Origin of the sequence: Pseudoalteromonas sp. TB41 (assembly GCF_000497975.1) — a bacterium.
GTDB lineage: Bacteria > Pseudomonadota > Gammaproteobacteria > Enterobacterales > Alteromonadaceae > Pseudoalteromonas > Pseudoalteromonas tetraodonis.
In genome coordinates this window covers 1-57,671 of sequence record NZ_AUTH01000026.1, presented here as the reverse complement: position 1 = coordinate 57,671, position 57,671 = coordinate 1, and the positions used below count along the sequence as shown (strand labels likewise).

The following is a 57,671-nucleotide window of genomic DNA, read 5'->3' as shown; positions in this document are numbered from 1 at the left end:
ATTGTTTACTCTGTTTATAAAGAAGTAGACTTTGCAACATCGCTGCAAACAGGCCCCTACGCTAAAAGTAATTTAGCGAACCTATTTAGACAATTAAAAGACAGCAGCAACCCACAAAAAATTGCTTTTGCAGATTATAAACAGTACTCCCCTTCATATAATGCCCCTGCAAGCTTTATAGGAAAGCCTATTGTTGTTGATGGTAAAACGGTTGCTATTTTAGCTGCCCAATTATCGATTGAAGATATTAATTCAATTATGAAAGAACGTGACGGGTTGGGCGAAAGCGGAGAAACCTACCTTGTTGGCCCTGAAGGGTTAATGCGCTCTGACTCTTATATTGATCCGAAAAATCACTCTGTAGAAAGCTCGTTTAGAAACCCAAATAAAGGCACTGTGAATACCTTATCTGTAATCAAAGCACTAAAAAATGAAAAAGGGCAGCATGTTATAAATGACTATAACAATGAAATGGTGCTCTCTGCATTTGCACCTGTAAATGTATTTAATGTTCGCTGGGCACTCATAGCAGAAATGGACGAACAAGAAGCTTTTGAGTCAATAACGACTCTTTCCCAACTACTCATTGTGATACTTTTTGTCACTATTTTTATTGTTACTATTGCCGCATATTGGTTTGCGCGAACACTCACGAAGCCAATACATGCATTGGCTGATACGATGAAAAAAGTGGAGCAACAAGGTGACTTTTCATTACGAGCAACTGTCTATTCAAGCGATGAAATAGGCGTTAGCACTCAAGCATTTAACACTCTTCTTGATGCTCTACAGTTATCTATTAGTGAAACAAATCGCGTTATGAACCAAATGGCTGCGGGTAAATTTGATCAACGTATTGAAGCACCATGTCGAGGAGAGTTAGCTACGTTAAAACAAGCAACCAACGATTGCGCAAGTTCACTAAACGGGGCAATAAACGAATTAAATAACATTGCGATTGCTATGGCTGACGGTCAATTTGATATTCAAATTAATGTCTCAATGTCAGGTGAATTAGGCACCTTAAAAAGTAATATTAACCAATCGCTTTCCTCAATAAACAACACAATGAATAGTATCGTAGATATTATGGCTAACGTAGAGCAAGGTAACTTTAAAGAGCAAATTACCTATCCAGCTAAAGGAAAACTTGCCCAGCTAAAAGACAGCGTGAATAACTCAGTGAATAGCTTAAGTATTGCCATAGATGGTATTAGTGACGTTATGAGTGCATTACGACAGGGCCAGTTTTCAGCGCAATTAGATGCTCCCTTAGCTGGACAGCTTGATATCTTAAAACAAGATATTAATTCCAGTATGGCTAATTTAAATAATGTAATGAATGAAATAGGTGAAGTCATGTCCTTTGTTAGTAAAGGTGACTTTAAAAAAATGATTAAAGGTGAAGCCAGCGGTCAACTTGAGCAGTTAAAAAGTAACATCAATACATCAATTACTGCTATTGATAATGCTCTAACTGAAATTTCATCAGTCATGCTAGCAATTAGTCAGGGGCGCTTTGATCATACTATTTCATCGACTATGACAGGCCAGCTAAATAGTTTAAAAACAGATATAAACCACTCGGTAACAAACCTTGAACATGTCATAAATGATCTTAATCAAGTAATGGCTGCAATGGCAAATGGCGATTTTTCTCATCAATTAAAACAACCATTGCAAGGCCAATTGGAAGATTTAAAAAATAATGTTAATGAGTCTACCTCATTAGTTTCATTAGCTATAAATGAAGTAAGTAGCGTTTTGTCAAACTTAGCTAAAGGTGACCTTACCAAAAATATAGAGGGGCAATATCAAGGCGTATTCAATACCCTTAAAAGCGACACCAACGCGACCATTGAGAAATTAACTAATGTCATTCAAGAAATTCAAGTATCAGCTGGCCAGGTTATGCAAAATGCAGGTGAAATAGCTTCAAGTAATACTGAAATAAGTAAACGCACAGAAGAGCAAGCAGCCAACCTTGAAGAGGCAAGCTCAAGTACTGAGCAAATGCTAGATGAGCTAACTAAAGTATCTGAACAATCAAAAAGTGCCGTGGCATTGGCAAGCAATGCAGAGCAAATTGCTGAAGAAGGAAACCAATTATCAATACAGACTGTTAGCGCGATTGATGAAGTAAATGAAGCCAGTAAAGACATTAACGAAATACTTTCGGTTATTGACAACCTCGCTTTTCAAACTAACTTGCTATCACTTAATGCCGCCGTAGAAGCAGCTAGGGCTGGCGACCACGGAAGAGGCTTTGCTGTAGTAGCTAATGAAGTCGGTGATTTAGCGGGGCGTAGTGCTAAATCAGCAAAGCAAATAAAAAGTATTATTGTAAACAGTAATCAAAAAATAGCACTTGGAACTGAATTAGCCGACACCTCAGGGAAAAAACTAAAACACATAATGCAAGCTGTTAGCGATGTTAATAAAAATATAATACATATAGCGCACTCAACCTCCGCACAAGAGCAAGCAATTAAAGAGGTTAATCTTGTTGTACAACGGTTAACGGGGCTAACTCAGGCTAACTCAGCGATTACAGAAGAAACAATGGCGGCGGCACGTCAAATGGCAGAACAAGCTACCGAGATGAGAGTACAACTTAATTACTTTCATCTAGAAAAAGAGCAATAATAACCTAAAGGCGCTGCTAGTGATTCTGCTAACGCTATGCCTTTTTTAACTTGAGAAACGCTATGAGCCATTATAATAATGGCTCATCATAAAGTTACGTCACTTTACCCGCTAAATTAAAACGTGGCTGGGTATATAGCTGGCTTTTAACTACCTCAGCTAAAATAGTTACTGCCTGCCAAATCTCTTCAAACGAGGTGTAAAGAGGTGTAAAACCAAAACGTAAAATATTAGGCGCACGAAAATCTGCAATTACCCCTTTTTCAATTAACGCTTGGCATATAGCAAACGCATCGGTATGTGAAAATGCTAGTTGGCTGCCTCTTTGGCTCGAATCCTCAGTAGAACATAAGCGTAAATCACTTAAGCATGAATGTGTTTGTACTAATTTAATAAATACCTCGGCAAGTGCAATCGACTTTTCTCTTACTTGAGAAATGTCTACGTCTTGCCATACATCAAGCGCAGCATCTAAAGCACTCATCGCAATCACACTAGGTGTGCCACATAAATACTGATTTATAGTATCAGCACCTTGATATATTGCATCAAAAGCAAATGGTTTGGCATGACCCATCCAACCTGATAAGGGTTGCTTCACAGCAGCTTGGTGGCGTTTAGCCACATATAAAAATGCAGGTGAGCCTGGGCCACCGTTTAAGTATTTATAGCCACAGCCAACGGCAAAATCAGCATTACAGTTATCAAGTTCAACTTGTAAAGCTCCCGCACTATGGGCTAGATCCCATATCACCAAAATGCCTTTCTCGTGGGCTAACTGGGTGAGCTTTTGCATATCCAGCAACTGACCGGTTCTAAAGTTGACCTGCGTTAATAGCAACACAGCCACTGAATCATTAAGGTTTTGCTCAATACTTTGCTCTGCCACTAATTTAAGCTGACATAAGTCGGGGCCTAATAGCTCACTTAGCCCCTGTACCATGTATAAGTCAGTAGGAAAGTTATCCTCGGTGGATAACACCACATTTCGCTCAGGATTTAACGATAATGCACTACTTAACAGTTTAAATAAGTTAACTGAAATAGAGTCACAACAAATCACTTGGCCTTTTGCTGCGCCAATAATCGGCGCTATTTTCTCTCCTACCTGAGTTGGTAAATCAATCCATTGGTGATCATTCCAACTTCTAATTAAGTGACTACCCCATTGTTGATTTACCACCTCTGCCACGCGCGACTTAACGGCTTTAGGCAAGGCACCTAGTGAATTACCATCGAGATAAATAGTGTCTGCGGGTAAATCAAATTCATCGCGTTTATTAGCCAGCGGATCGGCTTTATCAAGCGCTACAATCTCATTAAAATTCATTTTTATATCTCATTTAAATTTTTTATTAGTGTACTAAATGCCTCAGTTCCTGGGTGGATCCAATCAAAATGCCCCACGCCTTCGAGCATCACCACCGGGCGTTTAAGCTGCGCTAAATTAAAAGCGGGGACAATGGCATCTTTGTCGCCTTGTAAAATAATGCTTTGGGGATGAAGTGGCTGCTCACTCGGGTTAGCTTGCGTGTAAGCCTTAGGTTTATCAGTTGGCATACCTTGCATAAAATCTTTTGTCACTTTTTGACAGCTGTTATTACCACGTGCATATGCTTTTATATCAGTAATAGGGGCTAAGCCAATAACGCCTTTAAGCTGGCTTATTTCACCACCTGCAAGCAGTGCTAAATGTCCACCAGCAGAGTGCCCTACAGCAACCGAGTCAGCTAATTTAAACTCGCCATTATTGTAAGTACTTGCCGCTAAAATACCGGCTTTTATATCATTAAACGTTGCAGGCCAGCCACCACCGCTTGTACCACTTCTTCGATACTCTAATGACCACACATTAAAACCAGCTTGTGCAAGCCCCGTACTTAACGCATACGTGTGTTTAATATCGTACTCACTAAGCCAACAGCCACCATGGAGTAAAATAACTAACGGCGTTTGCACCAGTGCTTGCTTTGCGCGCCAAAGTAATGCGTACTGTGACTCATCACTGCCGTAGGCTATTTTTTCATCGGCTAAGTTAAATCCCAATGAAGCTACTTTTGCATAAGCCACATTATTTTCAACATCAGGAAATTCAACTGGTTGCTGCGAGGCACTATTTGCTAACAAAGGCCATACACTAAAAAATAAAACCACTAAGCTCTTCAAAATAAACTACTTCCTTTTTACCTAAAAACGGTATAACAAAATAACGCTGGTCAATCGTCTACAAACATTCTGTTGTACGACCTACCAGCGTTATAACGTCATTCATAATAAAATAAATATAGTGTTTATTGTTGTTTGAAAATTACGCCTTCTTTCATCACAAAATCAACATCCATTAAAGCGCTAATATCGCTAAGTGGGCTGGAATCTAAGGCAATAATATCGGCAAACTTACCAGGCTCTATAGTGCCTAAACTCTGGCTCATATCAATTAAATCAGCAGCATTGACGGTTGCCGACTTTAAAATATCGGAGGTACTCATACCGGCTTCATACATCAATACGGCTTCTTTTGCGTTAATACCGTGCTTTGATACGCCACTGTCAGTACCAAAAGCAATTTTAACGCCGGCTTTGTAAGCCTTAGTAAAGTTGTTGAGCATATCACCCCCCACTCTCGTTGCTTTAGCCTTAATAGGTGCAGACATAAAATCTGAATTTTTTGCCATATTAACCACGGTATCGCCAGCTAACAACGTTGGTACAAGGTAAGCGCCGGTTTCTTTAAAGAGCTTAATGCCCTCTTCATCGGTGTAACTGCCGTGTTCAATGCTATCAACCCCTGCACGAAGTGCGGCATTAATACCTTGTGCAGCATGGGCATGGCTTGCTACTTTTCGTCCTAACCCATGTGCAGTTTTTACAATGGCTTTGAGCTCATCGTCTTCCATTTGTTGACCTGTCCCCGTGGTGGTATCAGAAAGCACACCACCGGTAGAGGCCACTTTAATTAAATCCGCCCCATACTTAATTGCATAACGTGTTTTTTTACGACACTCAACTGCGCCATCACACACTGTTGGTGGCGTTTTTATGGTGAGTAAATCAGGACTCATACCATCAACATCTAAATGCCCACCAGTAATAGTAACTCCAGCACCGGCAATAATACGCGGACCATTAACCCAACCATTCGCCACCCCTTTTCGTAATGCGTACATTTGCTCGCTTTGGCTACCTACATCACGCACGGTGGTAAATCCCGCCATTAGGGTTTTATTAGCAAAATGAACACTGCGCATTGCAACATCTGCATCAGACATTTCAACCAGTTCTTTTTTATTATCTGGCCCAAGCTCACCTTGTAAATGCACATGCATATCCATAAGCCCTGGCATAACAAAGCTGGTCGATAAATCGATTAATTGGGCATCATCACCAAATCGAGAGGCCGGTAAAAAACCAGCGGATACAGACACTATTTTGCCATTTTCTATTACTACAGTTTGTTTTTGCTGTGATTTTTCGCCAGGGACGCTTAATAGCTCTCCCGCATGAATCACTTTAGTATTGGCTTGTGCATTGCTGGCGCAAAAATTTGCGGCTAAAAAAATCGAGGTAATAACACTCAATCGAAATATGCTCATGAAAATCTCCAATGATTCGCTTTTCGTTAACAGCAACGAAATAACGTTAAAATATTGTTATACAACCAATACCTTATCAGGAAAGTCACAAAAACAAACCTGAAATACGTTTTTAGTAAAAATTCTGACCACTATTTACACTGCCTTCAAACGGAAAAAATAAAAGAAGATGTCTATACTCAACCATATTGTTGTAATACTTTTCATATGTAGGGAGCTTATGGATATTAAAGACATAAATATTGCACTGCTAGAAAAATGCAACTTTCTTTTAATGGTATTTGATAACCATGATCAGCTCAGTTATCTCTCAGATGGGTGGTCAGAGCTAAATATTACAACCAAAAACATGCCAACCATTGAAAGCCTGTATGCCTGTTGTACAACTCAAAGCAAAACACTATTACAACAACAAATTCTCGCACTAAAATCGCAACATAATGAGTTAGACCAATTTGATATTGAGCTCACATTTGCAACCGATTACTCTATTAAACTGAATTGCTGCTTACATAATGTGGATCAAAACCAACACCAATATATGGTTTTAGTTTTTAACCAGCATTTTTCCCAAGTGTCCTCTGTTATTAGTAATAACGAATTACAAACCATCATAGAAAACGCAGGCGAAGTTTTAAAAGTAGGTTATTGGCAGCTCGACTGTAATAGCAACCAATTATTTTGGACCGATGAAATTTACACTATCCATGGTGTTGCCCCTAGTCGCTATTCACCACAGTTAGATACTGCAATAAACTTTTATCATGCAGATGATAAGCCCAAAATAGCCAGCGCTGTCGAAAATGCGCTTTTAACGGGGCAAGAATGGAGTTGTATAAAATTACGTGTTGTAGATGACGACCAACAAGAACGCACTGTGATATCAAGCGGTAACGTATCAAGAAATAAAAATGGTGAAATTACTAAGCTATACGGCATTTTTCAGGATATAACAGGAAGTGAAAAAATAGCCCTTGAACGAGACTTTTTAGTTACCGCACTCAAAGAAACTACGGTAGGAATGGTCATTGCCGATAAAAATAAGCATGTTATTTGGGTTAATGGATCATTCGAAAAAATGACAGGGTATAGCCTTTTTGAAGTTGAAGGCAAAAAGCTCGGCTCTATTTTACAAGGTGAAAACACTGATTTAAAAACGATAGCTAAACTTAAAACTCACCTCAAAAAAGGGCTGCCTATAAGCACCCGAATTTTAAACTACACCAAAAGTGGGGAACCCTATTGGAATGAGTTGGCAATATCGCCGATTTATAGAGATGGAAAAATCGCTTATTACTTTGCGGTGCAAAACGATGTAAGCAAAGAAATAAACATAGAACACAAACTCATAGCCCTTAATACCAGTTTAGAGCAAAGAATACAGGCACGCACTCAAGAACTATTTACACTTAACAAAGAGTTAGAAAAACAGGCTAATGTAGACCCACTTACAGGATGTTTAAATAGGCGAACCTTATACAGGTTCCTTACCGATGAGCTATTAAAAACACAAGATGAAAATACCTATATTTCATTATTAATGCTCGATATAGATCACTTTAAAGCCATAAATGATAACTACGGCCACGAAGCTGGAGATAAGGGTTTAAAAGAACTCGCTAATATTTTACATGGCCTCACCAGAAAAAATGACGCCGTATTTCGCCTTGGCGGTGAAGAGTTTTTAATTATTATGCCTAACACAAACAAAGCCGAAGCTAAGCAAGCCGCTGAGCGTATTAAAAACGCAGTGAATGAACATAAAGTTTACTATCGTAATAAAAATATTAGCTTTACTGTCAGTATTGGACTGCTTACCCACGATGGCACAATTAGCCTACAAAGCAGCTTAAAATACGTTGATGACTATTTATACGAGGCAAAAAATAGTGGTCGAAATAAAATTGTTGATTGACTCGCTATAAGACGGATTGCTTTAAATCAATTCGTAAAAATTTAAAAGGTCATATAAGCTAAATACTTAAGCACAATATTTTAGCTTAAATTTTCAACAGCAGATAAACTCGTAAATAAAAATACACTTTAAGCAAATTGACATTAAACGCGTATTTTTTCATTTTATACTAGGGTCTGTTGACCTTTGCGGATTAAAATTTGTTCAAGCTAGGGGCGGTTTAATCGCGGCGCGAGGTTTGTAACCTAGTGGGCTAAGTAAAAACCGAGCAACAAAGAGTAAATCGCCCCTAGGCAGAACCCTTCGGGCAGCGCCTGTTTGGTATTGATGCTGCGTTATCGCCTATTTATGGGGAACAACCACACCACATAGGCGCTGCCTTGCCTAAATGCCAAACAGACTGCTGCAAATTTAACCTTGAAAGGTCAACAGACCCTAGCTAATGCGTTATTATTTTTATTCTATTACTCATTGTTAAGCATAACAAAAACAAGGTTACATAATGATAAAAGCGTCAACACCTGAGGATGAACTATCACGGCTAAAAGACTTATATGAGTATGACGTTTTAGACACTGAAGCTGAAAAATCCTTTGACGATTTAACCCAGCTTGCATCTGATATTTGCGAAACGCCAATCTCACTAATAAGTCTTGTTGATCCTGACAGGCAATGGTTTAAGTCAAAGCATGGTATTGATGTAGCCGAAACCGCACGAGATATTTCGTTTTGTTCTCACGCAATTCTAGAAAACCAAGTATTCGAAGTTCAAAATGCACTTACTGACACCCGCTTTCACGATAATCCCTTAGTTACAAACGACCCAAATATTCGCTTTTATGCAGGTGCACCTCTGATCACACCAAGAGGAAACGCTATAGGTACGTTATGTGTTATTAGCGATAAACCAAAAAAGCTTTCAAGCAAACAAATAAATGCACTCACGGTTTTGAGCAAAGAGGTCATTGCGCAATTAGAGCTTCGGCTTAATAATAAAAAGCTGTTTATGGCGTTAGAAAAACAAAAAGAACACAATAAAGAGCTAGAAAAGTTAAAAGAAGCCGCGGATATCGCCAATAACACAAAGAGTAAATTTTTGGCAAATATGACTCATGAGCTGAGAACCCCATTACATGGAATTTTAAATTTAGCTGAGTTTGCTATCTCAGAGACCACAACAGAGGAAAAAAACAGCACCTTAAAAAGCATATTAAAGTCAGCACATTACTTATCAAATATTGTTAACGATATTTTAGACTTTTCTAAAATTGAGGCTGGCAAATTAGAAATTGAACATATCAACTTCAGTCTTAATGAGGTTATTAGCGATGTAATAAAACCCCTGTTACAGCAGGCATCTGCTAAAGGCATAAAGCTGATTACATCGATAGACCCAAAAATAGCAGACAATTTAAAAGGCGATCCTCTTCGGATTTCGCAAATTTTAAATAACCTGTGCTCAAATGCGATTAAATTTACCAACTTTGGCCAAGTAGAACTGAAGATAAGTGTTAAAAATAGTACATTGCAAACACAAGTACTCACCTTTGAAGTTATTGATACAGGCCTTGGTGTTAATGAGACTGTTCAAGAGCATTTATTTAAAGAATTTCATCAGGCCGACTCATCAACCTCAAGGAAATATGGAGGCACAGGTTTAGGCTTATCAATTTGCGCTCGTTTAAGTGAGTTAATGCAGGGGCACCTTAGCTTTACCAGCAAAATAGATAAGGGCTCCACGTTTACCTATGAGCAAAGCTTTGAGATTGCTTTATTGCCACCAACCTCGAAGCAGTGCACTGATATAACAAACCTTCAAGGTAGTACTGTTTTAATTGCCGAAGATAATAAAATAAATCAGCTTATTATTGTTAAAATGCTCAAAGCACATAATGCTAATTTAATTATCGCAGAGGACGGTAAAGAATGCGTTAAGTACTTCAAGGAGCACTCGGTAGACTTAATTTTCATGGATATACAAATGCCTGAAATGGATGGCATAAAAGCTACGCAAGCTATTAGAGCGCTTCCTACAGGTAAAACCGTTCCGATTATAGCTATGACAGCAAATACCCTAAAACAAGACATTGAGCATTATTTAGATATTGGTATGGATGGCTACTTAACTAAACCGTTTGATAAAGTTAAGATCAATAGCTTACTCAATGTTTATAATCCTAAAAACCTCAACCTAAAAAACTTAGCAGTAAAAATTAGCGATCCTAATGTTTCTAGCGACCGGAAGCTAAAGCAAATATGCAAAGAGTTAAAAGCGCTTATTCCCAATGCTAATCGAGTGAGCCTTTGGTTATTTAATAAGGAATACAGTACATTAAATTGCTTAATTTGCCTTGATGAAAATAATGACGTGTCAAGTGGAACTGTTCTATACACAGAAAACTCCCCTGCTTATTTCAACTATATTTTAGCTAACCAAGTACTCGACGCTTCTGATGCCAGAAATAACGAAGTAACCAAGCCGTTCTCCCACTCTTACTTTGAGCCACTCGATATTTATTCTTTACTTGATTACATTTATACACTTAATAGCAAACCGTTAGGTGTCATTTGTTGTGAAAGTGTGGGCTCAAAGGTAACTTGGAGTCAAGCTGATAAAAAGTCGTTAATCAAAGTCGCAGACGTTACTAACTTGTTTTTATCTAAACAAATAAAGCATGAATAAAACAGGCCTATTTAGTGGCTAAAATTACCACTAAATAGGGATAAAACTATTATCAGCCCTTCGTATTAAGCCTGCTCTAACTCACGCTGGGTTTGTTGTTTATCTGCTTTAACCGGCTTTATTTTAAAGAAAAAAGTATACACAACCGGAACAAACCCTAATGTTAAAATTGTTCCCATTGCAAGACCAAACGCAATAGTGCTTGCTTGGCCATAAAACAAAACATCTTTAGATAAAATGAGCGGCATTAAGCCTATTATTGTTGTACAAGTAGACATTAATATAGGTCGTAAACGTCTTAAAGAAGCGCTGATCACCGCCTCATAATTTTGCTGATTATACTGCTCAGCGGTTTGTTGTTCACTGTGCTCAATTTGTTTACGTTCAATATTAATACGGTCAATTAATATAACCGCATTATTAATGATAATTCCGGCAAGCGCATATAGACCTAAAATAACCATAAACCCAAAGTTTGCCTGCATAATTAACAAACCAAAAGCGGCACCAATGATGATCAATGGCACAGTCAAAAACACAATACTAGTTGCACGGTAAGAGCGAAATTGCGCAATAATAATAAACACCATAATGGCAATACACAGCGGTAAGTTAGCTAAAATTGACGCTTGCGATTCCGCAGAGTCTCCAATTACACCGTCATATTCTATTTCATAACCAGGGGGTAATTTTTCTCTTATTTTATCAAGTTTTCCTTCAATTAATGGCACCATACTTTGCGCCGACATAATCTGATTTTTAGCTTGTACTGTTACAGTACGAAATAAATTTTCACGCGCAATACGCGCAAATTGCGTTTCATAGCGAATGTCGGCCACTTGCATTAAAGGAACATTAACGCCTCGAGCCGAAGAATAAACATTTACGCTGTTAATACGGTCTAGATCGTAACGTTCACTGTTTTGTGCCCTTAACACAATGGGGAATATGTCATCACCTTCACGAAACTCAGAGATTGTGCGTCCCGAAAAGTAGGTTTCTAATGCTTGGGCAACATCGTTTGAACTAACCCCAGCACGACGAGCATTTTGCTGGTTAACCTTAACTTTAAGTGTAGTAATGCGGTTTTCCCAATCACTTTTAATATCGAATGCGCCGTCTGTATTACGCAATAAGGTTTTAATTTCCTCGCTAATAGAATAAATATAATTACTGTCTGGGCCTTTAATTTGAATCTCTATCAGTGAAGAATCTGATGGCCCTAAAAACATTTTAGTGGCGCGCCCCATAACTTCAGGAAAGTCTTGAGCAAACATGTCGCGCACGCTATTTATTGTTGGCTCAGCTAGTTTTCGCTCTCCAACATCAATCATAAAGAATGCTTTTGAAGGCTCAGGATCAATCGGTGTGAGTGACAAAACAAACCGTGGCCCGCCAAATCCACCATAAGCAGCATATTTTTTAATATGCGGAAAACGCGCTTTATCATCCAATTTTTTTAAAATGGCTTGTATCGTTGCATCAGTTTTACGCATTGACGTGCCGGCTGGCATATCTAAATATACTAAAATTTGCGCGCGGTCGGAGTCTGGAAAAAACTTAGCAGGCACTAAACTCATAGCCCAACCACCAACAAAAAACAGCCCTAATATAACAACAACAAAAATTATGCGAGCGCGCATAATTCGTCTTAATACTTTTTCATAAAGCGGACTAAGGCTATCGAAAAATCCATTAATTTTACGGCGAATAATATTTTGCTTTTGCCTCGTTTCCTTTTTCACAAAGCGATGACACAAGTAAGTAGTAAAGGTTAGGCTCAACGCCCATGAAATAAGCAATGCAATTAACACCACCAGCGAAATAGAGCGTGTATATTCACCCGCACTACTTTGCGCCAACATCAATGGCAAAAACACAAGAATAGTAGTCAACGATGAGGTTAAAGAGGGTATCGCAAGCGTACCCGAGGTATTACGAATAGCTTCGTCACGCGTTTCGCCCTCTTCTATACGCTTTTTAAAATCTTCAGCCATTATTATGCCATCATCAACCAGTAGCCCAAGCGCTATAATTAACGTGGCAAGCGACATACGCTCCAGCGGAATACCCATGAAGTTCATAATTGAAAGCGTGATTAGAATAGCTGCAGGTACAATCGAACCTACAATCAAGCCAGTGCGTAGACCTAAAAACATAATAACCACAATAGAGACAACAACAATGGTTTGTAACACACTAAAGCTCACACCAAATACAGCATCGGCAACCACATCGGCTTGGCGGGTAATATTTTTTAATTGATAGCCCGCAGGTATAGTTTGATTAATTTGAGCTATCATCGCTTCCATTTTAGGAGTGAACTTCAGCACATCCGCTTGTTCATCCTTAGAGATTGCAAAAATAATGGCTTGACGGCCATTGTAGTAACTTGTTCTTGAAGGGGGGTCGATCACTTCACGGCTTATTTTGGCAATATCACGTAATAAGACGGTTTGTGATTGATTGGGAACAGTGATCAGCGTATTGCGTATATCAGCTAGGCTTTGGTAATTCCCAGAAAGCTGGATAATAAAGTTTTCACCATCGGCATCAATAATGCCACTGGGACGTATAATATTTTGATTTTTTAAAGCCGCAATCAATTGTGTGGGTGCAATCCCTAATTGAGCGAGCTTAGCGTTTTTAGTTTCAATAAAAATACGCTCTTGCTGAATGCCTAAAATATCAATTTTTTTTGTGCCTTCGACTTGATGCATCATATCGGCAATATGTTGCGCCACATCTTGGCGATCCCCCATGCTATAAGCGGGATCTGCAATAAGTGCCACCGTTAACACGGCAACATCACCAAAATCATCATTAATCACATAAGGTAAAGCACCACTGGGTAGCTCGCCTCGAACCGCGTTAATTTGGTCGCGCAGGATATCCCACTGCTGATCAAACTCACTTTGCTCAACACTTTGCTTGAGCTCTGCGTGAATAATAGAGCGGCCTGGAATAGATACTGAGCGAATTTCGGCAATACTGGGCATTTCACGTATCGCTTCTTCGAGTGTTTTAGTGATCAACAGCTCTACTTTTTTTGCGCTCATGCCAGGGTAAGCGGTTGTTACAACCGCCTCACGAATTTTTATTTTAGGATCTTCTTGTTTGGGTAGTTGATAATAACTAAATGCGCCAAATAGCATAAGGCCAAAGACGATGGCCAGCATCAAGCGATTATGATCAAGAGCAAGCTCTGAAATAGTAGGGATTTTCATCGTTTAAATCTCCGTCACGGGTTATGGATTAAGGCGCTTGATTTCACCCTCGATAAGCGTCACTTTTTGCCCATCGTGTAAAAAAGCCATTCCCGCATTAACAATTTGCTCCCCTTCTTTTAAATCGCCTTTAATTTGCGCTTTCTGCGCAAAAAACGTTACTACGTCCACGGTTATTTTTTGTAAAACATAACCTGCTTGTTGTGATTCAGCTTGCGCTGTAGGTACCAGCTTAAAAACAAAATGCTGATTATTTTCTTGCGCCATAATGGCACTTACAGGTACTACAAAAGCATCTGAGGCTTCCTGCTGTTGTTTAAATTGTACTTCAGCACTCATACCCGTTCTAATGTCTGCAACATCATTTTCAGATATTTTTAAAATAACAGGAAACGCATTCGCGCCTTGAGCAGCTGTGCCAATTTCTTTAATTTTGGCATTCAACGTTTTATCTAATGCTGAAATAGTTACCTTAGCAGGCTTATCAATAGCTAATGAGGAGAGAATCGCTTCAGGGGCAAGGGTAGAGACTTCAAAATTTTCTTTACCTTGAATTATAAATGCAGATGTATTTGGGCTTACCTGTTGTGAAGGTTCAATATTACGTTTTGAAATAGTCCCTGCATAGGGCGCAATTAGCGTGGTATCTTGTAACTCTTCTTTTGCCATCGCTAGTCGAACTTTAGCAATCTCGACTTTATCTTTGGCACTCTCATATTGCGACTTTGCTACATCGTATTGCGCGCGTGACACAGCGCCATCATCAACCAGTGATGCTTTGCGCTCAAAATCTTGCTTAACATTTAGCAGCATAGCCTTCGCATTAGAGACCTGCCCTTCGCCCTCTTGCACTGCCAATAAATACTTTGTTTGTTCCAGCCTAGCTAACGGCTCACCTTTTTCAAAAGCCTCACCAATTTCAAAAAAAACGTCTTCGACCTTTCCGCTAACCTCAAACATTAAAGTGGCTGTGTTAGCAGGTTGGATAACACCTGATAAAATACGACTATCAAACGATTTAGTTTTATTTAACTCTATGACAGAAACAGGTTTTAATTTTTGCTCAGAAACTTGCTCTTCAGAGCACCCTGACAACATAAAAATAATAACGAAACAAACAGCTATATAATTCATAATTTCCCTTGATAAATAGTGTATTCAAACTGGTTGTACTACCAAACTAACCACAATCAATATTCACAGTGAGCCATCTAATTTAAAGTATAGCTAACATTGTTATCACCCTGAAAGCTTGGGTATAATGCAATATTCCGGCTGTATTTTTAGCCTCTAAATTGGATCTCCACATGAAAAAACTATCTGCTGTGCAAGTAAAACAACAAGCTCTCGTTCTCAATGTTGCTGACAAAATAGAAGAGCAAGGCCGTGCTGAAATCCCAGGTATGCTGCAATGCTGGTTTGATGTGGAATATCATTTATTTCCAGGTTCTTTACTAATGTGTTTTCAATTTGAAAACCAACAAGCACTTACAGCCGCAGAGCCGGAGCTACTAAAGTGGCAAAAACGCTTAAGCGGTGCCATGCTCAAAAAAGGCGTAATTTTAAAAGATATGCGCAAACATTTAGTATTTACCCTAAAAGGACCAGACGACTAAACCACTTATTTTGTAAGCGCACTCTACTTTGGTGCGCTTTCCAAATTAAACTCATTAACGTGTTCAATTAGCTCAGGAAAAAACGCTAAAAAGAGCTCATCTAGCTCACTATAATGGCGGATTATATCTTCAGCGGTACCTGCAAAATTATTAGTAAAGCGAATACGTTTAGCAATATTATCAAGCGCCCGCCCTACCCCATCAATGCTTTCGTACTCCTTAAACCAATCGTTTTTCGTCATACTGGTTACTACACTCTGCATTTTCTGTGGCATTACAGGTATACGCCTGTCCAAAAGGTCATAACTGGTGTGCTTAAAATCAATTAGTGATTGGTTATTAAACTGCTGCCAATGCGCAATAAGAAAATGATCAAACACCACATCAACTGCCACACCTGCAAAGCGCCTGCGCTTGGCTGAAAAAAGCTGCTTAGCTTCTTTTACTAGAGGATGTGTGTCAGTAAATTTATCCACTAAATAATGGTTATCTAGCGCACTTTTTACAGTTGTAGGTAGATGCGTTACCTGTCGTTGGCCACCAAAATCTCCCAGCAAATTGCCAAAATGAGAATCAGCCGTAGGCTGTGCTAAATAAAGGTGGGCTAAGTAATTCATTGGTTGCCAATATAGATTAATATACCAAACTCAGATAGTTTTAAATTCAAACACGTAAAAAGATGGAACGCAGTTCCACCTTTATACATTTTAGATACTGATAGCGCATTCTAAAATATTACGCTTTTGAAACCTTGCTTGCACCAGCATTATCAAGAATTTCTTCAACACTATTTTTGTTATCGCTGTTATATTTAACACCGACGAGTATTGAACCTTTCTCAATTGCGTCTTCATAATACTTAATTTCATGTTCTGGAATAAATGCGCCGATTGCTGCGCCTAAAGTCCCACCAACGGCAGCACCTGCGCCACCAGCTGCAAGTGCTGAAACCAAAGGACCTGCAACTAATAAGCCGGCACCACCAGAAGCGACTGCTCCAACAGCGGTAAAACCACCAATAATTGCCGCTAACACGCCACCAGATGCAGCGCCCAACAAACCGCCCTCTGCAGCTTTGGTCCCTTCATCTACAGCAAAGTCTTCCTTTGTATACGAGTCGTTAGCGACAATGCTTATATCCGCCTCACTTACACCTAAAGCTTCTAATCTATAAATTGCTAATGTTGCTTGTGATGCATTATCGAATAACCCAGTAATAACAGTACTCATAATAACTCCTTTATTTGTTTAAGAAAGTACGCTTAGTAATTAGCAACATTCAAACCAAAGTTTTAATCCTTTAAAATCAAATAGATAAATAAAAAAACAGAGTGAAGCTCTACGTTTTAAAGTAAAAGTTGCTAGAAGTTGTAAAAAGTTCACACACATAGGTATCACTCAAGCGATTGAAATATGAGTAGAATTACAAAGAGACTAACGTTATTAGCATTGTTCTTCTAAAAATATCAACAACCCACGTTCATAGCGACTCAGGTACTTAGTCTTACGGGGTAGTTTGTCTAAGTTATTAAAGTCCTTTAGAGCTTCCTTGCCTCCTTTACACAGATCAATCAACTTTGGATGAATATATGAATTACGAGCTATTGCTGGGGTATTCCCTAAATTACTTGAAACGCTATCTAACATATCTTTAAGCGAAAGCTGGCCGTTTGATTTATGTAAGACTTCAAATGCCAAAACACTGGCCCGCCATGTTCTAAAATGTTTTGCACTAAACTGCTCGCCCATAACACTTTGAATAAACTCATTCACCTCTTTGGAGGTAACATCACAATACTCGCCTTCATCGATATATTGGAATAAGCTCTGCCCAGGCAAATCTTGCAACTGCTGTATGATAGAGCTAAGCACTTTATCTGTTATGTTCACTTCTCTTTGCTTACCGGATTTTGCTTTATACTTTAAGCGAATATTTTTACCCGTTAGTTTTGCATGCCGGCTACGCAATGTTGTAGCACCAAAACTATTATTATGTTTGGCATTTTTTTTAGAGCCAACGCGCAGGGCTCCAAGATCCATTAAACGTACAACGGCTGCAATTGTGCGCTGGTAATCAAGCTCATTACCTCGCAAATATTCCGATAGTTTTGCTCTTAACAAAGGCAGTTTATTTCCAAATAAAGCACATGCTTCAAACTTTTTAAGCTCTTGCTGCTCCCTAAACTCGGGATGATAAAAGTATTGCTTGCGGCCTTTGCTGTCGTAGCCAGTAGCTAAAATATGCCCATTTTCCTCTGGACATAACCATACATCTTTGTATGCGGGGGGAAAAGCGAGGCTGTCTAACCGCTTTATTTCATCGTTATCATGTATTTTCTTTCCTGCAGGATCATAATAAACCCATTGGTTTTCATGCCTCTTACGAGTTATGCCCGGCAAGTTATCATCGACATAAATTAGTTTCATTTTATTCCTTTAAATTTTTGTAATCCTCAAATAAAACGGTGCCATCAATAACAAGGGCTAGTTCTCACTAGCCCTTGTTATACGATTTATCGACTCCAATACCTAAGGTTACGAATTTTTGAGACAAACTCACTTGCGGAAATTTTATTTAAATCCAACCAGCCATCATCAAGTTGTCCATTTAAACCAGTAGCCTCGATTAAAGGAGCTGCTTTATCACTAAAGCCGATATACTTCATATGTGCATAAGCATCACTGACAAAATCTTTCGCCTCCGGTATTTCAGCAAGCTTTTTGGCGCCTTCATTAGTGGTAAGCAGAGCTATTGCGTCGTAAAGCACCGAAGGTCCGCCGTTAATCACCTGATCGGCCTCAACAATCTCGCCCTTACTATTTTTAGCACCACCAACTTGAGCCGCAATAACTTCATGGCTTGCACCTTCCTCTTTAAGGCTTTGTATTAATAAATTAAAGGTTTCAGCATCAAAACCATCACTTACTAATATACCAAGCTTCCTGCCTTTAAATGTATTTGGCGCATTTTTTAAAATGCTTAGCGCATCAGACACTGGTAAATCTTGACGGGTATCAAGCGCCGCTTCTGCCGCATCTGGCATAGTTTGTAAACCTAAACCCAATGCAACTTGCTCAGCAAGCTTGTTATCAATGTTTAACAGATGAGAAACCACGCGCTCTCTAATACGTAAATGCTCTACTTTAGATAACTCAAAAATTAAAGCGTCTTGAATATGCGTTTGCTCAACGTCGGTTTGACTTAAATAAAATTGTCGTGCTTGGCTATAGTGATCACTAAATGTTTCTGAGCGATAGCGTAATTTACCACCGTCAGTTTCAGATTCTGAGCTTTTGAATCCGTGTACAGGGCACTCTCGCGGGTTGTTTTCACCCCCGCTGAATGAATTAGGTTCGTAGTTAACCCGGCCTTTAGGGTTCTGCATTGCCATGTGGCCATCTTGAAGAAAATGTCTCATCGGGCATTTTGCTGCATTAATAGGAATTTGTGTGAAATTAGGCCCACCTAGGCGTTTGGTTTGTGTATCTAGGTAAGAAAAATTACGGCCTTGCAATAAAGGATCAGGAGTAAAATCAAGTCCTGGTACTATATTCTGTGTGCAAAATGCAACCTGTTCGGTTTCTGCGAAGAAGTTGTCTACGACTCGATTGAGCACCATTTTACCAATAATTTTAACTGGTACTTGCTCTTCGGGTATCAGTTTAGTGGCATCAAAAACATCGAACTCGAACTCTTCAGCAAATTTTTGATCAAATACTTGAATGCCCAACTCCCATTCTGGATAGTCTCCACTATTAATTGATTCCCACATATCACGACGATGAAAATCAGGATCAGCGCCATTTAATTTCAATGCCTCATTCCAAACCACTGACTGCATACCGCCTTTAGGTTTCCAGTGGAACTTAACAAATTTTTCTTCACCTTGTGCATTAATAAACTTAAAAGTATGAACGCCAAATCCTTCCATAAACCTTAATGAGCGCGGGATAGCTCTATCTGACATTGCCCACATAACCATGTGCATGGATTCTGGCGACAAACTTACAAAATCCCAAAAATTATCGTGGGCTGTTTGCGCTTGTGGAAAACCACGATCTGGTTCTGCTTTTGCGCTATGTATAAGGTCGGGAAACTTCATCGCGTCTTGAATGAAAAAAACTGGGATATTATTGCCTACCAGATCCCAATTACCTTCCTGCGTATAAAACTTAACGGCAAAACCTCGCACATCACGTGCTAAATCAGGCGATCCCTGATTACCCGCCACTGTTGAAAAGCGTGCAAAAACAGGTGTTTTTTCACCTTTACGTTGAAAAATATCAGCAGAAGTCAAATCATCTAAAGCATCATACGTTTCAAAGTAACCATGTGCTCCATACCCTCTTGCGTGAACAACTCGCTCAGGAATTCGCTCGTGATCAAAGTGAAACAACTTTTCTCGTAACACATGATCTTCCAATAGTCCTGGTCCGCGTTGACCAGCTTTTAATGAATTTTGATTATCACTGATAGGGCAACCTTGTGCGGTTGTCATTACGGGATGGTCTTTATTAGCTTTTTGATGAAGCTCTCCTGCATGTCCTTTATTATTTGCGTACTTAAATGACTCTGCCATAACTTTTCTTCCTTATATGATTTTTTGATTGCTATATTTTTAAAGGGTTAAAAAACAACAACCAAGCAAAAAAAAGACCATATCTAAATAGCTTTAAAATCAATAGCTAAGAAAGGAATGAAAATATTTTACCAATACAAACTATAAAAATTACACAACTAATGTAAGCTTTCCCCAGAGCATCATTTTATTCTGATTTTCATTATTACTGTATTTTTACAATGATAGATTTAGTGAGGACTTTGTCTTTATTGAGGGCTCAGAAAGGTTTGAACGTAAATGTTACTCGGCTTTATTCTTATTTAAAATAGCGTTCTGCTTTTGTACATGTCAGTTTAGGTAATAAAAATTTACTCGCTTTATCTGGGCATAGTTTCTTTAAACGGCTTACTGCATAACGCCCACACCTTGATAAAGTATATAACTCTTATTTTTCAGTAACACCTAGCGCAGATTGATAACTCAACTGATAAAGCACCTTAAGCAATAACATCTGTCTCTGCGGATGAGTGATAGATTTAACCGAGTAAATTACTATATAAACAATATAAAAGATTTTTAAAAAATGATAAAAACATCTTTATTCCTTTAAAAACGCATCTAATAGTGATTATTTAGTCAATTACCTAACTCAGTTATGCGCTGCATTGATATTAAAATATTGATGCTAATATACTTCAAAACTATCCAATCAATTACAATTGTATTTTAATAATTCAGTAAAGAGTCAGGCCAATTTTGTTATCACTGTTGTTGCATTTTTTCGGTGCTGCATGAGTCATAAAACGCCTTGCTTAGCCTTTAATACAAAATGCTATTTTCTATTGTAACCAGGGCTACTCACGCATTATGACAACAAGCTTTTTAAGTCAATCACAACAGGTCGCACTGCAACAAGCACTTATCAACAGTAAACTGTTAAACAGCGACGTAGTAACGAGTGATAACCCACCATCACAAGAACAACAAGCCTATGGCTGTATCGCTGTAATGCTCTATCGCTTTAATTTACAAAAAATCAAATGGCCCTCTTTTTTAAAAGCAGCTATAAACACTGCAAGTAATGAGTGCTCGTGGTTAACCCGCGAACTTGCCAGGTGCCAGCAAAGCTACAAAGCCCAGCCTAATGACGCTGCAATAATTGAACAAAGCGCATTTTTTTGTGGCATTTTTAGCGAAGAACTCGCTTATATTGACACTTTACTTGGAACAGATGCACAGCCTGAATAGAGTGATGGGGCAAGCATCGTTAAGCCTGCCCCAAGGATAAATTAAAAGCTATATTTTAAGCTCAGCTTATAATTAACTGGCTCACCGGGTTGAGTCCAAATTGCAGAGTAAGAATTTGAGTAATATTCTTTATCAAGCACGTTATTAATGTTCAGTTTTACCATCACATCTTCATTAACGTTGTAAGTTGCGAACAAATTCACCAACGTATACGAAGGTAAGTAATACGAAGGGTCTATGGTTTCGCCTAAGCGCTCCCCCTCATACTGAACAGCTATACCAACGCTTGCATTTAAATCGATTAAATCATTTAATTCTCTTTTAATACGCGCATTTGCACTGTGTTTAGGAATATTAAGTAAAGGGCTACCTTTTGGTAATTTTACCCACCAATCTGTATTAACCGTGTCGTTTGCTGTTTTTGCATCGGTGTAGGTATAGGCAAAATCAAATGACGTGCGCTCTGTAATATAACCGTGTAAATCAAACTCAACGCCTTCGCTAGTTACCTCGCCTAACGCCGTCGACACGCCTGCTTGCAAATCTGTGGTCAACATATTGCTTTTTTCGGCGCTAAATACTGTAAAGCTACCATTTAGGGTATCGGTGCTAAATTTAACACCCGCCTCAATAGAGGTTGTTGATTCTGGCTCAAATGCATCACCATTTATATCGTAACCACTGTTTGGCCTAAAACCTTCCGAGTAACTGCTGTAATACTGTATGTCGTCTGAGTAAGCATACACTAAGCCTACTCGTGGGCTAAATGTACTCTGATTGCTTTTAGACTGACTTTGATTAATGTGATTATCTATTTGCTGATCAAACCAATCATAACGACCGCCTACTTGTACTTTCCACTGCTCAGTGAGGTCGATTTGATCTTGAATATAAACCCCGTAACTGTGCTGTACTTCAGTGCTGTTAAATAAAAGTGAGCCTTCGGGTGCTGTTTGCCCATACTCGGGGTTATACATATTGATTGCATAGCGCGTATCTTCAAGCGTAGGGCGGTATCTGTACCAGAGTTTGTCAAAATCAAACTTGCTGGCATCTGCGCCAATTAATAAGTGATGGGTAAACCCAGCAGCAGTAACGCTACCACTTAGCTCAGTGCGCGCTGAGATGTTTTTAGTTTGAAAATCACGCTCGTTATGTTGCCGACTTAAGGTTTCGCCATCAGTAAAATAAAGCTGCCTGCTAGGGGCGAGTTCAGCATCACTCGATTCGCTTATAAATTTAGAATCGCTATAGCTAAGCCCATTTAAAAGTGACCATTGCCCTATTTGATGCTCAAAGGTCAGTTGATGAGAAATCGCATCAACCTCTGTTGGTTCATCGCTTGGCTCACCTAAAAACGTTTCAATAGGTAATGCGTCTATCTTCCCATCTAGAGCAACTATACCACGGTCAAACGTCACACTCTGATCAACATATTCTAGTTCATAATTTAATTTTGTTGTGTCGGATATTAACCAAAGAACTGAAGGTGTGATCACTGTTTTTTTATTTTCGTGGTAGTCTCTAAAACCCTCACCATCTTCAATTGCACCGTTTATTCTAAAAGCAACTTGATCATTAATTGCATTAGTGTAGTCGCCTTCAGCGCGATAACTTTGCCAGCTCCCTGCAGATACTTTCAAAGAGCCTTGTTCTTCAAACTGTGGCTTTTTAGTGATGATATTAATAGTACCGCCAGGCTCAGAACGGCCATAAAGAGCTGAGCCAGGCCCTTTCATCACTTCTACATAATCAATATTGCTAGTATCGCGGGTACCACTAAAACTTCGACCCGATGAAAAACCATTAATTAAAAAGCCTGAAGGAATATTCTCATCGCCTACTAACCCACGTATTGCAAAGCTTTCCCACAATCCACCAAAATCATTTTGTTCAGAAATACTCGGCGTTAAATCAAATATATCGGTGAGTGTAGTCACTCCTGCGTCATCGAGGTTTTCTGCTGATATAAACTCAATACTTTGTGGTTGCTCGCTTAAAGGCACATCGCCACGAAAAGCTTGTCTAACCCCCGAAACCGCTATTTTCTCAATGTTATCTGATGCTGAAGCTGCGTATACAGAAGGCGCTAAAATGGTACTTATAGCAATTGTTAGGGCTGATATTTGGTATCGATTTATTAAGTTCATTCTATCTCTTAGATATCATACAAGCTTAATCGGTTAAGTTTTCACTAAAAAATTTTTTAACTAGAGCCGATTAAACAAGCACGAAATGCAAATGGTAATAATTGTTATTTGCAATAATATACAAGCAGAATAAAAAGAGCTACCCTACAGCAACAAATTTTACAAAGTTATTAGGGGTTGTTTTTATTTTTGAGTTAAACGTATTCAACATCGAAAAATAAATACCTCCTTAAATTTAGAGAAAAAATGAAAATATTACCTTTCGCCTGCATGGCATTAGTCACTTCAATATCAAGCGCATACAGCGAACAAGCACAGGCTCATGCAATATGGTTTGCAGAGCGCTCATCACAGGTAGCCTTTATATATGGCGAAGGCGCACAAGATTTAGATACCGTAAAACGACAAAATAAAATTAAAAGCATTACTGGCTATAATAAAAACTGGCAACTAAAAAACGTAAAACTTATTGAATCAGGGCCTATGATGCTGCTAAGTGATAAAAGCGTTTATGCGGTTACTGGTATGCTCGATAATGGGTTATGGAGTAAAACAAAAGAAGGTGAATGGTTTGCTAAAGGTCGAGATGAAATCCCCAATGCACTATTAAGCGAACATACTAAAAAGTACTCAGTACATTTGCGTGGCCCGCTTGCCCAAGTACCTGCACTTAAAAATCAGCAATTACAAATCCTACCTGTAGGTAACGAATTTTCAGATCAAAAAGGCGCAATAGTCAGCTACAGCATAACTTTCAATAGCAAAGCGGTTCAAGGCGCTAAAGTAATCAATGATTTAGTAAACGACCCAGATCAAGAGCCAATAGTTAGTAATGATGACGGCTTGGTCACATTGCCATTGCGTAACCAAGGCTTAAACGTAGTAGCCGCAATCTATGACGAAAAAAGCACAAATTTAAATGTATTTGATAAAACAGAGCATTTAGCCACACTCTCATTTGTTTTACCCCATGCTGCAGAGTAAAAGCAAACCTCGCCGCTCAACATTAAACAGCCATCTAACCAATATGTTTTATGTTGGCTAAAGAGTAACTTGTTAATTAATAGGCATAAAAAGTGGCAAATTATATTTATATAACTTGCCACTTTCTTTAACGTATCACTGCCCTAATGGTTGGATTTTCTCTTTTAAAACATCCCGTATATAGAGCATCTGCACTGTGACAATAATTGATACTGACAACGGCGTTGAAAGCGCCAAGCCATGAATTCCAAACATAGCGCCCATCAATAATTGCCCACCAAGCATAACTGCTGGCGGCAATGAAACAGCTGTTCTTTGTACAAACGGTGTTATTACATTACTCTCGAGCACTTGTACAACACCGTACACGACTAGTACATACGCAGCTTGGGTTGGGCTATTGAGTAACGCGACTAATACCGCAGGTATCAAAGCGGCAATAGGCCCTATAAATGGCACAAATGATAACAAACCCGCAAGCAATGCCAACGCCATTATCAATTTCATATCAATAAGCCACAAACCTAACGCGGTTAAAAGCCCGACCACAATCATTGATGTTGCACGGCCCATTAACCATAACTTCAATGCATAATATACACTGTGCATTACTTCATTTATGCGGCTGCGTTTATCACTTGGAAATAAAAATAGCACCCCTTTTTTATAAGGTTCAGGGTGCAGTGCGAGGTAAAAACCAATAAATAAAATAACAAATATATCAGCAAGTGAACCAAATAAAGTAGAAAAGACCCCGGAAACTTCCCCCATCAGCTTTCTTGGTGAAAGTGGTGCTTGTTCCCATTGCCCTTGCGCCCACTGAAGCAGAGCCTCGCCCCACTCTTTACCCTTCAAGTAACCTTCTAACTGTTTTACCCCACCAGTTATTTGCTCTCTAAGCTGTAACAACTGATCCATAATAGCGGGACCAACCAAGTAGCCAGCAAGTATTAATAACCCCAATACGGTAGCAGTAACAAGCAGTACCAGTCCCCATCTGGGTAAAGGTAGCCAACGCTGTAACAGGCTCGCAAGCCCTATTAAAAAAACACCAAATAAAATCCCGCCAAATATAAGCAATAACACATACGATAATTGCCACAGCAGCATAAATAAGCCTATTGCTAAAGCTGTAATGCCAATGGTTGCTAATAGTCTGCGAATATAGTTGCTATCAGAGCTCATTGCTTCTCCCTTTGCTTGGTATGGCATGCACTTAATAAAGTTAATGCCTATACATTCAATGCAATTAAAATTTTGCAAAGTACAGTTTTATCAGTTTTAGTGCTTTTTTAACAGTCTCCTATATAAAACGGCTCGTTTTGTTATGAAAGAAAGACACCGTTTACAGGCTCAATTGATATGGCTGAATGCGTGAGTGAGGCTGAAAATCATACTGACACTAAACGATGACAGAGGCGATAACCAAAGGCTCAAATTTATAGGGCGTTCTCTACCCAAGCCATAGCGCGTATTCTCACCAATCGAGGCCATTACTAGGTCCATAGCCATATTTAAATTGGTTTAAAAAGTAACAACACTTGGTTTTTTGAATAAAAACATCAAGAAAACACAGCAGCCTGCTTGAATGGAAGTTTCTAATGGGTGACCCCTTTGATTCTCAAGGTAGCAAGTAAAACCATTACCTCGATTATAGCTATTTAGGTAGCTAACCACTTTCTAAAGTCACTTGTACGTGTTTTGCTGGTGATTAGTGGCTCACTCATATGTTGCAAGTTAACTGCTAATGTCTCTTTAGCATAGCTTTCAAATGAAAGTACATAATTAATATTCACTATTTCACTGCGGTTAACTCTAAAAAAGCGACTTGGGTCGAGCTGAGCTTCTAGCTCGGTCATTGAGTTGCCCGTAAGCAAATGGTGCTTGCCATGATTATCATAGGCTGACAATACGCCCGAAGTGGCGCGAATGCAGACCACATCTTCTGTTTTGAGAATATCGACCACCTGACCTTTTTTTAAAAAGAAGCGACTTTTATAGCGTTTAGTTGCTACTGCATTAGGCTTGATAGTATTGACGAGATTGCGTCTCAGCTGCTCATAATTACTCATAGCACTAACAAAACGCTTGTAGGTAAATGGTTTAAGTAAATATGCTACGCCCTGATTATCAAATGCTTGCGTCCAAAACTCATTGTAAGAGGTGGTAAAAATAATAGGGCATGGTAAGTCAACTTCGTCAAAGGCACTAAATACTTCCCCATCCAACAGTTCTATATCTGAAAAGATTAAATCTACCTCAGGATCGTTCTGTAAATAGTCAATTACCTCTGCCACCTGAGTGAGTACTTTAATCACCTCACATTCTGCTGAATACCGTGTAATATAACCACTTAATTTTTGTGCCGCTAATGGCTCATCCTCAATTATAACAACTTTCATAACGCCACTTCTGATGTCATTGGTACAGTGAGTACAAACGCTGATTCGTTCTTCTCTATGTGAGACTGCCTATTAAAAACCGCCTGACACTGAGCTTGCAAATGCGTTAATCCAAGCCCTGTTGACGTGGGTTTATATTCTTTTTCGTTTAAATTATTGGTTACCACAATGTCATCTACTTCTACGTTTATGTGAATATCGAGGGGGTTATCAACCGTGGCACCATTATGCTTAACCGCGTTTTCAATTGCCAATTGTAGCGAACATGGGATCACATAACGGTTTGCTAAAAGCGCGTTATCCACATTTATACGCAACCTATAAAGGCCATTAAATCGCGTTTCAATCAAAGCCATGTAATCTTTAATAAACACCAGCTCTTTAGCCAGAGGTACTAAGTTTTTTGACTTGTTTTCTAATATATAGCGGTAGATGTTGCTAAAAGTCTCTAAGTACTCTTCGGCTTCTTCAGGGCTCTTTAATATCAACGCCGATAACACATTCAAATTATTAAATAAAAAGTGTGGATCAATATGTTGCTGTAAGGTTTTTACTTGGCTATCTAACAAAGCCTTTTCTTTATTTGCCAAAGCTGCTTGTTGCGCCTGCAAACGGGTAACCAATTCGAATGCGATACTGTACGCAGCGACTAACATGTGTAACAACGAACTCATGCCAAAAGTAGCAATAACATGCATAGAGTCAACTTTTTGAATACCGATCAGACTCTCTAAATACGTAATAAATACCGAAATGCATAAGGTAAATACCACATTACTCACGATGAACACCTTAGAGATGTAACTCACCAGTGACTGCTGTTTCTGCTTTAGTGTTCGGTATACCTTGAGTGTTAACCACTGCGCTATCACACACTGTAAAAACATCCAAACCGGCGCGTCAAAGTGAATAGTTAACGACTCACCTACAGGGGTGCTCAATAGCGCTGCGTACAATACGATTAAAAATGAAAATATAAATAAAACTAGGTAGTTAACACTCTTAGGCATAATATATTTCCTTTTTTTATTCTGCTATTGAATCAGGTAGGCTCATAATAACCTTTCCACTCTTATCTAGAAACTCTAGCTTGGCTTCACCCGCTTTGGTCACCACCATTTGAATACGCTTCTGACCGTTAGCATCATTCAGTTGCAAGCGTGAATCACCATTTAGTGTGCCATAAAAGGCTCTTCGTGCGCCAAGTAGTTTATTATCTGTTAGATATTTTTCAATCTCTTGCATCGTTTCAATGTCTTCTCTCTTTTGGGCTTCGAGGTAGCGATTGGTCATTTCAAAATCTAAGTCTGTGTTTGGTCTGTCCATGACTGTCAAACCACTGATCATGTAATTTTCCATCTCGATGTGTTGCATCATCAAGGTTTGGTCTTGGTTATAACGGTCGAACGACATATGTAAGCCATGATTCACTTTATCGTTTACCTTTTGCCCTCTAAAAATAAGCCCGCCGTTTTCAGTGCCTTCGTCGTTATAAAAGATCATCCCTGGTCGAGGGCTATCAGACTTGAACACTTCTTTGCCATTTTTAACACCTCCGGGTGACTTATCAGAATTAGCCAATACCATACGGTTTAAACCGTTCTTCTCTACAATATTGATGCGCTCAACACTGATCTCTTCAAACTCAGTGGCTTTAGGTTGAAAAAAGCCAACATAACTGGCAAGCGCTACCATTGTTACTGTTAAACCAAGGTTGATACGTTTTTGTGTTTTAAGCTGGTTATCTAGCTGTGTATTATTCATTGTTTTACCTATCTTGTGTTGTTTTTTTATTAGAATAGCCAGATAGGTTTATCGGTAATACGCAAAAACTATAAGCAGCGGAAGCTTTCAAATAAGAGGGGGATAAATAGCAACAAAGTAAAACAATGGCGATAAATACACATAGTTACTCATCAGTTCAACTGGACTGACATTGGTACTAAACGATGACTGAGGCAAAAGCCAAGGGCCTTAATTAAAGTGATCTAATTCTCATAGCCCTCTTTATCCAAGCAATTGTGCATATTCACGACAATCGATGTCATTGCTGGATGCGTAGTCATATTAAAATAGAGTTAAACAGAAAGAACACTTGGTTTTTGAATAAAAAGATCAAGAAAACACAGCTGCCTGCTTGACCGGAACTTTCTAATGGGTGAGCCCTTTGGTCTTTCTATGGACTATATACAATTAAAAAATGCTATTAGCCGTTACGGATATAACTGTATTAATAACAATACTGACTATATAAGCCCCTATAAAAAATATAGCGAATGCTGAAACGGCCCCACCTCCTGTATATCCGGCCTTAGCTTTTTCTACCATTAAAACATAGATGCTCAGCCCTATACTCACCTTAAACCATAGCCAGTAGTCATTACTAAATAACGGTATTGCTGCAAAAGCAAAGATCGGTACTAGTATTTTACCTTCTTCGTTTTTGTGTAAAAAATAAAAAGCTAAAATAGCAATATATAAAAATGGCGTTACATCATTCATATAAACAACTTCCTTGTAAATATAAAATTAAAATAAATAAATTTTAACTATTGTACTTATTCATCAGTACTAAGCACTTAATAAATAGAGTTTAAAATAAGAACACTTGGTTTTTGAATAAAAAGATCAAGGAAACACAGCTGTCTGCTTGACCGGAACTTTCTAATGGGTGCCCCCTATTCGATTGGAAAATATAATTTTGTAATAATTCGAAGGATCAAGTTTTACTTCTTACCTAGACCAATTATTAATCATTAATCTCACGTTTAACCCCCTCCCCCGTCATCACGCCCTGAAAATAAGCAATTGATGAGTAATATCGCGCATGGATGCGCGGTAAGGCGAAACTAGGCCATGGATGGCCTATCTTCGCCGTTTACGTTCACATCAATTGTGTTTTGAAGGAAATAGCGTGATACTCGGGTGCGCTGAGAGTGTCCAGAGAGGGACCAGCGGCAGCCCCTCTTTGGCTGCCGTCGCCAGCGCGACAAAACCTTGAATAAGGTTTCTATTTCTAGAAGTGCTAAACATATTCGCGTTATCTGTAATAGTAATTCCAAGCACCTATTCAAATACTTATTCGGGCTATCGCCCGCACGTCAGCAAGCTAAACGCCTACAAGAAATAACACATACTCTTGGCTTTAGAGCGAGTAAGTATATTTGGGATTTGTTGGGTTTCGTTTCACTCTTCCCAACCTAGAGGAAATACAGAGGGTCAGGTCTTGTTTCTTGCCAAGACCAAACACCAATCTCACGTTTAACCCCCTCCCCCGTCATCACGCCCTGAAAATAAGCAATTGATGAGTAATGTCGCGCATGGATGCGCGATAAGGCGAAACTAGGCCATGGATGGCCTATCTTCGCCGTTTACGTTCACATCAATTAATTATTTGAAGGAAACAGCGTGATGTTCGGGGCGCCGTGGGGTTCCAAGGGGAGGTCGGCGGTAGCCGCCCCTTGGTTGCCGCCAGCAATCTGGCAAGAAACCTTGAATAAGGTTTCTAATTTAGGTCACGGATTTATCCAAGCAAAAGTTAGCAACTTGCAAAAAAAACAATCAGCCAAGTTGATACAACTTTTTGGGCTAAAGCCCAACCTACAAACCACGCACGCCAGCAAGCTCAGCGCCTACGGTGATACCTATTATTCCTGTGTTAAATCACACATGCCTAAAGAGCGACCTACATACAATGCATATTTACGTGCTTGGGAGATGGTAATGATATTGGAGAATCGTTGGGTTTCGTTTCACTCAACCCAACCTACATAAGTATTTGAAATGGTTTTTCACCACGCACAAAAAAGCCGCTGCATTGCTGCAACGGCTTTTATAATTTCGATAAATCCCCACTCTACAGTGGAACTTACTACCCATTAAAGTTCAAAAATTAGTCGCGGTATGTCTCAATCGGAGGACATGCACATACTAAATTACGGTCGCCGTATACGTCATCGATACGCGTAACCGTTGGCCAGAACTTATCTTTAGCAACTGCTGGTACTGGGAATGCAGCGTAAAAACGGTCATACGCTCGGTCCCATTCATTACCTAACACATCAGCTTGTGTGTGTGGTGCAAATACCAGTGGGTTGTTTTCGATAGACCATTCACCTGAAATGATTTTATCAATTTCACCTTTAATCGATACCATCGCTTCGATAAAGCGGTCAATCTCGCCCTTAGACTCAGATTCTGTTGGCTCAATCATTAATGTGCCCGCTACTGGGAACGACATCGTTGGTGAGTGGAAACCGTAATCTTGTAAGCGCTTAGCAACGTCCATTTCAGTAATGCCTGAGGCTTCTTTTAATGGTCGTAGGTCAATAATACATTCGTGAGCAACGCGATTATTACGGCCACGGTATAAAATTGGGAAGTGCTTGCTAAGCTCATTGCTTAGGTAGTTAGCATTTACAATCGCCATTTCTGTCGCTTGTTTTAAGCCTTCAGAGCCCATCATAGCAATGTAAGCCCATGAAATAGGTAAAATAGCTGCAGAGCCGTAAGGCGCTGCCGATACTGCACCATTTCCTTCATTAGTACCTGGTACGTTAATTACGCTGTGGTTTGGCATAAATGGCGCAAGGTGCGATTTAACACCAATTGGGCCAACACCTGGGCCACCGCCGCCGTGTGGAATACAGAAGGTTTTGTGTAAGTTTAAGTGCGATACGTCTGAGCCAATAAAGCCTGGGCTAGTAACACCTACTTGCGCGTTCATGTTTGCGCCATCCATGTAAACTTGGCCACCATGCTGGTGAACAATTTCACATAACTCACGAATCGTTTCTTCGTATACACCGTGGGTAGATGGGTACGTTACCATGGCACATGATAGGTTTTCAGACACCTCAGCAGCTTTTGCTTTTAAGTCTTCCATGTCGATGTTACCGTGTTTATCACAGTTAACAACCACAATTTTCATGCTCGCCATTTGTGCCGACGCTGGATTAGTACCGTGCGCAGAGCTTGGAATTAAACATACATTACGGTGCGCATCCCCTCGTGACTCGTGGTATTTACGAATGGCGATTAGGCCTGCGTATTCACCTTGTGCACCTGAGTTTGGTTGCAGTGAAACCGCGTCGTAACCGGTAATGTTAACTAGCCAATCGTGTAGCTCGTTAATCATTATTTGGTAACCTTCTGCTTGGTCTAGCGGGCAGAATGGGTGAAGGTTTGCAAATTCAGGCCAGGTAATTGGGATCATTTCAGCGGTCGCGTTTAGTTTCATGGTACATGAACCTAACGAGATCATAGAATGATTAAGCGCTAAATCTTTGTTTTCAAGGCGCTTAATATAGCGAAGCATGTCTGTTTCGCTGTGATAGCTGTTAAAGTTTGGATGCGTTAGAATTTCATCATCACGCACTAGGCTTGCAGGAATAGAGTCGCTGCCATTTGCTTCAACATCCGCGGCAATTGCATCTACGCTTAGGCCGTGGCCTTCGCCTAAAATAATATCAAATAACTCGGCAACGTCTGCACGTGTTGTGGTTTCTGATACTGAAATTGAGTATTCACCTGCATGGTTAGCAGCAAAGTTAACGCCTTTAGCCACAGCACGCGCAATCACGTCGGCTTTATTTTCATCAACTACTGTTAATGTGTCAAACCAAGTAGTGTGCTTAAGTGCCACACCTTTTGCTTTTAAGCCAGTTGCTAAAATATCAGCAAAACGGTGAATGCGTTGTGCAATGGTTTTTAAGCCTTGCGGGCCATGGTATACCGCGTAAAACGCCGCCATGTTCGCTAGTAATACTTGCGCAGTACAAATGTTTGAATTGGCTTTGTCGCGGCGAATGTGTTGCTCACGGGTTTGCATTGCCATACGTAATGCATCGTTACCTAAACGGTCTTTTGATACACCAATAATACGACCTGGTAATGAACGTTTGTACGCATCACGTGTTGCAAAAAATGCAGCATGAGGGCCGCCGTAACCCATTGGTACACCAAAACGTTGTGCTGAACCCAGTACTACGTCGGCGCCTAATTTACCTGGTGCTTTTAATAGTAGTAAGCTCATGATGTCGGCTGCCACACAGGCAATCGCTTTTTTGCTTTGTACGCCAGCAATTAGGTCAGTTATATCAACAATTTCGCCTGATGTTGACGGGTATTGAAATAACGCACCAAAAATGTCGTGGTTCACGGCATCAGCGGCTTTACCTACAATAATTTCAAAACCAAATTGCTCTGCTCGGGTGCTCACTACGTCAATGGTTTGCGTGTGTACGTCGTCGGCAATAAAGAACGCATTGGCTTTTTTAGCTTTAGATACACGTTTTGCAAGGCCCATTGCCTCGGCTGCAGCAGTTGATTCGTCAAGCAGTGAAGCACTTGCTAGATCTAGGCCGGTAATGTCTAAGGTCATAGTCTGGAAATTTAATAGTGACTCTAAACGCCCTTGTGCAATCTCTGGCTGATACGGTGTGTACGCTGTGTACCAACCAGGGTTTTCAAGTACGTTACGTAAAATTACGTGCGGTACGTGAGTTGGGTGGTAGCCTTGGCCAATATACGATTTGAAAACTTTATTTTTGCTTGCTACTGATTTTAAGTAGCTTAGTGTTTCAACTTCGGTACGGCTTTCGCCGATATTAAGACCTTGCTCAAGACGAATACCAGCAGGTACAGTTTGACCGATCAGCTCTTCAACGCTCGATACTTCAAGAGCGCTAAGCATGTCGTTTACTTGCGCTGGGCTTGGCCCAATATGGCGGCGAATAAAATCTTGCTTTTGCTCTAATTTTTCAAGAGATTTGGCGTTTGACATGTGTCCAGATTCCTATGATCCTAAATACTAATGGGTAACTAGTATTGATTAAAATATGTGATGATTTGGCAACTTACTGAGTATGGTAATAAGCTGTAAAATCATAAAAGCCCCAATGTTTTAAACAGAGGGGCTTTTAACTAATTAACGATTACTCTTCGTCAATAGTGTGTGCGTAGCCTTCTGCGTCGAGCAAGTTATCAACTTCAGATTCGTCAGATGCTTTAATGCGGAATAACCAACCGTCGCCGTAAGCGTCGTTGTTTACTGTTTCTGGAGAATCTTCTAGCTCTTCGTTAATAGCAACAACTTCACCGCTAATTGGTGCGTAAATGTCTGATGCTGCCTTTACTGACTCAGCTACTGCACAGTCTTCGCCTGCATCGACTACGTCGCCAACTTCTGGTAATTCAACAAATACCATGTCGCCAAGCAGCTCTTGGGCGTGCTCAGAAATACCAACAGTGTAAGTGCCGTCGCCTTCATTACGAACCCACTCGTGTGAAGGTGCGTATTTTAACTCGCTAGGGATATTGCTCATTTTGTTTCATCCTTTGGTTTAGATTGGGAGAATACCAATAAATGAGGGTGACCTATTTACTGGTATAACCAAATTATTTAGATTATTGATTTACCGTTACGTACAAAGCCCGATTTAACTACTTTTACGTTAACTAATTTTTTACGCATTTCTACTTGAGCTGTGTCGCCGGTTGAACGTGGCACACGTGCTAATGCAACACTATAGCCCAATGTTGGTGAGAATGTGCCAGATGTAATAACACCTTCGCCACCATCAACAATTACTTTAGAACCACTGCGTAGTACGCCTTTTTCTTCAAGAATAAGACCTACTTGCTTGTGAGTACTTTTTTCTGCACGTTGTTTTACCAAAACATCACGACCAATAAAGTCACGATCTTCTGGTTCCCATGCAATAGTCCATGCCATGTTAGCTGCCAGTGGTGATACGCTTTCGTCCATATCTAGGCCGTAAAGGTTCATACCTGCTTCTAAACGTAGTGTGTCGCGCGCGCCTAAGCCCGCAGGCGCTACACCGGCATCAAGCAATTGCTGCCATAAATCGGCTGCTTGCTCGTTTGGTACTACAATTTCGTAACCGTCTTCGCCAGTATAACCTGTTGTAGCAATAAATAAATCACCGGCTTGAACACCAAAAAATGGCTTCATGCCTTCAACTGCAGCTTGCTGGTCTGCGTTTAAAACCTGGGCAGTTTTAGCGCGTGCATTAGGGCCTTGAACCGCAATCATGGCGAATTCTGGGCGCTCAGTAACCGTTACTGCAAAATCGCTCGATACCTTAGCTAAATGTGCTAGGTCTTTTTCACGGGTCGCTGAGTTAACCACTAAGCGATAAAATGTTTCGCTAAAGTAGTAAATAATTAAGTCGTCAATTACACCACCTTGCTCGTTAAGCATGCCGGTGTAAAGCGCTTTGCCAGGTACTGTTAATTTAGCAACGTCGTTAGCCACAAGCTTGCGTAAAAATGCTTGTGCTTGCTCACCTTGTATATCAACAATGGTCATGTGCGATACGTCGAACATGCCTGCATCGTTACGTACGGCGTTGTGTTCTTCTATTTGTGAACCGTAGTTAATTGGCATTTCCCAGCCATGAAAATCAACCATTTTTGCGCCGGCTTCAATGTGCTTTGCATGTAATACTGTTTTAGAAGTCATAATATTCCTTCACTTTTAAATTAACCCATGTGTGTGGGCGTGGCCTCAATTGAATGAGGGGGAATAACATGGTAGCCATTAATACGCCTACCAAATTGTAATCTTTAACAAAAATATGTTTAACGAATTAAACAGCTTAGGTGTTCGTAACACTAAAGCCTTGTTGCTGCATATACTGTTGCCACTTATCAAGCGTAGGCGTTTTAGCAATCACTATAAACTGCTGCTCGTTGTTTTTATCTACCGCGGTAACAAACACTTCGCCACTTTGCGCGCCATAACAAAGCTGCGCATCAGCAAGGCGTAAGCCAGGGGTTAATTTAAACGCATCAACTAAGGTATCAAAGGCGTTGCTACCGGTTAAGGAAAAGGTTGCTAAATCGGTGCGTACCACAAAGTCGATATCGTACCTAAGTTGTTGTTCGTTAATGAGTGCTTGTAATTGCAAGCTGGCACTTACTGGGAGTACAAATCGAAAGGCGGTTTCGCTAAAGTAGTAAACGGCGTAGCTAAAATCAGAATTTAAATCGCCATCCAATGTGCCTTTAAAACCAAAGCCACTGGCGGTTAGTTTGGTGAGGTCATGACCTAAAATAGCACTTAAAAATACCGATGCTTCACTGCCGCTAAAATCAATAACAACATGGCTGTTATTAGCTTGTAAGGCATTAATAACCGCGCTGTTAGCGTTGCTATGGCGGGCAAACATTATCGGGTTAAAAGTCATAACAAATACCTATCTATCTTTAATAGCAAAAGTATATTGCGCAAGGCTTACAACAACAAATTGTAATTACTTATCAATTGATAAATAATACTTATATATATAGCCATATAAATAGTAATTTTAAATATGAAAAACATTTCAACCGACAGTTTACGCACATTTGTTATGGTGGTTGAGGTAGGTGGATTTGCCAAAGCAGGCGATTTACTTGGCCTTTCGCAACCAGCGGTAAGCTTACAAGTAAAACGTTTAGAAGACTTATTAGGCTATAAATTATTTAAAAAGCAGGGACAACGCCAAGTACTTAATCAATATGGTGAACTGTTACTGCCTATGGCAAAACAAATGGTGCAACATAACGATGCCATTTTACAGTTATTCACCTCAGAAAGTGTCACTGGTAAAGTGCGCTTAGGGATCCCAAGCGAATTTGCAGCACGTATTTTACCCTCTATTATTGGCGACTTTGTGGCGCTCTACCCTGATGTATCGTTAGAAGTGAAGTCACGTTTGAGTAAACATTTACTTTCGGATGAGCGCCAAGATCAATTTGATTTAGTACTGGCGCTAAATGAGCAGCTTGACTCAGAAAAGTTCCCTATTTTTATTCAAGACCAATTAGTGTGGGTTGGCGATCTTTCAATGGCGCAAAATGAAACCGTTACCTTAGTAACAGCACCTGAAGGCTGTATTTATCGCCGCAGAGCAACCCAAGCGCTTGAAAAAGCAGGTATTAAATACCGTATTGTTTACAGCAACGCCGATTTAACCGGTTTAATTGCGGCATTAAAAGAAGGTTTAGGTATTACTGTATTGGCAAGAAGTACGGTGCCGAACGATTTAACCTATCAATTACACACTAAAAATTTACCTGCGCTCGGTAGCATTGGCATTAGTTTAGTTAAAACTGCCCGCGAACCTGAAAACGCCGTGTTTAAACTCGCTGAGTTTATTAAGCTGCGCTTAGGTTACCCCACTGCTTAAATAACCTGAACTCTGGATAATAAATCTATCTCAAGCAGCGTTCAGGTCAAATTAACCGCCACCAGCCAATACATTATCCCTGTTTTTATAAAACAAAAATAAACACCTAGTTAAAAATGTTATAAAAACAGCCTATTTTTACGACAAATGTAAATGATAGTAAAACTTAATAATATTGATTCTCATTCGTTAACATGTTTAAATTACGCCAATTTCAGTAGTTGAACTATTTTTAGGGTAATCAATGTCACATAAATTTTTAGTTTCTTCGTTAACTGCAGCTGTTGCGCTGTCTTTGAGCACAACAGCAATGGCAAAAGATGCCGACAAAGTTGAGCGTAACTTTGAACAAATTACCGTTATTGGCTCACAAGCCGCTATTAACGATATTCCAGGATCTGCTACGTTTATTTCAGATGCAGAATTGCAAAAATTCGAATTTACCGATATTTCTCGCGTATTAGCATCTGTACCAGGTGTATACGTTCAAGAAGAAGATGGCTACGGCCTGCGCCCTAATATTGGTATGCGCGGGACAGGTACTGGCCGTAACGACAAAATTTCTGTGATGGAAGACGGCGTACTTGTTGCTCCGGCTCCTTACTCTGCGCCATCGGCTTACTACTTCCCTACTATGGGTCGTATGGAGTCAATTGAAGTGCTAAAAGGCGCTGCCTCTGTTAAATACGGCCCGCGTACAACCGGTGGTGTACTAAACTTACTTTCTCGCAGCCTGCCAACTGAGCCAAATAGCTCAACAGGCATGCTAGATGCAGCCCTTGGTAGCGATGGTTACTACAAAGGTCACGCTTACTTCGCAAAAGAAAAAAACAACACTGCAGGCTTAATTGAAGTGTTTTCTTACGGCGCTGATGGCTTTAAAGAATTGCCAGTAGGTGATGACAACACTGGTTTTGAAAAAAACGACGTATTGGTAAAGTTTGGCCATACCTTTGGTGAAAACGATGCCCACAACATTGAGTTTAAAGCTAAGTACTCTGAAGAAACATCAGACGAAACGTACATGGGCTTAACTGATACCGATTACCAAGAAAACCCTAACCGTCGTTACGCTGCATCGCAAAACGATGAGATGAACACTCGTCATAATGCATACCAAGTAAACTATGCATATCGCTTTGGTGAAGGTTATGAAGTTTTAGCAACCGCTTATCTAAATGACTTCCACCGTAACTGGTACAAAGCTAGTAAAGTAAGCGAAAGCTACCTTGAGCAATATAGTGAATTTGAAGCAAACCCAACGGCTGAGGGTATCGAAAACATCGGTGTTAAAGCTAATAACCGCGACTACCAAGCTAAAGGTGTGCAATCTGAATTACACATTCCAGCGGGCGATCACTACATTACGGTTGGCGTACGCTACCACGAAGACGAAATGGATCGTTTCCAGTGGGAAGACAAATACACGCTTAATCAAGATTTAAGCATGACTCTTACCTCACAAGGCGCTCCAGGCTCTAACAGCAACCGTTTAGACAGTGCAAAAGCAAGCACGCTATTTATTCAAGACGAATGGACAATGGATGCATTAGTAGTGAGTGCTGGTCTTCGTTATGAAGACATAACTATTACCCGTGAAGAGTGGGCTAAGTCAGATCCAACCCGTAGCCTAGGCTTAACAAAAGATATCTCTAACGATACTGAAATTTTAGTACCGTCTTTAGGTGCTACTTACACACTTAACGACAATGTTACGTTACTTGCTGGTATTCAAAAAGGTTACGCCCCTGCAGCACCGGGTAATGCCGACCAAGACGAAGAAGAAAGCGTCAACATCGAGTTTGGCTCTCGTTTTAATGCGGGCGGTTTTAATGGTGAAGTAATTGCGTTTTACTCTGATTACGACAACATGCACGGTAACTGTACTGCTGCGGTAGGTTGTAGCGATGACAACATTGGTGACCAATACAACTACGGTGAAGTAGAAGTATCGGGCTTTGAATTTAGCGCTGGTCGTACGTTTAATACTGCATCAGTTGCGTTCCCAGTTAAACTAACTTACACCTACACAGATTCAGAATTTAAAAACACGTTTGATTCAGAAATTTGGGGCTCAGTAGAAAAAGGCGATGCGATGCCTTACGTACCAGAGAACCAAGTTGCTTTATCATTTGGTGCAGAATTTAATGCCTTTGTGATTAACAGCCAAATGCGTTACGTGTCGGATGCACATGCTGACCTTTCTGACTCAGGCTTAAATGCGATTGATAGCCGTGTAGTATGGGATTTAGCAGCTAAGTACTTAATTGATGAAAATCAAAAAGTATACCTAAGCGTTGATAACCTGTTTGATAAAACCTACATTGCTAACCGTGCAAATGGCGGTATTCAACCTGGTAAGCCACGTTCAGTACAAATGGGTTACTCTTACAGCTTTTAATAAAGCGATAACTTAAAAGTACAAAAAAGCCGAGGTTGATTAAATCAATCTCGGCTTTTTAATACCTATGCAATTAGCTTAGGATTAATTTGTTTCTGCGCGCTGGCGTAACACTTCAAATAAACAAATGCCGGTTGCTACCGATACATTTAAACTTGAAACCGTGCCTGCCATTGGGATTTTAACGAGCACATCACAATGCTCACGCGTTAAGCGGCGCATGCCCTCACCTTCAGCACCCATCACAATCGCCATTGGGCCTGTTAAGCTGGCATCAAATACATGTGTGTCGGTTTCACCGGCTGTGCCTACAACCCATACACCTGCGTCTTTTATTTCACGTAATGTACGTGCAAGGTTAGTAACCTGAATAAGCGGTACTGTTTCAGCTGCGCCACAGGCCACTTTACGTGCCGTGCCATTAAGCTTTGCTGACTTGTCTTTAGGAACTATCACGGCATGAACACCGGCAGCATCGGCGCTACGTAAGCAGGCACCTAAATTATGCGGATCGGTAATGCCATCAAGTACCAGTAAAAACGGGGTGTCTTCGCGTTCAATGATCTCATCAAGATCTTTTTCGTTAAACACACGTGCCGCTTTCACGTTGGCGATAATGCCTTGATGCTGCTCATCTTTCGCTTTGTTATCAAGCGCTTTTCGTTGCATAAACTGTACTGAAATACCAAACTGACGCGCTTGCTCAATCACCGGCGATAAGCGCTTATCATCACGTCCTTTAAGGGCGTATATTTCTATAAAACGCTCTGGCTCTTTTGCCAAAATTGCTTCAACAGAGTGAAAGCCAAAAATTAATTCATTACTCACGAATTGTTTGCTCCTGGGCTACTACGTTTACGGGCATTTTTACCTGGTCTTTTAGGCTTTTTGACCGCTTTCTTTTTGGTTTTTTTCTTAGCGGTGGTGTCATCCGCTTTTACTTTTGATTTGCTCGCTGATTTGCCTTTTGCAGCAGGCTTTTTACTCGGCTTTGGCTTTTTGTCATCACTTGCTGACTTTTTACCCGGGATTTTACCGGCTTTAAGTTGTGAGCGAACGCTCGCTGGAGCATTTTTTTTAGGTGCACGACGACGCGCATAACGATCTTGGGCAACATCGCCTTTAAGCGTTAAGTTTATACGACGATCATCTAAGCTTACCGAGGCAACCTGCACAGTGACTTTGTCGCCTAAACGATAAACCGTATGTGTGTGCTCACCCACCAAACAATGTTTAGCTGCATCATGCTGGAAATATTCATCACCTAAATTAGTAACATGAATTAATCCATCAATTTGTAAGTCATCTAAACGAATAAATAAACCAAAGTTAGTAACCGATGAAATAACCCCGTTAAACTCCATGCCTACATGATCTTGCATGTATTCACATTTCAACCAATCGGCTACTTCACGGGTGGCATCGTCTGCGCGGCGCTCAGTGGTAGAACACTGCTCACCAAGTTGATCGACTTCATCATCGCTATAAGCGTATTCACCAGAGGTTTGCTGCCCTTGTGCTTTTAATACTGCTTTAATTGCACGATGCACCACTAAATCTGGGTAACGGCGAATTGGCGAGGTAAAGTGCGCATAAGCCGATAATGCTAAACCAAAGTGGCCTATGTTATCTGGCTGATAAACCGCTTGCTTCATTGATCGTAGCAACATGGTTTGAATAAGTTCAGCCTCTGGGCGGTCACCTAAACGAGCCAACACATGGGTAATTTCTTTTGGGGTTGGTTCATCACTTAGCGTGCTTTCAATCCCCAGCTCAGTTAAAAACTGAGTAAAGTTACCCAGCTTTTCGCTATCGGGTTCATCGTGTACTCGATACAGTGCACTGGCTTCGTGTTTTTCCAGTAATTTAGCCGCCGAAACATTGGCTAAAATCATACATTCTTCAATGAGCTTATGCGCATCGTTACGAATAACCGGCACAATTGATTCTATTTTACGCTGTGCGTTAAATACAAAACGAGTTTCGAGTGTTTCAAACTCAATCGCACCACGCTCTTGGCGCGCTGCTTTTAATGCCATGTACATTTGCTGTAAGTCAGTTAAATGTGGCACTACAGCTGCGTATTCTTTACGTAGCTTTTCATCGTTATGTAAAATGGCATTTACTTTGGTGTAAGTTAAACGTGCATGTGAGTTCATCACCGCTTCGTAAAACTTATAACCTGAGAGCTTACCCTCTTGCGATACGGTCATTTCTGCAACCATACACAAACGATCAACCTCAGGGTTAAGCGAGCACAAACCGTTAGATAATACTTTTGGTAGCATTGGAATAACTTGCTCAGGGAAATACACTGAGTTACCGCGCTCTATCGCTTCTTTGTTAAGCGGCGTGTTCATACCTACATAATGTGATACATCGGCAATGGCTACCCATAAGCGCCAGCCACCCGACTTTTTAGGCTCACAGTATACAGCATCATCAAAATCACGAGCGTCTTCGCCATCTATGGTCACAAGCGGTAAGCCGCGTAAATCAACTCGACCTTGTTTATCGGCTTCTTCAACAAATTCACCTAAGTGGGCAACTTGTTGCTCAACCTCTTCAGGCCATACGTGTGGAATATCGTGATTACGCAGCGCAACTTCAATTTCCATACCCGGCGCTAAATGCTCGCCCAGTACGTCGATAACTTTACCTACCGCATTCATATTACGGCTTGGATTTTGGGTTATTTGCACTTGCACCATTTGGTTATGGCGCGCGCCTTTTTCGTTACCCGGTAGAATAATAATGTCTTGGGTAATGCGCGGATCTTCAGCCACAACAACGGCAATACCATGCTCAACAAAATAGCGGCCAACAATAGGCGCTCGCTCATTAGTAAGTACTTTGATGATGCGTGCGTCGCATTTTGAGCCTGAGCCGCGTTTAGTGCCTTTGGCAAGAACGATGTCACCGTGAAGCACCATATTCATTTGATGCTTGGCAATAAACCAATCTTTGCTCTCGCCTTCAACTTCTAAAAAGCCAAAACCGTCTCTGTGACCGACTACTTTGCCTTTGGTTAAACCGGCTTCGTCAATCAGGGCATAACATTTAAATTTATTAAAATACAGCTGCCCATCACGCTCCATGGCGCGAAGTCGGCGCTTAAATGCTATTTGTCGTTCTTCATCGTTGACTGCGAGTTCTTCACATAGTTGTGCGTAGTTAGCAGGTTTGGAACGCTCTTGCAGGTGAGTAAGTATAAACTCACGACTAGGGACTGGGTTTTCGTACTTTTCTTGTTCTCGACTGAGATTTGGATCTTGGTTTGACATTCACTATCTTGTTAGTTGGTTATGTAAGTATTTTAACTCATATACTCGCAATGAGACAGGTAAAAGCCATTAAACTTTTAATAAAGCGTTATTACCTTTTGCATTTTGTGAAAATATAACTAAATAACGCTTAACATGTACTTAATTTAAGAGCTTAAAAGTGAGTAAAATAGAAGTGCTGATGTTTACTCACTTTTATATAAACAGCTTACTTTTGCTGTAGTTTCTTCCACAATAGCGTGCTGATGTGTTCAATAAAAGCCGCATCTTGTGCAGCCATAACATCGAGTATTGGTTTGTTCATTTGGGTTTTGTTTTGAGAGTATATCCAGCGATTTTTATTAAAGCTTTGCGCAAACTCTAACACACCCGTTTGCAAGGCTTGCTCATCAGCAAAGGTGGCCTCTATAACGTTATGTTGTAATAATTTTTGCGCATCAACGCGCTCACCGGTCATGGCTAAGCGGTTAAAAAATTGCGGATTAATCGCTTTATTAATAATCGGAAACATAGACGGTACAAACGGCACTAATACATCGACTTCGGGGAAACAAAAGAAGCCTTTGTCTGATTTCATAAATCTAAAATCACAGGCACACGCCAGTACCGAACCATTACCATAAGTGTGGCCGTTTAGCGCGGCAATAATAGGCATAGGAAAAGTAACAATACGTTTAAACAAGGCACCTATCGAGTTCATAAAATCGGCAATTATTTGTGGTGTGTTGTCAGGGTTTGCCATCCACTGTAAATCAATGCCTAACGACCAACTTTTATCGCTGCTTGAAGTTAACACCACCGCTTTAATATGCTCGTTAGCCTCAATCGTATCTAGGTGTTGATTAAACTCGTTTATAAAGGTTGGATTATGGCGGTTTTCTGCTGTATTCATAGTAAGGATAGCCGTGCTTCCTTGCGTGGTAATTTCTATTAATGCTGTCATTAGACCCTCATTTAGTGCTTGTAGCTGCGCTTTTAGCACTTTTCATTACTTTTATAATTATAAATAGAATAGTAATACGTTGTATGAAATTTATAAAGCGTCTATTTTTGTAACCATTAAAGAAGCGAGAGCTTAAGCCATAGCGTTTAAATATTCGCGCAATTACAACCACCCTTTTTGTCGGGCTATACGTGCTGCATCAATTCGGTTTGTGGCATTGAGTTTAGCAATTGCATCGGATAAATAATTACGCGTTGTGCCTTCACTTATATAAAGCTGTTTTGCTATTTCGCTGGTTTTTAAGCCATCACTTGCAAGTTTTAACGCTTTGCGTTCTTTATCTGTGAGTGGATCGGTATCGTCTAATGCGTTAATTGCCAGCTCTGGGTCAATCACCTTTTGCCCTTGCATTACTTTTTTAAGCGCATTGATTAGCTCTTCGCTTGGCGCTTCTTTTAAAATAAAACCTTTAACACCCGCACTTAAAGAACGCCTAATATAACCGGCTCGCGAAAAGGTGGTCATAATTACCATGTTAATTGCAGGGTGCTTAGCGGCTATTTGTTCACTAAGCTCAATACCATTCATGCTTGGCATCTCTATGTCTGTTAAAACAATATCTGGGTGTAAGTCTTCACTAAGCGCGTTGATTTCATTTAACGCATCTTGGCCATTACTTGCTTGACCAATCACCTCAATATTGAAATCAAGGCTTAATAAGGCTGCAACTGCGTCGCGAACCAGCGCTTGGTCTTCAACTAAATAAACTTTGATCATTTTAAATCCTCAGCACTCAGTGGCAGCACAACAGTTAAAGTAAATGTGTCGCCACAGGTAAATGTTGCATTGCCATTTAATTGCTCAGCCCGCTCTTTAATGCCATTTAAACCATTACCTGCTTTTAATGTAGTGCATGGCGCATTATCAATAACGTTGATAACTAATTGCTGCTTTGTTTGCTCTATATTGATAGAACCGTTTTTTGTACTGCTATGGCGTAATAAATTAGTAACCGACTCTTTAATAATAAGGCTCGCAATGCCCTCTACTTTAACGGGTAAGGTCGCTAAATTAACGTTAAATTTTATGTTAAAACCTTGCGCTATAAGCGTTTGTTTTAGCTGTGCGATTTGGCTCACTAGATCGAGTTGCTTTAAATCGCTTACCGCGTTTCTTACATCGCTAAGCAATTGCCTTGCAAGGTTTGCTACTTGGGCTATTTCGTTATTGGCCTGATCGTATCGTTCACCTTGATTTAGTTTATTCGCAAGCTCAGCTTTTAAAGCTATTGATGACAGTGAGTGACCTAAAATATCGTGTAAATCTCGGGCTATGCGTTCACGCTCAGCAATGGCTGCTAGTTGCTCCAATTGCTTTGCGCTTTCTTGTTCGCGCTTTTTATGTTCGCGCTCTCTTTTTGCCGCTATACCATAGCTAAATAGGGCCGCACATAAAATTAAAGCCACCGCTAAAAAGTACTCAAGCTTGGCTATATCGCCCACATAGGAACTTAGCAAAACAGTTAAAATTATCGCTAATGCGGCATAAACTCTTTGATAATTGCTATATGTATAGCCCGCTACATAAGCTATAAAGCCAAATAAGGTTGGTGTACCAGCGCTATAAAAAGTGGCACTAAAACACACCAGTAACATAGCGATAAATAACTTAGTTACTCCCCCATTTTTGCAATTTATTGCTTTTACATATAACAATATAAACGCAATATAAAAGGCTAAAGACAGAGTGATTTGATGAGCCGTAAAGTTAGCAAAATCAATGATCATCGGGAGTAAATAAAAACCGGTAAAAACTAAATGACCATATTTCCAAAAATCTTTATCGCTTTGCTGAGAAAACCTGTTAACCGAGCTCATACCAATACCTCTGGCCTATTATTTTTATTTATAGCACTCTTTTTATTAATAAATACAAATAACATAAAAATGCATACGAACATAAAACAATCTACATAAGTGATAGTAAAACTTAGTGTTTCTAAAAAATCGCTAATGCTTAAGCTTGTTAAAATTAAAGAATTCATAACACCCTCCAATATAAGTAAGGTAACTATGCCAGTGGGTAAAATAGATAAGAGTGTGAAATGTCATTAACTTGGCTGACATTTGTCATGAAATAGAAAAATTCATCTTCTGAGTGTAAAAGCAATGCTAATATAGCCAAAAAAAGTGACCTGGAAATTTAATGCAGTCCCAACAACAAAGCTTAATTTATTTACATATTGCTGTCCTTTTATTTGGCGGTACCGCCTTATTCGCAAAGCTAATTGGTTTGAATGCATTAGATATTACCGCTTATCGCGCGGCTATCGCTGGGCTGGCAATTTGTGTGCTACTAACTTTGCAAAAAAAACCAATTAAGCTGCATCGCGCTAAAGATTATGTGATTGCCATTTTATTAGGCGTTGCCGTAGGTATTCACTGGGTAACCTATTTTGCAGGCATGCAATTGGCGGGAATTACCGTGGGCATGTTAGCCTTTTTTACCTATCCCGTGATCACGGTATTTTTAGAACCCCTATTTAATAAAAGTAAGCCCAAAACAAAAGATATAATAAGTGCTGTGGTGGTGATTTTTGGCATTTATTTATTGATCCCTAACGTTAATTTAGGCGATGACATCACTTTAGGTGTTGTGACGGGCGTGGTATCAGCATTATTTTTTGCTCTTCGTAATATTACTCATAAACGCTACTTTAGCGAGTATGGTGGACCGCAAACCATGTTTTACCAAACCTTAGTGGCAAGCCTGATGCTGTGTGCTTTTATTGAAGTGCCCATAACAGAAATTAATGATACTGATTTAATATTGCTGCTTATTGCCGGTGTGGTGTTTACTGCGATGCCGCATTCGTTATTTGCAGCGAGTTTAAAACATTTATCAGCAGCAACCGCTGGATTGATTTCTTGCTTACAGCCCCTTTATGGCACAATACTGGCTATAATTATTCTGCACGAACGCCCCTCAGTGATGACCCTGATTGGTGGCGCACTGATTGTTAGTGCTGCGTGCTTTGAAACTTGGTCAATTTCACGGAAAAAGCAGCCATGAAAATATTTGCACATAGAGGCGCAAGCACACACTTCCCCGAAAATACGCAAAGCGCCATTATAGCGGCGTTAAAAGCGAATGTAGATGGCATTGAGGTTGATGTACAAAGCGCGCTTGATGATTACGTTATTATTCACGATACCTACCTCGATAGAACCACTAATGGCAAAGGCAAAGTGTGCGACTTTAGTGCCCAGCAAATTAAACAGTTTGATGCAGGAAATGGCGAACAAGTCCCTACTTTGCAGCAATTAATAGACTGGAATAATAACCAAACCTTACTCAATTTAGAGCTAAAGCATACCTTTGAACTTGAAAAGTTTGCAACCGTGCTTGAAAGTAACATTGCGAACAAAAAAATAACCGCAGACAATATTTTAGTTTCATCATTTAATCATCATCAACTACACTGGCTAAAGAGCCGTTTACCGTGGCTTAAAATTGGCGCACTTACTGCATCAATTCCATTGCAGTATGCAAAGTTTGCACAAGACTTACAGGCCTACAGCATTCATATTGACAAAAACTTTATGAACAAACCGTTTGTAGACGATGCCAAAATGCGCGGTTTACAAGTATTTGCTTACACCGTAGATGAAGTCGAAGATATTAAACTGATGCTTGCCTGTGGTGTTGATGGTATTTTTACTAACGACCCTGAACGAACTAAGCATTATTTAGCGCAATTAAATGAACTATAACTAATTATTTAATTGCCATTTATGCTATAAAAACAATAATTTAGTAGGTCACTATTTAATGAGTAGCTACATGCGTATTTATAATTTTTTAGAACAAACACTGTTTTATACTTTAACCCGAAAAATAGTTGGGAATTTAAGTTTTGTTTTTTTATTTCAAGCCATTACTTTGTTTTGGTTGCACAGTAGCTTAACCGAAAACCAGCAAAGCACTGGCTTATTTTGGGCACTTGCGCTACTTATTATTGCAGGCTTTATTTTTACTATTTTTTATATGCGCTTTTTAATTGTGCGCCCGGTAAAAGCAATGCGCGATACGCTCATTAATATTAATCAACAAGATGCGAATTTAGCAGCCAAATTACCCCATTTCACGTTTGATGAATTTAGAGACTTAAGTGAGCAATACAATCAATTTACTACCCATTTAAATAGTTTATTAAGCACTACCTATACCAGCGCCCAAGAGAGTGTGCAGAGTAACAGCCAAGTAACGCAATCAATGCAACACACTGAACAATTGAGTGAGCAGCAAATTAATTTAAGCCACACCATTATTAATGCCAGTAATCAAATTACCCAAAGCCTGCAGGCTATAGTAAGCAACACTGATAGCGTACATCAGGTCAATAATGAACACCTTAATTTTGTAAAGCTCTCTGCTGGTGAGCTATCAAAACTAGTTGAGCAGGTAAGGCTTATTAATGAAATGCTGGGTAGTTTTTCTAAAACGATTGCGGGCTTGAAAGAGAACAGCGAAAACATTCGCAGTATTTTAAAAATGGTTGAAGAGTTTTCGGATCAAACTAACTTATTAGCACTAAATGCAGCCATAGAAGCGGCACGCGCTGGTGAAGCGGGGCGAGGTTTTGCCGTGGTTGCCGATGAAGTTCGTACCCTATCGGTAAAAGTAAGCGACGCAACACGCCAAATTAGTGATTTTATTACCCAAATGAATGAGCTCGTTAATGAAACGAATAAAGAGTCAGAGCAATTAATAAACCACTCAAATAATGCGCAAACATCAATTAACACCACCTCTGATGGGTTTGGTAAAATGCTCAATGAGTTTGAACATAATCAACAACAATTGCAGCAAATAGCCAATGCCGTACACTTGCTCGAAGATACCCAAAACCAAACGCATGAATCGGTTGAGCAAATTGTGGCGCTAGGCGAACAAGCCAAGCAACAAATAGATACAGCACTGCATGATTCTGAACAATCACAAAAGCTAAGCCAACAAACCCAACAACAGTTAAAACGCTTTGTAGATTAGGCAATAACAATTTCACCCAAGCCGCGATTATGCTAAATTAAGCGGCTTGTCATTTAACTGTGTGAAGTATGTGAGCGACGTAAAACCAAACTATGAACAGCTAGCCCAGCAAATAAAATTATGGGGCCAACAACTTGGCTTTAGTGAAGTGGGCATTACTGACATTGATTTAACTAAGCATGAAGCACAGCTTCAGCGTTGGCTTGATGCAGGGTATCATAGTTCAATGGATTACATGGCTGCACATGGAATGAAACGCGCCCGCCCTAGCGAACTAGTCCCTGGCACGCAACGAGTTATTTCAGTAAAAATGAATTACCTGCCGCCAGATTCAGGCTTTGCCAAAAACCTTAAAAATAACGAGAAAGCCTATATCAGCCGCTATGCGCTTGGCCGTGACTATCACAAATTAATGCGTAATCGGCTCAAGCAATTAGGTAAAAAAATTGAACAGCAGGTAGGTGACTATGGCTTTAGGCCTTTTGTTGATTCAGCGCCAGTGCTTGAGCGTCAATTAGCTGAAAAAGCAGGGCTTGGCTGGCGAGGTAAACATTCTTTATTAATCAATAAAGAGGCTGGTTCTTGGTTTTTTTTAGGCGAGTTATTTGTAGATTTACCACTGCCTATTGATGATGAAAACACGTTCGAAGGTTGTGGTAAATGTGTTGCCTGTATAACCCTTTGCCCTACCGGCGCTATTGTAGAACCTTATGTGGTAGATGCACGTAAATGCATATCGTATTTAACCATAGAGCATCAAGGGGCTATTCCAGAGCAATACCGAACCTTAATGGGTAACCGCATTTATGGTTGCGATGATTGCCAGTTAGTGTGCCCATGGAATCGCTATGGACAAATTACCGACGAGCAAGACTTCCACCCCCGTACACAATTAAAAAATAAAGACTTACTCGCATTATTTGCCTGGGATGAAACTACCTTTTTAACAAATACCGAGGGCAGCCCTATTCGGCGTATTGGCCATGAGCGTTGGTTACGAAATATAGCGGTTGGCTTAGGCAACGCAGATTTTAGCCCAGCGATTATTCATGCACTTGAAGATAAACGCAAAACGGTCAGTGACATGGTGAATGAGCACATAGAATGGGCACTTACCCAGCAACATGATAAACAAAGACAAAAGCTGCGCAAAACAGCACGGCTAATACGGATTGTTGAAAAAGGCCTACCCAGAGACGCATAAGCCTATTGCCTAAAAAACGCGACATAATGTCGCTGATACAAGCTATCTGCCTAATCGTAGCGACGAGTTTAGCCCGCGCCTCGCAGCCCGTAACCCGCACCTTTAACCTTTCAACAATAAAGCAAGATCTTGCTCTATTTCTGCAAAGGCTTTTTTAACTTGATCTACTGACTCCTGACGTGCAACCGAGTTTTGTATGGTTTCGTCTACTTTTTTATAAATAAAAATTTCTTGGTCTTCATCCAATCCCATAGTTGGGATCCGCTCTTCGAGTTCTTCTTGTAAATGCTTAAATACTTTTTCGTTATTAATACGACTGTCGTTCAACATCCCAATTAAACGATGAAACTTACTATGCACAGTACCAGCAACTTTATTTAACCGCTCCTGCTGCGATACCAGCATCTGCTTGGTGGTAATGGCTCGTAATTGTTGCTCGGTTACACTTACAATAAAGCAAATATGATCACGTATGCGTCCGTGCTTTTGCTCGTCATGCTCTGGCATATTTAAAATCAGTAAACTCACAAGCTCGTAGTTAACCAAAATGCGATGAGAAAACTCATGCAATCGTCCTTTGCTTTTAAGCATTTCAAATAACTCAATTACAATTGGAGAACACACCCCATTGAGCGCAAAGTGCGACTTAGTATCGTTACATCTAAATTCAATATTACTTTGTAGGCCAAATGCCTGTAAGCATTCTACTAATGCTTTGCCAAGCTCTTGTATATCGTTAATAAAACCAATATTTTCAATGTAATTTACTATCTGACCCATTTCGCTGCTATTTGCCATGGCATTAAAGGCGGTAGAGGTCGCTTCTTTTACTTGCTTTTCAAGCTGTTGTTTTTCTATTAAGACTTGATTTAGTTTATTCAGTTTTTGCTTTAATTCGTCGTGCCCAAACGGTTTTACAATATAGTCTTCCGCGCCTACTGAATAACCTTCCATGCGCTCCTCAACCGTACCTCTTGCAGATACAAACATCACGATGATGTCATGGGTAATGGGGTTAGCTTTAAGCTCTTTACATACTTCATAACCATTCATTTTTGGCATACTTACATCAAGTAATATAACTTGAGGCATATACTCTTCAACCATACTTAAGCATTCAGGGCCGCTTGAAGCTAGCTTAAGTTCAAAATCAAGATCCTCTAATATTTCTTCAATTATTTCGAGGTTAAATGGTTCATCGTCGACTGCAAGAATTTTAGTTAAAGCCATAATTTTTCATCCATATAAATTAAAACAATTCGATTGTTAGCCGCTATTTTTCACTAATTGCTCATCAGCTAGGTATTCATCTAAGTTTATTTCTAAAGGAACTTGTATCGAAATTGTTGTTCCACCAAGGCTGTTATTGCATGCTTTAATACTGCCTTGATGCAATGAAACAAACTCACGACACAAGGTAAGACCCAACCCGGTTCCACCTGCACCACTATTCGTTTTACTGCTTTGCTCAAATTTATTGAAAACCATTTCAAGTTCCTCTTCAGGTATTCCAATACCGCTATCTATCACTGCAATGTTTGCATTGTCATCGTCTCTTTGCATGACAACTTCAACAGTACTGTGCTCTTCACTAAATTTGAGTGCATTACTCAATACATTTCTCAAAACCTGATTTATTTGCTCTTCATCGCACTGTGCAACAATCGGCGCGTTATCAGAGCTAAAAACAATATTTATATCTTTTTCAATAGCAATACCGGCAACATCATCAATACTGGTTTTAACAATAGTCGCTAAATCATAAGCCCGTGGGTTGAATGGAAATTTACCAACATCTAATTTAGAAAGGTCGAGTAAATTATTAAGTAACGATAGTAGTCTTTGCCCACTTGATTCAATACGAGTTAAATACTTCAAAAGTTTATCTTTGCTAAAATCACCCTCTTGTAACTTGCTAATACCAAAACGTGAAAAGCTCAATATAGAGTGCATAGGGGTTCTTAGCTCATGCGACATATTTGCCAAAAACTCTGATTTACTTAGATTAGCCGCTTCGGCAATATTTTTCGCATGCTCAAGCTGTGAAGTACGTGCCCTTACTTGCTCTTCTAAAAGATCTTTGGCTTCCAACAGTAGATCTTCTTTTTGTTTTAAATGGCTAACATTTTTAAAAATAACCGCTAACGCTATTTCGCCATGGTGGTCTATTTCATTAAATGATCCAACTAGCGGAATTTTACTTCCGTCTTTATTTACAATGTGTAAGTCACAACTAAACTGACGATTACTGTTTAATGTAGAGATTTTATCTTTTATTGCCTGCACCGAGTCATCATCTAAAAAATGAAATAACGAGTGAGCAATGAGCTTTTTAAACTTTAAATTAAATAATTTTAAGCAGGCATCATTGGCCTCGACTATCTTGCCTTTGCGTTCAAATAATAAAATAGGATCGGGGGTATTTTTAAAAATGACCTGCAGTAGGCTGTCTTTTTCAATCAGCACATCAACTGTTTCTTGTAATCTTTCTACTAGCTCAGCATTGTGACGTTTTAGCAGCTCGGTTTGCCATAATTTATGTACAGCTTGTAGTAACACATTGTCATTTAAAGGCTTGATTAAAACATCTTCAACACCTTGGCGAATGGCTTCTAACATAGATTGTTCAGGGCGTGAGGTTACTAACAAGCAACGACTATGCGGTTGTATTTTTTTTAAACTCGAAAATATCTCTAAACCAGAACCCGGTTGTAAGCTAAAGTCACTGATTAAAATATCAATACTCCTGAGCTTGGCAATATTAATTGCTTCATCATGGTTTGTTGCGGTGTATACCTCAATATGAGCGCCATAAAGGCTACTTTTGAGTGACTCTAATCGCTCATTAACATGGTCAACGAGTAAAATTGTCGGTAGTTTAAAAATGTGATCTGGACCTATCTCTAATAAGGCCTCAATTAAAGACGTTATTTCTTTATTAGAAAAGAAGGGGTAGATAATGGTGGCATTGGGTATCAAGTCATTTAATTTGGAAAATGCGCTAAGCAACTCCCCTGATTCCGCTTTTGGCGCTAATAACAAAAATGATTGATAAGTCGCTTTTTCAACAACTATCGATACAACATCGGTTGGCACGCCTTGAGAAAATACCAGTAAGTCATAAATGTCTATGTCTGTATTTTCATCAAACATAGCAAAGTGGACTAATTCAACTTGGCAGCCAATTAGTTCTAATAACACTTTTAAGCGCATAGCAATCATGCTACTGCTATCAATAATAAGTATTTTTCTCGCCATTTAGACACACTTTAAAGAGTTAATTAAACACCTTTTCAGCATAGTCTAGAATTTTTGGTTTAGCATAATCACCTACGTAAAAGTGAATTTTGCTGCCTTTTGTTATGGTACTAGGTTAAATGCTTACCAAAAATAGTCAGGCTGTACAGCTGATTGTCCATTCTTGCTACGTTAGGCAGCTCTCCCCATACTGCAAAATCAAAATGCTTAAATAATTTAATGCTCGGTTCGTTGTGACTAAAAATAAACCCAAGTAATACTTCTATATTAAGCTGCTTGGCTTGTTGTTGTGCAAATTGCATCAGCTTTTTACCCAACCCTTTTCCTTGGGCTGCTGCCGTAATGTAAATGCTTAACTCAACGGTGCCATCGTAAGCTGGGCGACCATAAAACGATTTATAACTAAGCCACGCTAATACTTGGTTGTTCTCACAGTAAACAAAAATAGGGCGTTGAGCAGTATGGCTATCAAACCAAGGTTGTTTATCAGCGACGGTCACCTCTTCGGTATCGGCGGTGACCATTCGACTAGGGATAGTTTCATTGTAAATAGCAACAATGGCAGTTAAATCATCAGGTTTTGCTAAACGTATAGTCATAGAAAATAAAGTAAAATTGATCAATTTAGCCTATAGTAGCGTATGATAAGTTACATAAATACTCTAAAAACGCGCTTAAGGTAATAGCATGATAAAAAAAATAATACTTGGTTTAACCCTCGCGTTAAGTTGTGTTTCGCTAAATACATATGCCGCAGACTCGCCCGCCCCTTCATTAGATGCAAACACCTGCAATGATTTCACGAATGTTTCACTTAGAAAGTTGCGCTCAACTGAAACCATTAACTTATGCGATTTTAAAAACCAGCCTCTTTTAATTGTTAACACTGCGAGTAACTGCGGTTTTACGCCGCAATTTGAAGGTTTAGAAGCGCTTTATAATAAATACAAAGACGAAGGCTTGGTGGTATTAGGCTTTCCATCAGATGATTTTTTTCAAGAAGAGAACGATGAAAAAGATACCGCAAAAGTGTGTTATGTAAATTATGGTGTTACTTTCCCTATGCTGGCCACCAGCGCAGTACGTGGTAGTGACGCAAACCCTATTTTCAAGCATTTAAACGCCCAAACCAGTTCACCAAACTGGAACTTTTATAAATACGTGGTATCGGCCGATCGCAAAACGATTACGCGCTTTAACAGCCGCGTAGCACCGGATTCAGCAAAACTAGAAAGCACAATCAAAAGTGCATTTTAACTTTGTGTTTTCAGTTTAACCTTACTAAGATGTTGCTATCAAATTTAAAAAACTAAACTTACAGGTAGGAGAACTTATGGCAGTTGCAAGTGCAAGGCACATACTCGTAGACAGTGAAGCACAATGTTTAGACCTTAAAGATAAAATTGAGCAAGGTGAAGACTTTGCAGAACTCGCTAAACTGCACTCTAATTGTCCATCAGGTCAAGATGGTGGTGCATTAGGTGAGTTTGGCCCAGGTATGATGGTGCCTGAATTTGACAAGGTGGTATTTTCAGCGCCGCTAAATCAAGTACAAGGCCCTGTACAAACACAGTTTGGTTACCATTTATTAGAAATAACCAGCCGCTCAGAGTAAGTAAATCGATTTATTAATAAAGCCGCATCAGCGGCTTTTTATTTATGTGGAGTTGGCAAAAGCCCCATTATGCAACTATTTGGCTCTATTCCTTCCCCTTATGTTCGCCGTATTAGAATCTGGGCACAACAAAACAATTGTGCGCTTGAATTTATTAATCTCGATATTTTTTCTAAAGAGGATCGGCCGTTGGTGGTCACAAAATGCATATTCTCTCCAGCTTTGATCACCCAATTGCATTAACTTTGATCGCTTATTCTCATTAAGCTTTGATCACTAAAATCACTTGTAAATGATCACATTTATGCTCTTAATGATTTTGCCGATCAAAGCTTAATACCACTCGTAACCGAGTTCACGTTTTATCATTTTTGTAGGTGTGTTAAACCGTTATCTGAATCGTTTGATGAGGATAACAACAATGACAACAAGACCTATATCTATGAGTAAATTACATTCCATTTTACGGCTGAAGTACTCAGCACAATTATCCCATCGAGAGATTGCCAGAAGTTTAAATATTTCACCTGGTACTGTGGCTAATTACCTTAAAAAGGCCAATGAGTTAGGCTTAAATCAATGGCCAATACCAGAGGATAAACAGCAAAATACATTTTTCAACACCAAACTCAAGCGCTTCTCAACGCGTAAAAAAAGACACCCAACGCCTGACTGGTTAAATATCAATAAAGACTTAAAACAACATAAACACCTAACATTACAGCTCGTATTTGATGAGTTACTTGAAAAAGTGGGTGAGCCTTATTACAGCTACAGTCACTTCTGCCGAGCTTATAAACAATGGTTAGGTACCCAGCGACTCTCAATGCGTCAGCAGCATAAAGGGGGTGAAAAGCTGTTTGTGGATTATTGTGGCCCCACAATTACCATTACTTGTCCGACGACACAAGAAAAGCGCACTGCTCAGATATTCGTTGCTGTACTAGGTGCATCAAATTATACCTATGCTGAAGCAACGTATAGTCAGCAACTTGAAGATTGGGTAATGAGTCATGCGCGTTGCTTTGAATTTTTAGGCGGCGTTCCTGACGTTGTTATTCCCGATAATCTCAGAAGTGCTGTCAGTAAAACCTGTCGCTACGAGCCTGATTTAAATCCGACGTACCACCAGTTAGCCGAGTACTTTAACGTTGCTGTCATTCCGGCTAGACCTTATAAACCCAAAGATAAATCGAAGGCTGAAGTCGGCGTACAAATTGTTGAGCGTTGGATCATGGCACGCTTACGTAACCAAACCTTCCACAGCTTAGCGCAACTCAATCATGAAATAGCAAAGCTACTGGATATGATGAACAATAAGGTGATGAAGCAATATCAACAATCACGCAAACAGCTATTTGATATGGTGGATAAAAACGCATTAAAGCCATTGCCTGAAAAGCCCTATCAATATACACAAATCAAAACAGTACGTGTGCATATTGATTACCATGTTGAAATAGAAAAACATTACTACAGCGTGCCTTATCTGTGGGTTAAAAAACAATTACGCGCACACATATCCAATCAACTCGTGCAGCTTTATTATGACGGCACTTTAATAGCACAGCATCCTCGCTCAAACCGTTTAGGCGGACATACGACACAGACACATCATATGCCAAAGGCGCATCAAAAACAGCATGAGCAGTCACCGATAAATTTACGCTCATGGGCATTGAGTATCGGTGATTATACTCATCAAGTCGTTGAATTATTGCTTAATAGCAAACGTCATCCAGAGCAAGCTTATCGCACCTGTTTAGGGGTATTAAGTTTAGCTAAAACGTATTCAAAAGAACGCCTCGAGCGAGCATGTTACCGAGCAATTTGCATGAATACGACCACACACAGATCTATTAAGCAAATGCTGCAAAAAGGGTTAGACCAACAACCATTACCCACACTCCAAACAGAGCCAGAAAAGCCAATTACACACAGCAACATACGTGGCACAGATTACTACCATTAAGGAATGTAAACATGATAGAAACAATTAATCAGCAACTTCAATTGCTCAAGTTATCGGGTATAAAGCAAGCACTCAAGCAGCAGCTTGAACAGCCAAACCTATATCAAGAACAAAGCTTTATAGAGCGCGTCAGTTTATTGCTAACACATGAAATTGATACGCGTGACCAAAGAAAAATAGAGCGACTGGTGCGACAAGCAAAATTCCGCGTACCGGGTCAGTTAAATCAACTCATTTACTCGCCGAAGCGCAATCTAGATAAAGCACAAATACGCAGCCTCAGCCAAAGCACCTGGCTGGGTTTACATCAGAATATATTAATTACAGGCGCCACAGGCTGTGGCAAAACCTACCTCGCGTGTGCCTTGGGTCACGAGCACTGTTTACAAGGAAAAAGTGTCTTCTATATTCGATTAAAAGAATTACTTGAAAGTCTATTTCTAGCACAGGCCGATGGCAGTTATCGAAAATTATTGGGTAAACTCATTAAATACGACTTACTTATTTTAGACGATTGGGGGCTAGAGCCACTCAGTGCTCAGCAACGAAGCGACTTACTTGAATTAGTCGATGCTAGATATGGTTATAAATCACACATCATCATTAGTCAGTTACCACAGGAAAATTGGCACCAAATGATCGGCGAATCAACGCACGCTGATGCTATTTTAGATAGGCTGATTCATGGTGCAATTAAGTTGAATTTAAAAGGAGAATCGA

The 57,671-nt window shown here is 39.9% G+C and carries 43 protein-coding genes and 1 pseudogene (1 of these 44 running past the window's edge); 17 read left to right on the top strand and 27 right to left on the bottom strand.

Annotation, left to right across the window (positions count from 1 at the left end):
- Positions 1-2,646, top strand: partial view of a methyl-accepting chemotaxis protein gene (locus L641_RS0104385; RefSeq protein ID WP_024601248.1) — the 3' portion only. 603 nt of this gene lie to the left of the window's left edge; 2,646 of the gene's 3,249 nt are visible here — the last part of the coding sequence; its start codon lies off the left edge, out of view; it ends in the stop codon at positions 2,644-2,646.
- A gap of 94 nt (positions 2,647-2,740) precedes the next feature.
- Here L641_RS0104385 and kynU read toward each other — a convergent pair whose 3' ends face one another.
- The 3 genes from kynU to L641_RS0104370 all read right to left on the bottom strand — a co-directional run bounded on the left by kynU (position 2,741) and on the right by L641_RS0104370 (position 6,239).
- Complete coding sequence (gene kynU / locus L641_RS0104380) at positions 2,741-3,976, bottom strand: kynureninase (protein WP_024601247.1); 1,236 nt, start codon at positions 3,974-3,976, stop codon at positions 2,741-2,743.
- 2 nt (positions 3,977-3,978) lie between these two features.
- Positions 3,979-4,812: an alpha/beta hydrolase gene (locus L641_RS0104375; protein WP_024601246.1), complete on the bottom strand. Its 834-nt coding sequence runs from the start codon at positions 4,810-4,812 to the stop codon at positions 3,979-3,981.
- A gap of 125 nt (positions 4,813-4,937) precedes the next feature.
- Entirely contained in the window at positions 4,938-6,239 is a 1,302-nt protein-coding gene (locus L641_RS0104370) for an amidohydrolase family protein (RefSeq protein WP_024601245.1), read from the bottom strand.
- Between the two features lie 220 nt (positions 6,240-6,459).
- Between L641_RS0104370 and L641_RS0104365 the strand changes: the two genes are divergently transcribed.
- The gene (locus L641_RS0104365; protein WP_024601244.1) at positions 6,460-8,154 is read left to right on the top strand and encodes a sensor domain-containing diguanylate cyclase; all 1,695 of its coding nucleotides are present in this window, start codon (positions 6,460-6,462) and stop codon (positions 8,152-8,154) included.
- 502 nt (positions 8,155-8,656) lie between these two features.
- A complete protein-coding gene (locus tag L641_RS0104360; protein ID WP_024601243.1) occupies positions 8,657-10,837 on the top strand; it encodes a response regulator in 2,181 nt (726 codons plus the stop codon).
- A gap of 65 nt (positions 10,838-10,902) precedes the next feature.
- Here the strand turns inward: L641_RS0104360 and L641_RS0104355 are convergent, their stop codons facing one another.
- A complete protein-coding gene (locus L641_RS0104355; protein ID WP_024601242.1) occupies positions 10,903-14,064 on the bottom strand; it encodes an efflux RND transporter permease subunit in 3,162 nt (1,053 codons plus the stop codon).
- A gap of 21 nt (positions 14,065-14,085) precedes the next feature.
- Positions 14,086-15,198, bottom strand: a complete 1,113-nt coding sequence (locus L641_RS0104350) for an efflux RND transporter periplasmic adaptor subunit (RefSeq protein ID WP_024601241.1) — start codon at positions 15,196-15,198, stop codon at positions 14,086-14,088.
- A 173-nt stretch (positions 15,199-15,371) separates the two neighbouring features.
- Between L641_RS0104350 and L641_RS0104345 the strand changes: the two genes are divergently transcribed.
- Positions 15,372-15,680, top strand: a complete 309-nt coding sequence (locus tag L641_RS0104345; protein ID WP_010390782.1) for a hypothetical protein — start codon at positions 15,372-15,374, stop codon at positions 15,678-15,680.
- Positions 15,681-15,703: 23 nt separating this feature from the next.
- On the opposite strand, the gene L641_RS0104340 is transcribed toward L641_RS0104345, so the two are convergent.
- The 4 genes from L641_RS0104340 to L641_RS0104325 all read right to left on the bottom strand — a co-directional run bounded on the left by L641_RS0104340 (position 15,704) and on the right by L641_RS0104325 (position 20,260).
- Entirely contained in the window at positions 15,704-16,297 is a 594-nt protein-coding gene (locus L641_RS0104340; RefSeq protein ID WP_024601240.1) for an ACP phosphodiesterase, read from the bottom strand.
- A gap of 118 nt (positions 16,298-16,415) precedes the next feature.
- A complete protein-coding gene (locus L641_RS0104335) occupies positions 16,416-16,910 on the bottom strand; it encodes a general stress protein (RefSeq protein WP_013464109.1) in 495 nt (164 codons plus the stop codon).
- A 213-nt stretch (positions 16,911-17,123) separates the two neighbouring features.
- Complete coding sequence (locus L641_RS0104330; RefSeq protein ID WP_024601239.1) at positions 17,124-18,107, bottom strand: DNA topoisomerase IB; 984 nt, start codon at positions 18,105-18,107, stop codon at positions 17,124-17,126.
- Between the two features lie 86 nt (positions 18,108-18,193).
- A complete protein-coding gene (locus tag L641_RS0104325) occupies positions 18,194-20,260 on the bottom strand; it encodes a catalase (protein ID WP_024601238.1) in 2,067 nt (688 codons plus the stop codon).
- A gap of 849 nt (positions 20,261-21,109) precedes the next feature.
- Here L641_RS0104325 and L641_RS0104320 point away from each other — a divergent pair.
- A complete protein-coding gene (locus tag L641_RS0104320) occupies positions 21,110-21,490 on the top strand; it encodes a hypothetical protein (protein WP_024601237.1) in 381 nt (126 codons plus the stop codon).
- Between the two features lie 41 nt (positions 21,491-21,531).
- On the opposite strand, the gene L641_RS0104315 is transcribed toward L641_RS0104320, so the two are convergent.
- Positions 21,532-23,640 carry a TonB-dependent siderophore receptor gene (locus tag L641_RS0104315; protein ID WP_024601236.1) on the bottom strand — a complete coding sequence of 703 codons (2,109 nt, stop codon included), beginning with the start codon at positions 23,638-23,640 and terminating at the stop codon, positions 21,532-21,534.
- Between the two features lie 246 nt (positions 23,641-23,886).
- Between L641_RS0104315 and L641_RS0104310 the strand changes: the two genes are divergently transcribed.
- The gene (locus L641_RS0104310; protein ID WP_024601235.1) at positions 23,887-24,624 is read left to right on the top strand and encodes a DUF4198 domain-containing protein; all 738 of its coding nucleotides are present in this window, start codon (positions 23,887-23,889) and stop codon (positions 24,622-24,624) included.
- 135 nt (positions 24,625-24,759) lie between these two features.
- Here the strand turns inward: L641_RS0104310 and L641_RS0104305 are convergent, their stop codons facing one another.
- The 9 genes from L641_RS0104305 to L641_RS0104260 all read right to left on the bottom strand — a co-directional run bounded on the left by L641_RS0104305 (position 24,760) and on the right by L641_RS0104260 (position 36,238).
- Positions 24,760-25,809, bottom strand: a complete 1,050-nt coding sequence (locus L641_RS0104305; protein WP_024601234.1) for an AI-2E family transporter — start codon at positions 25,807-25,809, stop codon at positions 24,760-24,762.
- 476 nt (positions 25,810-26,285) lie between these two features.
- Complete coding sequence (locus L641_RS0104300) at positions 26,286-27,026, bottom strand: LytTR family DNA-binding domain-containing protein (protein WP_024601233.1); 741 nt, start codon at positions 27,024-27,026, stop codon at positions 26,286-26,288.
- On the bottom strand, positions 27,023-28,036 hold the full coding sequence (locus tag L641_RS0104295; protein WP_024601232.1) for a histidine kinase: 1,014 nt from the start codon (positions 28,034-28,036) through the stop codon (positions 27,023-27,025). Before L641_RS0104295 ends, L641_RS0104300 begins: the two co-directional genes overlap by 4 nt.
- A gap of 16 nt (positions 28,037-28,052) precedes the next feature.
- The gene (locus tag L641_RS0104290) at positions 28,053-28,790 is read right to left on the bottom strand and encodes a hypothetical protein (RefSeq protein ID WP_024601231.1); all 738 of its coding nucleotides are present in this window, start codon (positions 28,788-28,790) and stop codon (positions 28,053-28,055) included.
- Between the two features lie 429 nt (positions 28,791-29,219).
- Positions 29,220-29,528, bottom strand: coding sequence for a hypothetical protein (locus L641_RS0104285; protein WP_024601230.1), 309 nt, complete (start codon positions 29,526-29,528; stop codon positions 29,220-29,222).
- Between the two features lie 1,390 nt (positions 29,529-30,918).
- The gene (gcvP, locus tag L641_RS0104275) at positions 30,919-33,810 is read right to left on the bottom strand and encodes an aminomethyl-transferring glycine dehydrogenase (RefSeq protein WP_024601228.1); all 2,892 of its coding nucleotides are present in this window, start codon (positions 33,808-33,810) and stop codon (positions 30,919-30,921) included.
- 151 nt (positions 33,811-33,961) lie between these two features.
- Positions 33,962-34,351 (bottom strand): glycine cleavage system protein GcvH, encoded by a 390-nt coding sequence (gene gcvH, locus L641_RS0104270; RefSeq protein WP_013464091.1) that lies wholly within the window; start codon positions 34,349-34,351, stop codon positions 33,962-33,964.
- Between the two features lie 77 nt (positions 34,352-34,428).
- Entirely contained in the window at positions 34,429-35,511 is a 1,083-nt protein-coding gene (gcvT, locus tag L641_RS0104265) for a glycine cleavage system aminomethyltransferase GcvT (protein WP_024601227.1), read from the bottom strand.
- A 136-nt stretch (positions 35,512-35,647) separates the two neighbouring features.
- Positions 35,648-36,238: a hypothetical protein gene (locus tag L641_RS0104260; protein ID WP_024601226.1), complete on the bottom strand. Its 591-nt coding sequence runs from the start codon at positions 36,236-36,238 to the stop codon at positions 35,648-35,650.
- Between the two features lie 126 nt (positions 36,239-36,364).
- On the opposite strand from L641_RS0104260, the gene L641_RS0104255 reads away from it, so the two are divergent.
- Positions 36,365-37,222, top strand: a complete 858-nt coding sequence (locus L641_RS0104255; RefSeq protein WP_024601225.1) for a LysR family transcriptional regulator — start codon at positions 36,365-36,367, stop codon at positions 37,220-37,222.
- Between the two features lie 244 nt (positions 37,223-37,466).
- Positions 37,467-39,623: a TonB-dependent receptor gene (locus L641_RS0104250; RefSeq protein ID WP_024601224.1), complete on the top strand. Its 2,157-nt coding sequence runs from the start codon at positions 37,467-37,469 to the stop codon at positions 39,621-39,623.
- Positions 39,624-39,707: 84 nt separating this feature from the next.
- Here the strand turns inward: L641_RS0104250 and rlmB are convergent, their stop codons facing one another.
- The 5 genes from rlmB to L641_RS0104225 form a co-directional block, all read right to left on the bottom strand.
- Complete coding sequence (rlmB, locus tag L641_RS0104245; protein ID WP_008112440.1) at positions 39,708-40,451, bottom strand: 23S rRNA (guanosine(2251)-2'-O)-methyltransferase RlmB; 744 nt, start codon at positions 40,449-40,451, stop codon at positions 39,708-39,710.
- The gene (rnr, locus tag L641_RS0104240) at positions 40,448-42,907 is read right to left on the bottom strand and encodes a ribonuclease R (protein WP_024601223.1); all 2,460 of its coding nucleotides are present in this window, start codon (positions 42,905-42,907) and stop codon (positions 40,448-40,450) included. The genes rlmB and rnr overlap by 4 nt, the downstream gene beginning before the upstream one ends.
- Before the next feature lie 208 nt (positions 42,908-43,115).
- Complete coding sequence (locus tag L641_RS0104235) at positions 43,116-43,850, bottom strand: enoyl-CoA hydratase/isomerase family protein (protein WP_024601222.1); 735 nt, start codon at positions 43,848-43,850, stop codon at positions 43,116-43,118.
- A 162-nt stretch (positions 43,851-44,012) separates the two neighbouring features.
- Positions 44,013-44,627, bottom strand: coding sequence for a response regulator transcription factor (locus tag L641_RS0104230; RefSeq protein ID WP_013464084.1), 615 nt, complete (start codon positions 44,625-44,627; stop codon positions 44,013-44,015).
- A complete protein-coding gene (locus tag L641_RS0104225; protein WP_024601221.1) occupies positions 44,624-45,727 on the bottom strand; it encodes a sensor histidine kinase in 1,104 nt (367 codons plus the stop codon). Before L641_RS0104225 ends, L641_RS0104230 begins: the two co-directional genes overlap by 4 nt.
- Before the next feature lie 328 nt (positions 45,728-46,055).
- Here L641_RS0104225 and L641_RS0104215 point away from each other — a divergent pair, with 328 nt between their 5' ends.
- The 4 genes from L641_RS0104215 (at position 46,056) to queG (ending at position 50,106) form a co-directional block, all read left to right on the top strand.
- A complete protein-coding gene (locus L641_RS0104215; protein WP_024601220.1) occupies positions 46,056-46,922 on the top strand; it encodes a DMT family transporter in 867 nt (288 codons plus the stop codon).
- Positions 46,919-47,623 carry a glycerophosphodiester phosphodiesterase family protein gene (locus L641_RS0104210; protein ID WP_024601219.1) on the top strand — a complete coding sequence of 235 codons (705 nt, stop codon included), beginning with the start codon at positions 46,919-46,921 and terminating at the stop codon, positions 47,621-47,623. Before L641_RS0104215 ends, L641_RS0104210 begins: the two co-directional genes overlap by 4 nt.
- Before the next feature lie 58 nt (positions 47,624-47,681).
- The gene (locus L641_RS0104205; protein WP_024601218.1) at positions 47,682-48,902 is read left to right on the top strand and encodes a methyl-accepting chemotaxis protein; all 1,221 of its coding nucleotides are present in this window, start codon (positions 47,682-47,684) and stop codon (positions 48,900-48,902) included.
- A gap of 70 nt (positions 48,903-48,972) precedes the next feature.
- Complete coding sequence (gene queG / locus L641_RS0104200) at positions 48,973-50,106, top strand: tRNA epoxyqueuosine(34) reductase QueG (RefSeq protein ID WP_024601217.1); 1,134 nt, start codon at positions 48,973-48,975, stop codon at positions 50,104-50,106.
- A 102-nt stretch (positions 50,107-50,208) separates the two neighbouring features.
- On the opposite strand, the gene L641_RS0104195 is transcribed toward queG, so the two are convergent.
- The 3 genes from L641_RS0104195 to L641_RS0104185 form a co-directional block, all read right to left on the bottom strand.
- Positions 50,209-51,336, bottom strand: coding sequence for a response regulator (locus L641_RS0104195; protein WP_024601216.1), 1,128 nt, complete (start codon positions 51,334-51,336; stop codon positions 50,209-50,211).
- A gap of 36 nt (positions 51,337-51,372) precedes the next feature.
- Positions 51,373-53,364, bottom strand: coding sequence for an ATP-binding protein (locus tag L641_RS0104190; protein WP_024601215.1), 1,992 nt, complete (start codon positions 53,362-53,364; stop codon positions 51,373-51,375).
- Between the two features lie 110 nt (positions 53,365-53,474).
- Positions 53,475-53,963 carry a GNAT family N-acetyltransferase gene (locus tag L641_RS0104185; protein ID WP_013464075.1) on the bottom strand — a complete coding sequence of 163 codons (489 nt, stop codon included), beginning with the start codon at positions 53,961-53,963 and terminating at the stop codon, positions 53,475-53,477.
- 88 nt (positions 53,964-54,051) lie between these two features.
- Here L641_RS0104185 and L641_RS0104180 point away from each other — a divergent pair, with 88 nt between their 5' ends.
- The 5 genes and pseudogenes from L641_RS0104180 to istB all read left to right on the top strand — a co-directional run.
- Positions 54,052-54,621, top strand: a complete 570-nt coding sequence (locus tag L641_RS0104180) for a glutathione peroxidase (protein ID WP_024601214.1) — start codon at positions 54,052-54,054, stop codon at positions 54,619-54,621.
- A 76-nt stretch (positions 54,622-54,697) separates the two neighbouring features.
- Complete coding sequence (locus L641_RS0104175; RefSeq protein ID WP_013464073.1) at positions 54,698-54,979, top strand: peptidylprolyl isomerase; 282 nt, start codon at positions 54,698-54,700, stop codon at positions 54,977-54,979.
- 69 nt (positions 54,980-55,048) lie between these two features.
- Positions 55,049-55,180: pseudogene (locus L641_RS23775) on the top strand (glutathione S-transferase family protein); the annotation flags it as partial.
- 220 nt (positions 55,181-55,400) lie between these two features.
- The gene (gene istA, locus L641_RS0104170) at positions 55,401-56,951 is read left to right on the top strand and encodes an IS21 family transposase (protein ID WP_008466912.1); all 1,551 of its coding nucleotides are present in this window, start codon (positions 55,401-55,403) and stop codon (positions 56,949-56,951) included.
- 11 nt (positions 56,952-56,962) lie between these two features.
- The coding region (istB, locus tag L641_RS0104165; protein WP_024600957.1) for an IS21-like element helper ATPase IstB at positions 56,963-57,671 on the top strand (709 nt) is incomplete at its 3' end.

Coding starts and splice junctions, on each gene's coding strand:
- L641_RS0104350 (WP_024601241.1), bottom strand. CDS start 15,198: ATGAATTATATAGCTGTTTGTTTCGTTATTATTTTTATGTTGTCAGGG.
- L641_RS0104190 (WP_024601215.1), bottom strand. CDS start 53,364: ATGGCGAGAAAAATACTTATTATTGATAGCAGTAGCATGATTGCTATG.
- L641_RS0104295 (WP_024601232.1), bottom strand. CDS start 28,036: ATGCCTAAGAGTGTTAACTACCTAGTTTTATTTATATTTTCATTTTTA.
- L641_RS0104195 (WP_024601216.1), bottom strand. CDS start 51,336: ATGGCTTTAACTAAAATTCTTGCAGTCGACGATGAACCATTTAACCTC.
- L641_RS0104340 (WP_024601240.1), bottom strand. CDS start 16,297: ATGAATTACTTAGCCCACCTTTATTTAGCACAGCCTACGGCTGATTCT.
- gcvP (WP_024601228.1), bottom strand. CDS start 33,810: ATGTCAAACGCCAAATCTCTTGAAAAATTAGAGCAAAAGCAAGATTTT.
- L641_RS0104205 (WP_024601218.1), top strand. CDS start 47,682: ATGAGTAGCTACATGCGTATTTATAATTTTTTAGAACAAACACTGTTT.
- kynU (WP_024601247.1), bottom strand. CDS start 3,976: ATGAATTTTAATGAGATTGTAGCGCTTGATAAAGCCGATCCGCTGGCT.
- L641_RS0104365 (WP_024601244.1), top strand. CDS start 6,460: ATGGATATTAAAGACATAAATATTGCACTGCTAGAAAAATGCAACTTT.
- L641_RS0104300 (WP_024601233.1), bottom strand. CDS start 27,026: ATGAAAGTTGTTATAATTGAGGATGAGCCATTAGCGGCACAAAAATTA.
- L641_RS0104355 (WP_024601242.1), bottom strand. CDS start 14,064: ATGAAAATCCCTACTATTTCAGAGCTTGCTCTTGATCATAATCGCTTG.
- L641_RS0104230 (WP_013464084.1), bottom strand. CDS start 44,627: ATGATCAAAGTTTATTTAGTTGAAGACCAAGCGCTGGTTCGCGACGCA.
- L641_RS0104325 (WP_024601238.1), bottom strand. CDS start 20,260: ATGGCAGAGTCATTTAAGTACGCAAATAATAAAGGACATGCAGGAGAG.
- L641_RS0104260 (WP_024601226.1), bottom strand. CDS start 36,238: ATGACTTTTAACCCGATAATGTTTGCCCGCCATAGCAACGCTAACAGC.
- L641_RS0104250 (WP_024601224.1), top strand. CDS start 37,467: ATGTCACATAAATTTTTAGTTTCTTCGTTAACTGCAGCTGTTGCGCTG.
- L641_RS0104330 (WP_024601239.1), bottom strand. CDS start 18,107: ATGAAACTAATTTATGTCGATGATAACTTGCCGGGCATAACTCGTAAG.
- L641_RS0104225 (WP_024601221.1), bottom strand. CDS start 45,727: ATGAGCTCGGTTAACAGGTTTTCTCAGCAAAGCGATAAAGATTTTTGG.
- L641_RS0104210 (WP_024601219.1), top strand. CDS start 46,919: ATGAAAATATTTGCACATAGAGGCGCAAGCACACACTTCCCCGAAAAT.
- L641_RS0104290 (WP_024601231.1), bottom strand. CDS start 28,790: ATGAATAATACACAGCTAGATAACCAGCTTAAAACACAAAAACGTATC.
- L641_RS0104335 (WP_013464109.1), bottom strand. CDS start 16,910: ATGAGTACTGTTATTACTGGGTTATTCGATAATGCATCACAAGCAACA.
- L641_RS0104305 (WP_024601234.1), bottom strand. CDS start 25,809: ATGAGCTCTGATAGCAACTATATTCGCAGACTATTAGCAACCATTGGC.
- L641_RS0104345 (WP_010390782.1), top strand. CDS start 15,372: ATGAAAAAACTATCTGCTGTGCAAGTAAAACAACAAGCTCTCGTTCTC.
- L641_RS0104310 (WP_024601235.1), top strand. CDS start 23,887: ATGAAAATATTACCTTTCGCCTGCATGGCATTAGTCACTTCAATATCA.
- L641_RS0104255 (WP_024601225.1), top strand. CDS start 36,365: ATGAAAAACATTTCAACCGACAGTTTACGCACATTTGTTATGGTGGTT.
- gcvH (WP_013464091.1), bottom strand. CDS start 34,351: ATGAGCAATATCCCTAGCGAGTTAAAATACGCACCTTCACACGAGTGG.
- L641_RS0104320 (WP_024601237.1), top strand. CDS start 21,110: ATGACAACAAGCTTTTTAAGTCAATCACAACAGGTCGCACTGCAACAA.
- L641_RS0104185 (WP_013464075.1), bottom strand. CDS start 53,963: ATGACTATACGTTTAGCAAAACCTGATGATTTAACTGCCATTGTTGCT.
- istA (WP_008466912.1), top strand. CDS start 55,401: ATGACAACAAGACCTATATCTATGAGTAAATTACATTCCATTTTACGG.
- L641_RS0104180 (WP_024601214.1), top strand. CDS start 54,052: ATGATAAAAAAAATAATACTTGGTTTAACCCTCGCGTTAAGTTGTGTT.
- gcvT (WP_024601227.1), bottom strand. CDS start 35,511: ATGACTTCTAAAACAGTATTACATGCAAAGCACATTGAAGCCGGCGCA.
- L641_RS0104175 (WP_013464073.1), top strand. CDS start 54,698: ATGGCAGTTGCAAGTGCAAGGCACATACTCGTAGACAGTGAAGCACAA.
- L641_RS0104370 (WP_024601245.1), bottom strand. CDS start 6,239: ATGAGCATATTTCGATTGAGTGTTATTACCTCGATTTTTTTAGCCGCA.
- L641_RS0104285 (WP_024601230.1), bottom strand. CDS start 29,528: ATGAATGATGTAACGCCATTTTTATATATTGCTATTTTAGCTTTTTAT.
- L641_RS0104235 (WP_024601222.1), bottom strand. CDS start 43,850: ATGACAGCATTAATAGAAATTACCACGCAAGGAAGCACGGCTATCCTT.
- L641_RS0104215 (WP_024601220.1), top strand. CDS start 46,056: ATGCAGTCCCAACAACAAAGCTTAATTTATTTACATATTGCTGTCCTT.
- L641_RS0104360 (WP_024601243.1), top strand. CDS start 8,657: ATGATAAAAGCGTCAACACCTGAGGATGAACTATCACGGCTAAAAGAC.
- rnr (WP_024601223.1), bottom strand. CDS start 42,907: ATGTCAAACCAAGATCCAAATCTCAGTCGAGAACAAGAAAAGTACGAA.
- L641_RS0104315 (WP_024601236.1), bottom strand. CDS start 23,640: ATGAACTTAATAAATCGATACCAAATATCAGCCCTAACAATTGCTATA.